General features: G+C 67.8%; 51 protein-coding genes (2 of these 51 cut by a window edge). 23 read left to right on the top strand and 28 right to left on the bottom strand.

Features of this window, described 5'->3' with window-relative positions:
- The 3 genes from MNQ95_RS06440 to MNQ95_RS06450 form a co-directional block, all read left to right on the top strand.
- Positions 1 to 194, top strand: the end of a protein-coding gene (locus tag MNQ95_RS06440; RefSeq protein ID WP_241954159.1) for a TonB-dependent receptor. It extends 2,980 nt beyond the left edge of the window; 194 of the gene's 3,174 nt are visible here — the last part of the coding sequence; its start codon lies off the left edge, out of view; it ends in the stop codon at positions 192 to 194.
- 162 nt (positions 195 to 356) lie between these two features.
- Entirely contained in the window at positions 357 to 1,421 is a 1,065-nt protein-coding gene (pelA, locus tag MNQ95_RS06445) for a pectate lyase (protein WP_241954160.1), read from the top strand.
- 54 nt (positions 1,422 to 1,475) lie between these two features.
- On the top strand, positions 1,476 to 5,291 hold the full coding sequence (locus MNQ95_RS06450) for a LamG-like jellyroll fold domain-containing protein (protein ID WP_241954161.1): 3,816 nt from the start codon (positions 1,476 to 1,478) through the stop codon (positions 5,289 to 5,291).
- 168 nt (positions 5,292 to 5,459) lie between these two features.
- On the opposite strand, the gene MNQ95_RS06455 is transcribed toward MNQ95_RS06450, so the two are convergent.
- Positions 5,460 to 5,741 carry a hypothetical protein gene (locus tag MNQ95_RS06455; RefSeq protein WP_162408169.1) on the bottom strand — a complete coding sequence of 94 codons (282 nt, stop codon included), beginning with the start codon at positions 5,739 to 5,741 and terminating at the stop codon, positions 5,460 to 5,462.
- Between the two features lie 64 nt (positions 5,742 to 5,805).
- On the bottom strand, positions 5,806 to 6,729 hold the full coding sequence (locus tag MNQ95_RS06460) for a rhamnogalacturonan acetylesterase (protein WP_241954162.1): 924 nt from the start codon (positions 6,727 to 6,729) through the stop codon (positions 5,806 to 5,808).
- 243 nt (positions 6,730 to 6,972) lie between these two features.
- Between MNQ95_RS06460 and MNQ95_RS06465 the strand changes: the two genes are divergently transcribed.
- On the top strand, positions 6,973 to 8,583 hold the full coding sequence (locus tag MNQ95_RS06465; RefSeq protein ID WP_241954163.1) for a family 43 glycosylhydrolase: 1,611 nt from the start codon (positions 6,973 to 6,975) through the stop codon (positions 8,581 to 8,583).
- 16 nt (positions 8,584 to 8,599) lie between these two features.
- Entirely contained in the window at positions 8,600 to 9,844 is a 1,245-nt protein-coding gene (locus MNQ95_RS06470; protein ID WP_241954164.1) for a sialidase family protein, read from the top strand.
- Between the two features lie 144 nt (positions 9,845 to 9,988).
- Here the strand turns inward: MNQ95_RS06470 and MNQ95_RS06475 are convergent, their stop codons facing one another.
- Positions 9,989 to 11,626 carry a carboxylesterase/lipase family protein gene (locus MNQ95_RS06475; protein WP_241954165.1) on the bottom strand — a complete coding sequence of 546 codons (1,638 nt, stop codon included), beginning with the start codon at positions 11,624 to 11,626 and terminating at the stop codon, positions 9,989 to 9,991.
- 2 nt (positions 11,627 to 11,628) lie between these two features.
- Positions 11,629 to 12,651: an alpha/beta hydrolase gene (locus MNQ95_RS06480; RefSeq protein WP_425605714.1), complete on the bottom strand. Its 1,023-nt coding sequence runs from the start codon at positions 12,649 to 12,651 to the stop codon at positions 11,629 to 11,631.
- A gap of 181 nt (positions 12,652 to 12,832) precedes the next feature.
- On the opposite strand from MNQ95_RS06480, the gene MNQ95_RS06485 reads away from it, so the two are divergent.
- The 9 genes from MNQ95_RS06485 (at position 12,833) to MNQ95_RS06525 (ending at position 22,536) form a co-directional block, all read left to right on the top strand.
- The gene (locus tag MNQ95_RS06485) at positions 12,833 to 13,645 is read left to right on the top strand and encodes a 2-keto-4-pentenoate hydratase (RefSeq protein WP_241954373.1); all 813 of its coding nucleotides are present in this window, start codon (positions 12,833 to 12,835) and stop codon (positions 13,643 to 13,645) included.
- Positions 13,642 to 14,667 (top strand): TRAP transporter substrate-binding protein, encoded by a 1,026-nt coding sequence (locus MNQ95_RS06490; RefSeq protein ID WP_425605715.1) that lies wholly within the window; start codon positions 13,642 to 13,644, stop codon positions 14,665 to 14,667. Before MNQ95_RS06485 ends, MNQ95_RS06490 begins: the two co-directional genes overlap by 4 nt.
- A gap of 9 nt (positions 14,668 to 14,676) precedes the next feature.
- Positions 14,677 to 15,222, top strand: a complete 546-nt coding sequence (locus tag MNQ95_RS06495; protein ID WP_241954166.1) for a TRAP transporter small permease — start codon at positions 14,677 to 14,679, stop codon at positions 15,220 to 15,222.
- A complete protein-coding gene (locus tag MNQ95_RS06500; protein WP_241954167.1) occupies positions 15,222 to 16,502 on the top strand; it encodes a TRAP transporter large permease in 1,281 nt (426 codons plus the stop codon). Before MNQ95_RS06495 ends, MNQ95_RS06500 begins: the two co-directional genes overlap by 1 nt.
- A gap of 88 nt (positions 16,503 to 16,590) precedes the next feature.
- Positions 16,591 to 17,649: a LacI family DNA-binding transcriptional regulator gene (locus tag MNQ95_RS06505; RefSeq protein ID WP_162408178.1), complete on the top strand. Its 1,059-nt coding sequence runs from the start codon at positions 16,591 to 16,593 to the stop codon at positions 17,647 to 17,649.
- 144 nt (positions 17,650 to 17,793) lie between these two features.
- Complete coding sequence (kduI, locus tag MNQ95_RS06510; protein WP_241954168.1) at positions 17,794 to 18,642, top strand: 5-dehydro-4-deoxy-D-glucuronate isomerase; 849 nt, start codon at positions 17,794 to 17,796, stop codon at positions 18,640 to 18,642.
- A gap of 147 nt (positions 18,643 to 18,789) precedes the next feature.
- Positions 18,790 to 19,548, top strand: coding sequence for a 2-dehydro-3-deoxy-D-gluconate 5-dehydrogenase KduD (gene kduD / locus MNQ95_RS06515; protein ID WP_241954169.1), 759 nt, complete (start codon positions 18,790 to 18,792; stop codon positions 19,546 to 19,548).
- A 149-nt stretch (positions 19,549 to 19,697) separates the two neighbouring features.
- The gene (locus MNQ95_RS06520; RefSeq protein WP_241954170.1) at positions 19,698 to 20,861 is read left to right on the top strand and encodes a GDSL-type esterase/lipase family protein; all 1,164 of its coding nucleotides are present in this window, start codon (positions 19,698 to 19,700) and stop codon (positions 20,859 to 20,861) included.
- Positions 20,862 to 21,264: 403 nt separating this feature from the next.
- Positions 21,265 to 22,536 carry a sigma-54 interaction domain-containing protein gene (locus MNQ95_RS06525; protein ID WP_241954171.1) on the top strand — a complete coding sequence of 424 codons (1,272 nt, stop codon included), beginning with the start codon at positions 21,265 to 21,267 and terminating at the stop codon, positions 22,534 to 22,536.
- 67 nt (positions 22,537 to 22,603) lie between these two features.
- Here the strand turns inward: MNQ95_RS06525 and MNQ95_RS06530 are convergent, their stop codons facing one another.
- From MNQ95_RS06530 to MNQ95_RS06560, 7 genes are all read right to left on the bottom strand, one after another.
- Complete coding sequence (locus MNQ95_RS06530) at positions 22,604 to 23,941, bottom strand: transporter (RefSeq protein WP_425605737.1); 1,338 nt, start codon at positions 23,939 to 23,941, stop codon at positions 22,604 to 22,606.
- Between the two features lie 66 nt (positions 23,942 to 24,007).
- Positions 24,008 to 24,859, bottom strand: coding sequence for a hypothetical protein (locus MNQ95_RS06535; protein ID WP_241954173.1), 852 nt, complete (start codon positions 24,857 to 24,859; stop codon positions 24,008 to 24,010).
- Between the two features lie 12 nt (positions 24,860 to 24,871).
- Complete coding sequence (locus MNQ95_RS06540) at positions 24,872 to 25,549, bottom strand: C39 family peptidase (RefSeq protein ID WP_241954375.1); 678 nt, start codon at positions 25,547 to 25,549, stop codon at positions 24,872 to 24,874.
- A gap of 197 nt (positions 25,550 to 25,746) precedes the next feature.
- Positions 25,747 to 27,351 carry an adhesin gene (locus tag MNQ95_RS06545; RefSeq protein ID WP_241954174.1) on the bottom strand — a complete coding sequence of 535 codons (1,605 nt, stop codon included), beginning with the start codon at positions 27,349 to 27,351 and terminating at the stop codon, positions 25,747 to 25,749.
- Positions 27,352 to 27,395: 44 nt separating this feature from the next.
- Positions 27,396 to 28,046 (bottom strand): hypothetical protein, encoded by a 651-nt coding sequence (locus MNQ95_RS06550; RefSeq protein ID WP_425605716.1) that lies wholly within the window; start codon positions 28,044 to 28,046, stop codon positions 27,396 to 27,398.
- Positions 28,043 to 28,549, bottom strand: a complete 507-nt coding sequence (locus MNQ95_RS06555) for a hypothetical protein (RefSeq protein WP_241954175.1) — start codon at positions 28,547 to 28,549, stop codon at positions 28,043 to 28,045. Before MNQ95_RS06555 ends, MNQ95_RS06550 begins: the two co-directional genes overlap by 4 nt.
- Positions 28,550 to 28,778: 229 nt before the next feature.
- Positions 28,779 to 29,861, bottom strand: a complete 1,083-nt coding sequence (locus MNQ95_RS06560; protein ID WP_162408186.1) for a PA0069 family radical SAM protein — start codon at positions 29,859 to 29,861, stop codon at positions 28,779 to 28,781.
- Between the two features lie 95 nt (positions 29,862 to 29,956).
- On the opposite strand from MNQ95_RS06560, the gene cls reads away from it, so the two are divergent.
- The 3 genes from cls (at position 29,957) to MNQ95_RS06575 (ending at position 32,582) form a co-directional block, all read left to right on the top strand.
- Positions 29,957 to 31,399 (top strand): cardiolipin synthase, encoded by a 1,443-nt coding sequence (gene cls / locus MNQ95_RS06565; protein ID WP_241954176.1) that lies wholly within the window; start codon positions 29,957 to 29,959, stop codon positions 31,397 to 31,399.
- 116 nt (positions 31,400 to 31,515) lie between these two features.
- Complete coding sequence (locus MNQ95_RS06570) at positions 31,516 to 31,791, top strand: hypothetical protein (RefSeq protein WP_162408188.1); 276 nt, start codon at positions 31,516 to 31,518, stop codon at positions 31,789 to 31,791.
- A complete protein-coding gene (locus tag MNQ95_RS06575) occupies positions 31,788 to 32,582 on the top strand; it encodes a pyridoxine 5'-phosphate synthase (protein WP_241954177.1) in 795 nt (264 codons plus the stop codon). The genes MNQ95_RS06570 and MNQ95_RS06575 overlap by 4 nt, the downstream gene beginning before the upstream one ends.
- 127 nt (positions 32,583 to 32,709) lie before the next feature.
- Here MNQ95_RS06575 and MNQ95_RS06580 read toward each other — a convergent pair whose 3' ends face one another.
- From MNQ95_RS06580 to dnaA, 11 genes are all read right to left on the bottom strand, one after another.
- Entirely contained in the window at positions 32,710 to 33,126 is a 417-nt protein-coding gene (locus tag MNQ95_RS06580; RefSeq protein ID WP_162408190.1) for an ExbD/TolR family protein, read from the bottom strand.
- 3 nt (positions 33,127 to 33,129) lie between these two features.
- Positions 33,130 to 33,555, bottom strand: coding sequence for an ExbD/TolR family protein (locus MNQ95_RS06585; protein ID WP_162408191.1), 426 nt, complete (start codon positions 33,553 to 33,555; stop codon positions 33,130 to 33,132).
- A 44-nt stretch (positions 33,556 to 33,599) separates the two neighbouring features.
- Positions 33,600 to 34,358 carry a TonB-system energizer ExbB gene (exbB, locus tag MNQ95_RS06590; protein ID WP_162408192.1) on the bottom strand — a complete coding sequence of 253 codons (759 nt, stop codon included), beginning with the start codon at positions 34,356 to 34,358 and terminating at the stop codon, positions 33,600 to 33,602.
- 93 nt (positions 34,359 to 34,451) lie between these two features.
- Positions 34,452 to 35,123 carry an energy transducer TonB gene (locus MNQ95_RS06595; protein WP_162408193.1) on the bottom strand — a complete coding sequence of 224 codons (672 nt, stop codon included), beginning with the start codon at positions 35,121 to 35,123 and terminating at the stop codon, positions 34,452 to 34,454.
- Between the two features lie 145 nt (positions 35,124 to 35,268).
- Positions 35,269 to 36,444: a heme biosynthesis protein HemY gene (locus tag MNQ95_RS06600; RefSeq protein ID WP_162408194.1), complete on the bottom strand. Its 1,176-nt coding sequence runs from the start codon at positions 36,442 to 36,444 to the stop codon at positions 35,269 to 35,271.
- Between the two features lie 111 nt (positions 36,445 to 36,555).
- Positions 36,556 to 37,389, bottom strand: a complete 834-nt coding sequence (locus MNQ95_RS06605) for a M48 family metallopeptidase (RefSeq protein ID WP_425605717.1) — start codon at positions 37,387 to 37,389, stop codon at positions 36,556 to 36,558.
- A 50-nt stretch (positions 37,390 to 37,439) separates the two neighbouring features.
- Complete coding sequence (locus tag MNQ95_RS06610; RefSeq protein ID WP_425605718.1) at positions 37,440 to 38,288, bottom strand: CPBP family intramembrane glutamic endopeptidase; 849 nt, start codon at positions 38,286 to 38,288, stop codon at positions 37,440 to 37,442.
- Positions 38,281 to 40,725: a DNA topoisomerase (ATP-hydrolyzing) subunit B gene (gene gyrB, locus MNQ95_RS06615; protein WP_162408196.1), complete on the bottom strand. Its 2,445-nt coding sequence runs from the start codon at positions 40,723 to 40,725 to the stop codon at positions 38,281 to 38,283. Before gyrB ends, MNQ95_RS06610 begins: the two co-directional genes overlap by 8 nt.
- A gap of 117 nt (positions 40,726 to 40,842) precedes the next feature.
- Complete coding sequence (gene recF, locus MNQ95_RS06620; protein WP_241954179.1) at positions 40,843 to 41,937, bottom strand: DNA replication/repair protein RecF; 1,095 nt, start codon at positions 41,935 to 41,937, stop codon at positions 40,843 to 40,845.
- An 82-nt stretch (positions 41,938 to 42,019) separates the two neighbouring features.
- Positions 42,020 to 43,120, bottom strand: a complete 1,101-nt coding sequence (gene dnaN, locus MNQ95_RS06625) for a DNA polymerase III subunit beta (protein ID WP_162408198.1) — start codon at positions 43,118 to 43,120, stop codon at positions 42,020 to 42,022.
- 306 nt (positions 43,121 to 43,426) lie between these two features.
- Positions 43,427 to 44,764: a chromosomal replication initiator protein DnaA gene (gene dnaA / locus MNQ95_RS06630; RefSeq protein WP_241954378.1), complete on the bottom strand. Its 1,338-nt coding sequence runs from the start codon at positions 44,762 to 44,764 to the stop codon at positions 43,427 to 43,429.
- A gap of 242 nt (positions 44,765 to 45,006) precedes the next feature.
- On the opposite strand from dnaA, the gene rpmH reads away from it, so the two are divergent.
- The 5 genes from rpmH to MNQ95_RS06655 all read left to right on the top strand — a co-directional run bounded on the left by rpmH (position 45,007) and on the right by MNQ95_RS06655 (position 49,977).
- Positions 45,007 to 45,147 carry a 50S ribosomal protein L34 gene (gene rpmH, locus MNQ95_RS06635; protein WP_024892171.1) on the top strand — a complete coding sequence of 47 codons (141 nt, stop codon included), beginning with the start codon at positions 45,007 to 45,009 and terminating at the stop codon, positions 45,145 to 45,147.
- Positions 45,148 to 45,203: 56 nt separating this feature from the next.
- Positions 45,204 to 45,644: a ribonuclease P protein component gene (gene rnpA, locus MNQ95_RS06640; RefSeq protein ID WP_162408199.1), complete on the top strand. Its 441-nt coding sequence runs from the start codon at positions 45,204 to 45,206 to the stop codon at positions 45,642 to 45,644.
- 22 nt (positions 45,645 to 45,666) lie between these two features.
- A complete protein-coding gene (gene yidC / locus MNQ95_RS06645) occupies positions 45,667 to 47,367 on the top strand; it encodes a membrane protein insertase YidC (protein ID WP_162408200.1) in 1,701 nt (566 codons plus the stop codon).
- Positions 47,368 to 47,440: 73 nt separating this feature from the next.
- On the top strand, positions 47,441 to 48,802 hold the full coding sequence (mnmE, locus tag MNQ95_RS06650; protein WP_241954180.1) for a tRNA uridine-5-carboxymethylaminomethyl(34) synthesis GTPase MnmE: 1,362 nt from the start codon (positions 47,441 to 47,443) through the stop codon (positions 48,800 to 48,802).
- A 176-nt stretch (positions 48,803 to 48,978) separates the two neighbouring features.
- Positions 48,979 to 49,977, top strand: coding sequence for an energy transducer TonB (locus MNQ95_RS06655; RefSeq protein WP_241954181.1), 999 nt, complete (start codon positions 48,979 to 48,981; stop codon positions 49,975 to 49,977).
- Positions 49,978 to 50,061: 84 nt separating this feature from the next.
- On the opposite strand, the gene MNQ95_RS06660 is transcribed toward MNQ95_RS06655, so the two are convergent.
- The 6 genes from MNQ95_RS06660 to MNQ95_RS06685 all read right to left on the bottom strand — a co-directional run bounded on the left by MNQ95_RS06660 (position 50,062) and on the right by MNQ95_RS06685 (position 55,464).
- Positions 50,062 to 51,243 (bottom strand): ABC transporter permease, encoded by a 1,182-nt coding sequence (locus MNQ95_RS06660; RefSeq protein ID WP_162408203.1) that lies wholly within the window; start codon positions 51,241 to 51,243, stop codon positions 50,062 to 50,064.
- The gene (locus MNQ95_RS06665; protein ID WP_162408204.1) at positions 51,240 to 51,986 is read right to left on the bottom strand and encodes an ABC transporter ATP-binding protein; all 747 of its coding nucleotides are present in this window, start codon (positions 51,984 to 51,986) and stop codon (positions 51,240 to 51,242) included. The genes MNQ95_RS06660 and MNQ95_RS06665 overlap by 4 nt, the downstream gene beginning before the upstream one ends.
- Positions 51,987 to 52,017: 31 nt before the next feature.
- The gene (locus MNQ95_RS06670) at positions 52,018 to 53,538 is read right to left on the bottom strand and encodes an alpha/beta hydrolase (RefSeq protein WP_425605719.1); all 1,521 of its coding nucleotides are present in this window, start codon (positions 53,536 to 53,538) and stop codon (positions 52,018 to 52,020) included.
- A gap of 71 nt (positions 53,539 to 53,609) precedes the next feature.
- On the bottom strand, positions 53,610 to 53,807 hold the full coding sequence (locus MNQ95_RS06675; RefSeq protein ID WP_162408206.1) for a helix-turn-helix transcriptional regulator: 198 nt from the start codon (positions 53,805 to 53,807) through the stop codon (positions 53,610 to 53,612).
- 9 nt (positions 53,808 to 53,816) lie between these two features.
- On the bottom strand, positions 53,817 to 54,398 hold the full coding sequence (locus MNQ95_RS06680) for a hypothetical protein (RefSeq protein ID WP_162408207.1): 582 nt from the start codon (positions 54,396 to 54,398) through the stop codon (positions 53,817 to 53,819).
- Between the two features lie 343 nt (positions 54,399 to 54,741).
- Positions 54,742 to 55,464: an FAD-binding oxidoreductase gene (locus MNQ95_RS06685; protein WP_238390229.1), complete on the bottom strand. Its 723-nt coding sequence runs from the start codon at positions 55,462 to 55,464 to the stop codon at positions 54,742 to 54,744.
- Positions 55,465 to 55,607: 143 nt separating this feature from the next.
- Between MNQ95_RS06685 and MNQ95_RS06690 the strand changes: the two genes are divergently transcribed.
- Positions 55,608 to 56,380: the 5' portion of an ABC transporter ATP-binding protein gene (locus tag MNQ95_RS06690; protein WP_162408209.1), read on the top strand. The gene runs 181 nt beyond the window's last position; 773 of the gene's 954 nt are visible here — the first part of the coding sequence; its start codon is at positions 55,608 to 55,610; its stop codon lies beyond the right edge, outside the window.

The following is a 56,380-nucleotide window of genomic DNA, read 5'->3' on the forward strand; positions in this document are numbered from 1 at the left end:
CCGGCAAGGACTCGGTGCAGAACGTCGACTTCAACATGGCCTACCGGTTCGGCGACAACCTGACCCTGACCTTCGAAGCGATCAACCTGACCGACACCGCCGATTCGCGCTACGTCGACTCGACCCTGAAGATGCCCGACCGCTACACCGTCAACGGCCGCCAGTACTTCCTCGGCGCGCGCTACAAGTTCTGACCTGATGGCCCGCTCGCGAACGGCCTCCCCCGGGCGCGAACGGGATCTCCACTCGCGTCCGCCGGCGCTCCGGCGCCGGCGGACCGCGGGTGGCCCGTGCTGGAAGATGCGCACCGGGGCCCGCCGCCACGCGGCGGTTCCCGACCCGTGGAGACCCTGCCGATGACGCCTTCGATCTACCCGCGACTGCTGCTGGTGCTGCTGGCCGCGTTGCCGGCCGCCCGCGCGAGCGCGGCGGCGCCCACGCACGCGGGCGATCCGGTCGCCGAGAACATGCTGTTGCTGCAGACGCCTTCCGGCGGCTGGTCCAAGCACTACCGCGAGAAGAAAGTCGACTACGCGCGGACCTACGACGCAGCCGAACGGGCCGCGCTGCACGCGCCAGGCCGCCACGACGATGCGACCCTGGACAACGAGGCCACGACCCGCGAGATCGCCTACCTGGTGCAGGCGCATGCGCGGACCGGAAACCCGGCCTACCTGGACGGTGCGCGCCGCGGCGTCGAGTACCTGCTGCGCGCGCAGTACGCCAACGGCGGCTGGCCGCAGTTCTACCCGGACCACTCCTCGTACCGGCACCAGATAACGCTCAACGACGATGCGATGGTCCATGCGATCGGCCTGCTGCAGGACATCGCCGATCGCCGCGGCGACATGGCGCTGCTGGCTCCCGAGTACGGCCCCCGCGCCGCTGCGGCCGTGCAGCGCGGCCTGGACAGCCTGCTCGCCCTGCAGGTGCGGATCGATGGGCAGCCGACGATCTGGGCCGCGCAGTACGACGAGACCACCCTGCAGCCGGCCAAGGCCCGCGCCTACGAGCTGCCATCGCTGGCGGTGGCCGAGTCGGTGGCGGTGGTGCGCCTGCTGATGCGCCAGCCCCGACCGGACGCACGCACCGTTGCGGCGATCGAGTCGGCCGCACGCTGGCTGGAACAACACCGCCTGCCCGACCTCGCGCTGCACCGTTTCGACGCCCCCGCCGAGGAGACCGGCAAGGACGTGCGGGTGGTCGCCGAACCGGGCGCCTCGCTGTGGGCGCGCTTCTACGACCTGGAACGGCAACAGCCGTTGTTCGTGGATCGCGACAGCCGGCCGGTGCGGTTCGCCGACCTGTCCAACGAACGCCGGACCGGCTACGGCTGGTACGGCACCTGGCCGGAGAAGCTGCTGGCACAGGAACTCCCGCGCTGGCGCAAGGTCCATGCGGCCGGCGACGCGGCGCCCTGAGGCCACCCATACTCACGCTCATGCAAGTGGAACACCGATCCGATGACTGACCCGATGCGTCCCGCCCTGCTCGCCGTCCTCGTTGCCGCCACCCTGGCTGCCGCGCCCGCCCATGCCGGCAACGACGTCGACCGCACGCCACAGCTGCTGTTCCGCGTCTCGGCCGACGAGGGCTTCGTGGCCGACCACGCTGGAGGCGAAGCGGTACCGAACTTCCAGGACCGGGTGAAGATTGTTCCGACCGGCGTGCAGGGTGGCGCGATCGAATGGGCCGACGACGGCGTACTCGCCTGGAATGCGCCGGGGAACATTTTCGCCGAGCGCGGCACGCTGTCGTTCTTCTGGCGCCCGCGCTACGCAGTGGGCGAGGCGCCGTTCGTGATCTTCCGCGTCGGCTATGCCGACCACAGCAGCTGGGACATGGCCTGGCTGCGCATCGACTGGAACGGCCACGGGTTCGATGCCTTCGTCACCGACGCCAACCTGGCGCGCACGCGGGTGTCGTTCAAGCTCGACAAGGCGCCCGGCCCGGAGGACTGGATGCACCTGGCATTCGCCTGGGACGAAACCCAGGGCGTGCGCCTGTACATCGACGGCAAGGAAGTGGCCAAGGTCGACACCACCGCCGACTACGATGCCGCGCTCGACCAGCTCGGCCTCGCCGGACGGGTGATGGCGCCGTACCAGGTGCAAAGCCGCTACAACTTCCTGCGCGGCAGCGACTTCGACGAGATCCGCGTCTACGACCGCATGCTCGACGCGCCGGCGATGGCGACGCTGGCCCGGCGCGGCGATTTGGCCCGCGCGGTAGCGGCGACATCGGTGGCGATTGGCGACACCGCGCTGCGGGCTGCCTGGCAGCACCGCCATGGCTGGGACCACGGCGCGCCGCCAGCGCTGGCGTCGGCGACGACCTCGATCCGCACGCTCGGCTTCGCCGACGTCAAGGACAAGAAGCAGTGGATGTGGAAGGGCACCGACGGGATTCCCGAGACCACCTGGCCTGGCGTGTACAACCGCTCGCGACTGGCGGGACGCGATGACTACTTCCAGCTGCCGGACTGGAACACCTACGTCGAAGGCGGCCAGGCGCTGGACCTGGCGATGCCCGACGAGCCGTTCAACCGCATCGAGATCCGCGGGGCCGCGTATGGCAAGGCCAGCCACGGCACCGATGTCGCGCACCAGGCTGCGCTGTTCGAGCGTCCGCAGGGCATCGTGCGCAGCGTCGACCAGTTCGCGCCACGCAAGGGCGGCCATGTCCGCTTCACCAACACCACGCCGGAAACCCCGATCCAGGAGATCTGGGCCTACAACGTGACCGATGCGGCCGAGCCGCAAGGCACGGTCAAGCAGACGTATCTCGTCGACAGCAAGGTGCTTCCCGACTACGGCAACGTGCAGGCCTTGCAGCAGTACATCGACGGCCGCTTCCTCCCGGGCGCACGCAGCACGGTGATGGCGCTGCCCAAGGGCGCCGGTTCGCGCAAGCGGAGTGACGGCACCCTGCCGGCTTCGCCAGAACCAATCGTGCACGTGCTCATCCCGTCCAGCGTCGGCGACGCGCCCGCCGCGCAACCGCTGATCCGCAGCTGGGCGCACAGCTGGGAAAACATGTACGACGGCCTGGATGGCGTGGCAATCGACATCCCCGCGCTGGACCTGCCGGCGACGCAGGACGGGCTCATCCCGCTCAACATCCGCATCAAGGATCCGATCTGGCCCGCGCGCGACATGATCGACGTGTCGGTGTCGGTCAAGCCGGGCCAGAAGCGCACGCTGTGGCTGGACCTGCGCGATCGCATCCTCACCGCCGACAGCCTGTGGATCAGCGTCGCTTCGGCCACGCCCGGCTTCAACGCGGCGTCACTCGATGGCGCCGAGATCCGCCTGGTGTTCAAGGACCGGGCGGAAGCGAAGAAGGAGCACGTTGCCGACCGCTTCAACCAGGTGCGCGACAACTGGGGCTTCCTGGTCGAGGAGCACACCACCTCCAAGCGCCAGCGCCTGTACGCGCGCGTCCATGCCGACCTCTCCGACCTGCTGCGCGTCGATCCTGACCACGAGCAGGGCCGCCAGTACTGGAACTACATCAGCTACAACAGCCAGGGCCGACCGGCGTTCACGCTGCCGCAGGCGCCGAAGGGCGTGCCGCAATGGGCGTTCCTGCAGACGCAGGACATGCAGTACGTGCGCCGCTTCATTGACTGGTGGATCGACAACCGCCAGGTCGAGTACGGCGATTTCGGCGGCGGCCTGTCCGACGACTCCGACCTGGTGCAGCAGTGGCCGGGCGCGGCGCTGATGGGCATCAAGCCCGACAGGCTCAATGCGTCGCTGACCGCCGTATCCGATGCGATCTACCGCAACGGCATGTTCGCCCACGGCCTGAGCACGATCGAAACCGACGAACTGCATGCCTACGAGGAAGGCATCAACGCCAACAGCGCGATGCTCTACCTCAACTGGGGCGATCCGCTGACCGTCGAGCGGCTGATGGAAACGGTCAAGGCCTACGACGAGAAGATCATCCTGCCCAATCCGCAGGGCCACCTGTTGTGGTCGAGCAACTGGTTCGGCGGCAACAAGGTCTACCGCGACCCGAACTGGCAGTGGCAGAAGCCCTATTCGTTCCCGGCGCTGCATCCGGCGTTCCTGGTCGGCGACTGGAATGCCGATCCGACCGGTCGCAAGCTGGTCACCGGCCTGGCCGACGGATACCTGGCCCACGCCTACACCGCCGAAGACGGCACCTGGGTGTTGCCGAACGAAATCAACTGGGCCACCGGCAAGACGCGCGGCGGCGAACTGATCAGGGGTTCGGGCGGTGGCGACACCATGCACCTGTTCTGGACCGCCTGGCGCTGGACCGGCGACGAGCGATATCTCAAGGCGCTCGACTACCGCGCCGGCCGCAGCGGGCCGGGCAGCCTGTCCAACCTGGGCGAGAACTACATCGGCGTGCTCGGCCGCCAGGACGATTGGGGCAAGGCACTGGTCGCCGCCGCGGACAAGGGCGATACCGGTTTCGCCAGCCTGGCCGCCTGGCAGGAAACCGGCGACAAGAAGTACCTGGAGGCGATGCACGCCGAATCGATCGAGCTCAAGGCGCTGCGCGAGTACATGGTCACCGAGGGCCACTGGTGGTCCGATCGCGTGGAATCGGCCAGCGAGCTTCTGCAGCGCGAACGCCTTGGCGGCGTGGCGCTGGAACGCAACCAGTCGTATCCGGGGCATACGGTGAGCTGGCGTTTCGCCCGCGAAGGCGGCGCCGAGCAGGTCGCGATCCTGATGCCCGACGCACGCCGCGACCGCTTCAAGGTGATCGGCTTCAACCTCGACGGCAAGGCGCATCCGGCGACGCTGACCGGCTGGAACGTCGAACCGGGAACCTGGCGCATGACGTCGGGCGTGGATCGCGATGGCGACGACCGCATCGACGGCAAGGCGTCCACGCGCGAGTTCGCGCTGGAAAAGAGCGGGTCGGTCGACGTGCTGTTGCCGCCGATGCAGACGGTGGTGATGGAGTTCGAGCTGATCGAGAAGGGCACGGCCGTGGAGACGCGTCCGGACCTGGGCATCGGCCGTGGCGATGTACGCGTGGCCGGCGATGCGGTCGAGGTGACCGTGCACAGCCTGGGCCACGTGGCGACCGGCGCAGGTTTTGCGGTGCTGGAAGACGCGCGCGGCCGCGAGCTGGCGCGCGTGGCCGTGCCGGCGCTGGCCGCGCCGACCGACCTGCTGCCCAAGACCACGACGGTGTCGCTGCCGCTTGGTGGCCGCAAGGCCGAGGGCCTGTTCGTTCGCGTGGCTCTGGAAGGCCAGGCCGAGGAAGTCACGCACTTGAACAACCGGCGCTCGGTGCACTGAGTTCGGCGTGAGCGCAGGCAAACGAAGAAGGCCGGGCTTGCCCGGCCTTTTTTTTTTGTGGGAACTACGCGCCGCGAACCCCAGGTTGATCTTGGCGACGTAGAGCCGGGCTTGACCGGCTGCTTTTGCTCGGAAACGGCGACGAAGATCAGCCGGGCAAGCCCGGTTCTACAAGGGCAGCGCCTTGGTCAAGGCGACCGTCGCCAGCGCCGCGACCAGCCACGCGGCCACGCGCTTGAGCAACGCCGTATCCAGCCCGTCGCGGGCGGCCGACTCGCGCGGCGTGTTGAAGCCCACGACCAGCGCATGCGCGGGCAGCGCGATCACCAGCAGGAAGGCGAAGATCCAGTTCAAGGTGTCATCACCCAGGCGTGGCCAGAGCAGCGGCATCACCACGCCCGCGAATACACCCGCCAGCGCGGCGGTGACGGGCGTGGGCGTGATCTTCATGCGCGGCATCCTGTCCGGTTGTTTCCGCAGTCTAACGGTCGCGCGAGGGAAGCCGGGTCGTCCTTCATGGAATCAGGTTGCGTCGCAGCGCCGGCACCTGCCGCGCGAGTTCGTCGGCGACGGTGGCGGCGAAGAAGTCCGCGCCCTCGCGACCCAGATGGGTGTAATCGAACGCGGCCTTGGGCGTACCCATCGGCTCGACCGCGGCATTGTCCTGCGCCACTGCGCGCGTCGGCGTCGGCTTCGCCACCGCATCGACCGTCATCGGGGGCGGTGCGCCGATGGTGGTGCCGGCCTGTGCGGCGGTGACCTGCGCGGGGAGCGGCCGCGCCTGGGCGAAGCGCATCGCCTGGACCGGACCCATGCCCTGCACCGCGGCGACGCTGCGCGCGTGGAGGTCCACCAGCGGCACATCGAGTTCGGCGGCGACCTTGCGCGTGGCGTCGGCCCACGGGGCGAGATCGTCGATGAGCACGCCGTCCTTGAACTGGCGCCGGGTCAGCGGGGTCAGCAGCACCGGCACGGCACCCGCAGCGCGTACTTCGCGAACGTAGCGGCGCAGGTTCTCCGGGAACTCGGTCGCCAGGTCGGTCGAACGGCCGGGCTTGCCCGGCTGGTCGTTGTGGCCGAACTGGATCAGCACATACACGCCACCGGCGTAAGCATCGCCGCGCATCTCGTGCAAGGCGATGTCCCAGGATCCTTCGGCGCGGTAGTTGTAGGTGCTGCGCCCGCCGCGGGCCAGGTTCACGCAGGCCAGGAACGAGGCCACGTGGTCGGCGCAGAACGACGGGCCCCAGCCGCCCTGCACCGCGGTGGTCGAATCGCCGACCAGGATGATCTTGCTGGCGCGGATGGGCGTGACTGGCGGCCGTTCGGCCACCGACGGATCGACCGTGGCCTGGCTGGCGGCGGCACAGCCCAACAGCAGCAGCAATACGGGCAAGCGGGAAAGGCGGCGGCGAGCGGCGGTCGAAGGGTCGGGCATGGCGTCTGGTCTGGTTTCGGAAGAGGTCCGGCGGACCGGGACCGGAGTGGACTATCGGTGTCATCCGGCCATGGCGAACCACCCGCGGACAATCCCACTTTAGCCGCGCCCGCGCCGCGCACCGTGTTGCGGCGCAGGATGCCGGTAGCGCATGGGGTCTGCTACGGTCGACTGACCATCGGTGTCATCCGCGGTTTTTCGCGACTTCGCACCGCCTCCCCCGCGCCCGCCCAAGGACCAGACATGGCCCTCCGTCCATTTCATTCCCTACTGTTCCTCACACTGCCGCTGCTCGCGACCCTCGCACTGGCGCCCATCGCCGGCGCGGTCGATGCCGCCAGCCCGTGGAAGCGTGGCATCGAGCACCAGCGCCAGGCCGACCTCGGCGACGGCACCTTCCTCAACCCGGTGTTCGCCGGCGACCGGCCCGACCCGTCGGTGCTCAAGGACAGCGACGACTATTACCTGACCTCGTCCTCGTTCGACGCTTATCCCGGCCTGCCGATCTGGCACTCACGCGACCTGGTGAACTGGCAGCCGCTCGGCCACGCGATCACGAAGAACGTCGGATCGATCTGGGCGCCGGACATCATCAGGCATGGGGACCGCTACTACATCTACTTCCCCGCCCGCACCGGCGGCACCGAGGGCGTCACCCGGAGCAACTACGTGGTCTGGGCCGACGACATCCGCGGCCCGTGGAGCGAGCCGGTCAACATCGGCCTGGGCAAGTACATCGACCCGGGCCACGCGGTCGGCGAAGACGGCAAGCGCTACCTGTTCCTGTCCGGGGGCGACTACGTGCAGCTGGCCGACGACGGCCTGAGCGTGGTCGGGGAACCGAAGCACGTGTATGACGGCTGGAAGTATCCCGAAAGCTGGGACGTGGAGGGCTACGCGCAGGAAGGCCCGAAGATCAACAAGCGCGGGGACTGGTACTACATGACCACCGCGGTCGGCGGCACCGCCGGCCCGCCGACCGGGCACATGGTGATCACCGCGCGCTCCAGGTCGATCCATGGCCCGTGGGAGAACTCGCCGCACAACCCGATCGTGCGCACCGTCGACCGCAGCGAGCCGTGGTGGTCGCGCGGACACGCCACCGTGATCGAAGGTACCGACGGCCGCTGGTGGACGATGTACCACGGCTACGAGAACGGCTACTGGACGCTGGGCCGGCAGGCGCTGCTTGAACCGATCGAGTGGACCGACGATGGCTGGTTCGTGGCCGGGGGCGGTGACCTCGGACAGCCGCTGAAGAAGCCGGGCGGGGAGTCGGTGGGCCAGCACGGCATGGCGCTGTCGGACACGTTCGACGGCAAGCGACTGGGACACCAATGGTCCTTCTTCAATCCCGCGCAGGACGAGTACCGGCGCCTGTCGTTCGGCAGCGGCACGATGAGCGTGCAGGGCAAGGGCAAGACGCCGCGCGACAGCTCGCCGCTGACCGTGATCGCCGGCGACAAGGCCTACCAGTTCGAAGTGGAGATGGAGATCGAACCGGGTGCGATCGGCGGCGCGCTGCTGTTCTACAGCGACCGCCTGTACGTGGGCGTGGGCAGCAATGGCGAGAAGTTCGTCATGCACCGCTACGGCCAGGAACGCCCGAGCAACGGACTGGCCGCGGGCAAGGGCGGCAAGCTGTGGCTGCGGGTGACCAACAACCAGCACATCGTCACCTTCCATACCAGCACCGACGGCAAGACCTGGGAGAAGTACCCGGTGCAGATGGAAGTGTCCGGCTACCACCACAACGTCGCCGGCCAGTTCCTGGCGCTGAAGCCGGCGATCTATGCCGCCGGCGAAGGCAAGGTGCACTTCCGCGACTTCAGGTATCGCGCGCTCGACTACTGAGCGCGGCCACAGCTACGTGACTCGCCTCTTGCCCGCCATCGCGTTCGCCATCGCGGCTGCGGCCGCGATGATCCCTGCCGCGCAAGCCGGGTACCCGACCTCCGTGGAGGCCGCGCCGTACTCGCTGGCACCCGGGCTGTTCGAGCCGGCTTCGCCGGACCTGGGCCTGCGCCGCGCGCCGGGCACCGAGGACATCACGGTGTTCGCGCCTGCCGCCGGGGAGGGACTGTTCAACAACGGCGCGGTGCTGGTCGGGTTCAAGGGCCGGCTGTACGCGCAGTGGCAGAACTCGGCGCGCGACGAGGATTCGCCCGACACGCGCGTGCTCGCCAGCCACAGCGACGACGGCATCCACTGGAGCGCGCCGCAGGTCCTGGTGGCGGCCGGCAGCGGCGACACGATGTATTCCAACGGTGGCTGGTGGAGCGATGGCCAGACGCTGGTTGCCTATCTCAACGTCTGGCCAACCGGCTTCCAGTCGGGCGATGGCGGCTGGACCGAGTACATGCTCAGCCGCGATGGCGCGTCCTGGTCGGCGCCACAGCGCGTGCTCGGCGCGGACGGTGCGCCGGTCGAGGGCATCATCGAACAGGATCCGCATGCCCTGGCCGGTGGCCGCGTCATCACCGCGTTCCATACCCGGCCGGGGATGATCGTCGCGCCGTTCTTCACCGACGATCCGCTCGGCATCAGCGGCTGGCAGCGCGGCGCGATGGCCAACCTGCCGCACGAGGGCCGGGTCAGCCGCGAGCTGGAACCGAGCCTGTTCCTGCGCCGTGATGACGACGGCGCGGAGTGCGCGGTGATGGTGTTCCGCGACCAGGCCAGCAGCTTCCGGCAACTGGCCAGCGAAAGCTGCGATCGCGGCGAGCACTGGACGACGCCCGCGCTGACCGCGATGCCCGACGCCCGGGCCAAGCAGAGCGCCGGCAACCTGCCCGATGGCACGGCGTTCCTGGTCAACGCGCCCAACATCGATCGCGTGCGCATCCCGCTGGCGGTGGCGCTGTCGAACGACGGCGAATGCTTCGATCGCGCCTTCCTGCTGCGCGGACGGCGCGACCTGCCCGCACTGCGCCACGAGGGTCGCTACAAGCGACCTGGATACCACTATCCCAAGAGCGTGGTCTGGAGCGGCTTCCTCTACGTGGCCTACGCCATCAACAAGGAAGACATCGCGCTCACCCGCGTACCGGTGTCGTCCTTGCAGGATGGAGCCAGGCGAGGCGCCGACTGCAGCGGCAGCATTTCAGCCCCGTAGGAGCGGGCATGACCGCGACACCGACACCGTCGGCAGAGGCGTAAGCGGCGTCGCGAGTCCCACGCCCGTGTCGCGGTCATGCCCGCTCCCACAGGAGGCAACACGCACTGCGCGCACATGCCGAACCCAGCGTCGCGCTGGCGCCTACATCGTCCCGCGCTGCACGAACGGTGCCTGCTGCCAGAACCGGCGCTCGCCACCCCGCGGGTCGTCCGCCAGCGTCGCTGGCACGTCGAACAGCAGCGTCTGCCGCCGCGCCATCGTGTACGGCTCCCAGCGCGCGAGGCCGGCGTGGTTGGGATCGCCATGCCGGGCCAACGCCAGCAGGGCATCGCTCATGCGGTCGGCCAGTGCCTGCGCATCGGCGCCGTCTCCGGTACGCGAACCCGGCTGGCGCACGTTGTCGAAAACCAGCGGGATATCGAGCGTGTGGAAGGCGCGGAACTTCCCTTCGTCCAGCGGCGAACCCCAGTCCAGCTGGTACGCCCAGGTCGGTGCGGCCCCGGCCGGCTGGCGTGCGCGCGCCTCGAGCTCTTCCACCGCGCCACGCCAGGAGCGGCCGGCGGTGGTCGCGGCGAAGAACACTTCCGACGGCGTGTACTGCGGATAGAGGCGGCGGTACTCCTCCACCACCAGGTCGCTGCGGATATCGACGAACTGCTGCCGCTCCAGCCGCGCCGGCAGCTCGTCCCAGGTCAGCGCGAAGTTCTTCGCGTCGTTGCCCAGGAAGGCGCGGGTCTCGTCGCGGGTGTTGCCGATCACCATCGGGATCGCCATCGACTGCGCCGGCGCGTCGGGCCAGAACGGATGCCGTGGTACCACTTCACCGTCCATCACCGGGCCGAAGTACAGGCGCGTGTCCTCCACGCGCGAGAAGTCGCGCACCATGGTCGCCTCCAGGAGCTGCGCCGCCGGCAGCGCGCGCAGCCGTGCGATCGCGTCGGGCGCGGCCGGATCAAGGCCCAGCGTGGCGATGAACAGCTGCGCGCGTTGGGTCGCCGCACGCGGCCCGGCCGCGGTGACCTGCTGCCCGCTCATCGTCCAGGCGCGATGGAACAGCCCGCGCGCAGCCGGCATCGCCATCAGCGTGGCGATCTTGGCGCCGCCGCCGGACTGGCCGAACACGGTGACATTGGCCGGGTCGCCACCGAAGCCGGCGATGTTGTCGCGCACCCATTGCAGCGCCAGCACCAGGTCGAGCTGGCCCGCATTACCCGACGCCCCGAGTCCGCTCCCGGCGACCTGGCCGAGGTGGAGGTAGCCGAAGGCGTTGAGGCGGTGGTTCACGGTGACCACGACCACGTCGCCGCGTTGGCACAGGCGCGTGCCGTCGTAAAGCGGATTGCTGCCCGAACCGGTGTCGTAGCCGCCGCCGTGGATGTAGAACAGCACCGGTCGCTTGCCGCCGTCGCGCAGGGCGGGCGTCCAGACGTTGAGGAACAGGCAGTCCTCGCTGCCCGGACCGTCATTGCCCCGCTGCGGTGCAGAGTCGCCGAAGGCCAGCGCCGTGGCGACGCCGTTCCATGCGTGCGGCGCGCGCGGCGCCTGGAAGCGCGTAGTCGAGGTGTCCGCGCCGTAGCGGATGCCCCTGAACACATGCAGGCCTTGCTCGCGCGCGCCGCGCACGCGTCCGGCGCGGGTGGCGGCGACGGTCGTGGCTTCGCCGGCGGCGAACGCGACCGGCGCCATGCCCGCCAGCGCGAGCCCGGCGCCTGCCACCTGCAGCAGGCGGCGACGTCGCGGGTCCAAGGGCAGGGCTTCGTCGGGGGAAAGGTCGGTCATGCTCACTCCTGGAGAGGCGCCGCCGGCAGCGGCGCGTGGGCGCGGATCCATGCGATAGCCAGCTGCGGCCAGAGCGCCAGGGTTCCACGTGCCTCGCGCACGCCGAAGCCATGCCCGCCATGTGCGTAGAGGTGGGTTTCGTGTTCGATGCCGGCACGGCGCAGGGCGGCTTCGAATAGCAGCGTGTTTTCCACCGGCACTACCGCGTCGTCCTGCGCATGCAGGAGGAAGACCGGCGGGGTCTTCGCGTCGACGCGGTGCTGCAGCGAGTAGGCGGCTACCGACCTGGCCTCGGGCGCGTCGCCCAGCAATTTCTGTCGTGAGCCGGGGTGGGCAAGCGCGCCCATGTCGATCACCGGATAGACCAGCACCGCATACGCCGGCCGCGCCTCCAGCGCATCGGCCGCGTCGACCGGCGCATGGAGGCGCTCGGCATGCCGCGTGGCCAGGCTCGCAGCCACGTGGCCGCCGGCCGAGAAGCCCATCACGCCGAGGCTGTCGGCATCGATGCCCCAATCGCCCGCATGCCGGCGGATCAGTCGCATCGCCCGCTGCGCGTCAGCCAGCGGCACGTCGCGCGCTTCGCGATGACCCTCGCCCGGCAGCCGGTAACGCAGCACGAACAGGGTCAGCCCGGCGTCTTCCGCGAAAGCCGGCACCAGGGCGCTGCCCTCCTTGTCCAGGACCACGCGCTGGTAGCCGCCACCGGGGATGACCAGCAGGGCACGTCCATCCGGGCGGGTCGGGCGGTAGACGGTGAGGGACGGCACGCTGATCGCGTCGGCATAGCGGTCGGGCAGGGCCGGGTCGGCGCTGCGTTCGACCACGCGCTGGTCCAGCGCCAGTCCCTCGGTGCCGGGCGGCGTCGAAGGCCACAGCGGCACCTCGACCGGAGCTGCCGACCAGGCCGGTGCCGCCGCCGACAGAGCCAGAAGCAGCACCACCCCGACAACCCCGGACAACGGCCTGCATACCCCGCGACGGGCAGCGGGAAGGAGCTCGAATTGGCGGTAAAGCGCGGACATGGAACCCCCGTCAGGATGTTGCATTGCAGCGTGCAGTGGCGCATTGACGCAGTGCACATTGCGGCATGACACCGGTTTACCATATACAGCTTCCACGGCCGCTGTCGATCCGCGGCGCAACACGCAAAACGCACATTTCCCGGGAGACACCTTGAGCACGCTTACAGGCCATCAGGACGATATGCCGGCTTCGCCGGAGCTGTCCGCCATCGCGGACAGTTTCGTCGCCGCCCGGCGCAAGGGCGCCTCGCTGGAGGGCTTCCCCGGCAGCATCCCGGACGACCTGGTCACCGCATATCGGGTCCAGGATCTGGCCATCGCCCAGTGGCCCGACCAGGTGGTCGGCTGGAAAGTCGGCTACATCGCCGAGGAGCGCCGCGACCTCTCCGGGGACGAGCGCCTGCTCGGTCCGGTCTTCGCCCGCCAGCTCTGGAATGCTACCGGTAGCAGTACGCCGATTCCGGTGTTCGTCGGCGGTTTCGGCGCGGTCGAGGCCGAGTACGTCCTGCGCCTGGACGCTGACGCCCCGGCCGGCAAGCTCGACTGGACCCCGGCCGAAGCCGCGGCCCTGCCGGCGACCCTGTACATCGGCGTCGAGGTGGCCAGCAGCCCGCTGGCGACGATCAACCAGCTTGGCCCGCGCGTGGTCGTATCCGATTTCGGCAACAACAACGGCCTGATCCTGGGCGCGGAAGTGCCGGACTGGACCGCGCGCGACGAGTCGTCGCTGCTGGCCGAGACCTTCATCGAGGACGCCAGCGTCGGCACCGGTGGCGCGACGCGCCTGCCGGGCGGCCTGCGCGCGGCTTTCGCCTTCGCCCTGTCGCGTTCGGCCAGGCGCGGGCGCCCGCTCAAGGCCGGCGAGTACGTCGCCACCGGCAACGCCACCGGCATCCACGACATCGCCGCCGGGCAGCGTGCCCGCGTCGTGTTCCAGGGGCATGGCACGCTCGACTGCCACGCCGTGCCCGCCAGCGAGGAGAACCCCGCATGACCACCGGCCTGACCCGGCGCCGCCTGCTGCTGGGCGGCGCCAGCGCCGCCTGTGCGCTGCCGCTGGCCATGGGCAACCGTGCCTTCGCCAGCTCGGACAAGATCGACGGCGCCGGCCACCGCGTCCTGACCGCCAGCGACGTGCATGTCACCGACTACCCGACGGTGGAAGCCGTTCGCTGGATCGGGCAGACGCTCGAGCGCGAGACCGGCGGCCGGCTGAAGATCCGCCTCTACCACTCCGGCCAGCTCGGCCGCGAGGCCGAGGCGATCGACATGGCCCGCTACGGCGTCATCGACATCACCCGCGTGTTCTCCGGCGCGCTGAACAACGCGTTCCCGCTGACCCAGGCGCTGTGCCTGCCGTACGTGTTCGACTCGATCGACCACATGCGCCGGGTGATCGACGGCGACGTCGGCGACGAGGTGCTGCGCAGCTTCGAGACCCGCGACCTGGTCGGCCTGGCGATCTACGACTCCGGCGCGCGCTGCTTCTACAACACCAAGCACCCGATCGTGGAGCCCAAAGACCTGCACGGCATGAAGATGCGCGTGGCGGCCTCGGACATCTTCATCAAGCTGGTCCGCCTGCTCGGCGCCAATCCGACGCCGATGTCGCTGGGCGAGACGTTCTCGGCGATGGAGACGCACATGATCGACGGCGCCGAGAACAACATGCGCAGCTTCCACTCCAGCCGCCACTTCGAGGCGGCCCGGTACTGGTCGGAGACGCGCCACTCCTACGCCCCCGACGTGCTGATCATGTCGCGCGAGAGCTTCCTCTCGCTGACCCCGTCCGACCGCGAGCTGCTGGTGCGCGTGGCGCGCGATTCGGTGCCGGTGATGCGCGCCAAGTGGGACGAATCCGAAGGCGTGGCCCGCAAGGCCGTGCTCGAGTACGGGATCAAGACCAACGACGTCGACCTGCCGGCATTCCACAAGGCGGCCCAGCCGCTGCTGGACGAATACCACCAGAAGCCCGACATCGAAGCCCTCTACCGTCGCATCCGCGACCTCGCCTGAACCGGACCCATGACCGAGACCGCAAACAACGTCCCGGCCAGCGCCGCACAACGCGTGCTGGACCGCATCGCAGGCGCCGTCATCGCCGTAGCCGCCATCGCCCTGCTCGGGCTGGTGGTGGTGCAGGCCTGGCAGGTGTTCACCCGCTACGTGCTCAACGACTCACCCAGCTGGACCGAGCCGGTCACGCTGCTGCTGCTGGCCACCGCGATGAGCCTGGGCGCTGCCGCCGGCGTGCACACGCGTCGCCACTTCGGGTTCTTCCTGCTGCACGACCATGTCCGGCCGGCGATCCGCCGCGCCATCGACGTGGTGGTCGCGCTCATTGTTGCCTGCATCGGCGTGGTGATCGCGTACTGGGCTGCGATCCTGCTGCTTGACGGGATCGACATCCGCATCGCGGGCGCCAGCCTGCCGCAGAGCATCAACTACCTGCCCCTGTCGGTGGGTGGCGTACTGATGTCGCTGTTCGCGATCAACCAGCTGGTGCTCTCGCTTGCGCCACACCCGGCCGTCGCGACATCGCAGCCGGCACCGCAGGACGGAGACCTCTGATGGCCATCGCGTTGTTGTTCCTCGTATTTGCAATCCTGCTGGTCATCGGCGTGCCGGTCGCATTCGCCCTGGCGGCCGCTTCGCTGGCCGCGTTGCTCTACCTTGACCTGCCGTCGGTAGTGATGGTCCAGCAGATTTCCGCCGGCACCGGCTCTGCGTCGCTGATCGCGATTCCGCTTTTCATCTTCGCCGGCGAGATCATGATGCGCGGCGGCATCTCCGAGCGCCTGATCTCTCTGGCCTCTTCGCTGGTCGGGCGCATGCGTGGCGGCCTGGGTCAGGTCTCGATCCTGTCGTCGCTGTTCTTCGGCGGCGTGTCCGGCTCGGCGATCGCCGACGTCTCGGCGGTCGGCGGCACGATGATCCCGCAGATGGTCAAGCGCGGCTACGACCGCGACTTCGCCGTCAACGTGAGCATCACCGCCGCGCTGGTCGCCCTGCTCGTGCCGCCGTCGCACAACCTGATCCTGTTCTCCGCCGCGGCCGGCGGTGGATTGTCGATCGCTCGCCTGTTCGCCGCCGGAATCATGCCCGCGCTGCTGATGACCGCCGCCCTGATGCTCACCGGATACGTGGTCGCCCGCCACCGCGGCTACGGCACCGAGCCGTTCCCGGGCTGGCGCGCGGTGCTGGTGCGGCTGGTTTCGGCGCTGCCGGGCCTGGGCCTGGTCGCGCTGATCTTCGTCGGCATCCGCGCCGGCATCTTCACCGCGGTGGAATCGGCGGCCATCGCCGTGGTCTACGCGTTGCTGGTCACCGTGGTCCTGTACCGCCAGCTGCGCCTGCGCGAGTTCCGGGAAACGGTGGTGCATGCCGCGCGCAGCACCGGCGTGATCCTGTTCGTGATCGCAACCGCGGCGGTGTTCGGCTGGCTGCTCGCCTACCTGCAGGTCCCGGCGGCGGCGGTCGAGTTCCTGCAGTCGTTTGCGCACGACAAGTTCATGGTCCTGCTGATGATCATCATCATGCTTCTGCTGCTGGGCACCTTCATGGACTTGGCGCCGATGATCCTGATCTGCACGCCGATCTTCCTGCCGGTAGCCAAGGCCTACGGCATCGACCCGATCCACTTCGGCCTGGTGCTGGTGCTGACCGGCGGCATCGGCCTGGTGACCCCGCCAGTGGGCTCGGTGCTGTTCATCGGCACGGCCATCGGCAAGATCACCATCGCCCAGAGCATGCGCACCATCTGGCCCTTCTGGCTGGCCGGCCTGTGCGTGCTGCTGGTCGTGGCCTTCTTCCCCCAGGTTTCGCTCTGGCTGCCGGACCTGCTGGCCTGAGCCCGGCCCGCGTCCGCCACTGCGGCGGACGCAGCCGCCAGGTCCCGGCTCCGGCTAGAATCGACCGATCCTTCCGCTGAACGCCCCCATGCCCGCGCGCGCTCCCTCCGCCACACCTGCCTCTGGCCGGCTGCCCTCCGGCAAGACCGCCACCATCAACGACATCGCCCGGCTGGCAGGCGTCTCGAAGAAGACCGTCTCGCGGATCATCAACCACTCGCCGCTGGTCCGTAAGGACACCCGGGAGAAGGTCGAGTCGCTGATGCGCGAGGTCGGCTACGTGCCCGATCCGCTGGCGCGCGGCCTGGCTTTCCGCCGTTCGTTCCTGATCGGCATGGTCTACGACAACCCCACCGCCCAGTACATCGTCGACATGCAGTACGGCGCGCTGGACGCGCTGCGCGAGTCGGGCTTCGAACTGGTCGTGCATCCCTGCGACACGCGCAGCCCCGGTTACATCGATGGCGTGCGCCGCTTCGTCCAGCAGCAGAAGCTGCATGGCGTGATGCTGATCCCGCGCGCATCCGAAGACCAGAACCTGGCCGACATGCTGGCGGAGATGAGCTGCCGCTATACGCGCATCGTCCCGGTCGGCTTCGAGGATACCGACGGCCGCATGATCGTCACCCACGACCGCGACGGCGCGGCCGAGGCAGCCGACTACCTGCTGACCCTGGGCCACCGCGACATCGCCCTGATTACCGGTCCGCTGGCCTACCGTTCGGCGATCGAGCGCACGGCGGGGTTCGTGGATACCCTGGCCAAGCGCGGCATCGAGGTGCCGAAGTCGCGGATCATCGAAGCCAGCTACACCTTCGAATCCGGCGTGGCCGCGGCCGAGAAGCTGCTGGCCGGGAAAGACCGGCCGACCGCGATCTTCTGCGGCAACGACGAAATGGCGGCCGGCGTCTACAAGGTCGCCATGCGTGCCGGGATCAACATCCCGCGCGACCTGTCGGTAATCGGCTACGACGACAGCCCGCTGGCGGCCCGCCTGTGGCCGTCGTTGACCTCGGTGCGACGCCAGACCCGCGACACCGGCCGGATCGCCGCGACCATGCTGATCCGCACCGACAACGCGCCGTTGCCGGTGGCCAGCGTGCGCCCGCACCTCATCGTCCGCGACTCCTGCCAGCCTCCCGCCTGACCCCTGCCGCCCGTGCGCAGCAGCGCCGGGCGGATTTGCCGCACCGCGGAATGACACCGGTTACCGTCCTTGGCTAGAATGGCACCCCAATGCACAAACCACGCCCCGCCAACGCGGGGTGCGCACCACCCGAGGAGCCCCACGATGTACCAGAAGACCTATTACGCGACCCATCCCGGCGTCATGCAGGGCGCAAGCAACGACGAACTGCGCGACCTGTATCAGATCGGCGACCTGTTCGCCGCCGACGAAGTGCGGCTGAACTACACGCACTACGAGCGCTTCGTGATCGGTGGCGCCGCCCCGGTGGGCAAGTCGGTGTCGCTGCCCAAGCAGACCGAGCCGGCCTCGGCCGCGGGCAAGCCCTTCCTGGAACGCCGCGAGCTGGGCGTGATCAACGTCGGCAACGGCGCCGGCACGGTCACCGTGGACGGCACCGCCTATACGCTCGGTCCGAAGGACGGCCTGTACGTGGCGATGGGCAGCGAGGACGTGAGCTTCGCCTCGGCCGATGCCGCCAATCCGGCCAAGTTCTACCTGACCTCGACCCCGGCGCACGCGCGCTTCGAGACCAAGCAGCTGTCGATCAAGGACGCGGTGGCGCTGGAGCGCGGCGCGCTGGAGACCAGCAACGAACGCACCATCTACCAGTTCATCGTGCCGGCCACCTGCCAGTCCTCGCAGCTGCTGCTGGGCCTGACCGTGCTCAAGCCGGGCAGCGTGTGGAACACCATGCCCCCGCACCTGCACGATCGCCGCAGCGAGGTCTATTTCTACTTCGACCTCGGCGCCAACGACCGCGTCTACCACTTCATGGGCCAGCCGGACCAGCAGCGCCACATCGTCATGCAGAACGACGAGGCGGTGGTCTCGCCGCCGTGGTCGATCCACATGGGTTCGGGCACCAGCAACTACGCCTTCATCTGGGCGATGGGTGGCGAGAACCTGGACTACACCGACATGAACGTGCTGGACATCTGCCAGCTGAAGTGAGGCGGCGCGCCGCCGGCACCGGCGGAGACGCTGCACGTAGAGCGGGGCGTGCCCCGCTTGCTCCACCACAACGCGCCGGGTGATCGAGAGCCCGGCTTCCCAGAATGTGTCCAGCGGGGCGAGCCCCGCTCTACGAAGGAACCGCTCATGGCAAGCAATCCGTTCAGCCTGGAAGGCAAGGTCGCGCTGGTCACCGGCGCCAATACCGGCCTGGGCCAGGGCATCGCGCTGGCACTGGCCGCCGCCGGCGCCGACATCGCCGCCGCCGGCATCGTCCCGGCCGAAGAAACCGGCGAGAAGGTCAAGGCGCTGGGCCGCCGCTTCCTCAACGTCGATGCCAACCTGATCAGCATCGAACCGGTCGAGCGCATCGTCGCCGAGACCGTCGCCGGCCTCGGTGGCCTGGACATCCTGGTCAACAACGCCGGCCTGATCCGTCGCGCCGACGCGGTCGATTTCAGCGAGAAGGACTGGGACGACGTCATGAACGTCAACATCAAGTCCGCGTTCTTCATGTCGCAGGCCGCCGGCAGGCACTTCATCGCCCAGGGCCACGGCAAGATCATCAATATCGCTTCGATGCTCTCGTTCCAGGGCGGAATCCGCGTGCCGTCGTATACCGCCTCCAAGAGCGGCATCGCCGGCATCACCCGCCTGCTGGCCAACGAGTGGGCCGCCAAGGGCATCAACGTCAACGCGATCGCGCCGGGCTACATGGCCACCGACAACACCGCCCAGCTGCGCGCCGACGAAGACCGCAACAAGGCGATCCTGGACCGGATCCCGGCCTCGCGCTGGGGCGAACCGGCCGACCTGGGCGGTACCGCCGTATTCCTGTCGAGCACCGCGTCGGACTACGTCAACGGCGCCGTGATCCCGGTCGACGGCGGCTGGCTGGCGCGCTGAACCCCGCGTCGGGATGCGCTTCGGCCGCGGATGCGCGTCCGTCGTGCCGCCGGATGCACTCTCTCCGCATCCGCGGCCGGAGCCAGTACCGATACCCGCCCCGCCCGGCCTGGCCGTCCGCGGGGCGTTCTTTTTTGCGAGCGACCACCATGTCCTTTCGCCTGACGTCGATCATCCTGCTCTTCATCGGCCTTGCCGGGCTGGCCGGTCTCGCCGACGCCGCCGGTTCACAAGCGGAAAAGCGCCGCGTGTTCATCGCCGGGGATTCGACGGCCGCCGAGTACCCCCCCGAGCGCTCGCCGCGCAACGGTTGGGGCCAGCAGCTGCAAAGTTTCCTCGACCCGGCCCGTTTCGAAGTCCGCAACCATGCGGTAGGCGGGCGCAGCTCGCGCAGTTTCATCGACGAGGGCCGACTGGAGCCGATCGCGCGCGACCTGCGCAAGGGCGACGTCCTGCTGGTGCAGTTCGGCCACAACGACGCCAAGTACGAGGATCCGCGTCGTTACAGCGATCCTGCATCGACCTATCCGCAGTGGCTGATGCGCTACGTGGCCCTGGCCCGCGAGCGTGGCGCCACGCCGATCCTCGTCACCCCCGTTTCGCGCCGCGTGTGGGATTACGGTTCGCTGCTCGATACCCATGCGCGCTATACGCAGGCCGTGCGCGACCTGGCGGCGCGCGAACAGGTCGCGCTGGTCGACCTCAATGCCAGCAGCACCGACTGGCTGCGCGCGCTGGGCGATGAAGCGTCGAAGGCCTATTTCGAACACATGCCCGAACGCGGCGTGCGCGACGACACCCACTTCAGCGTTGCCGGCGCGACGATGGTCGCCTGCCTGGTGGTGCGTGACTGGAAGGCGCTCGATCCCGCCCTGGCCGCGCACGTGGTGCGCGACACCGACTGCGGTGCGCCGGCCAGCGCACGCCAGGACCAGGCCGCGCAGAAGCATCCTTCCTCGGTGGTCCACGAGCGCGATTTCGCCCGCAAGCAGCCCGGTCCGCACGGTGGCCCCGGGACGACCACCGCCTATCCGCTGTTCGCCGATGCGGCGGACCTGCCTTTCATCATGCGCAAGCGGGTACTGCACAAGGGCGCGGGTATCGGCCTGCACCAGCACCACAAGGACGAGATCTACTACGTGCTCGGCGGCCGCGGACGCTATGTGCTGGACGGCATGGTCCACGACGTGGTCGCCGGCGACGCAATGCTGACCCGCTCCGGCAGTACCCACGCGATCCAGCAGGTTGGCGAGGAAGATCTGGTCCTGTTGCTCGCTTATCCGATGGCTCCACCCAAGGCTTCACAACCCTGAGCCCTTAAGCTTCCTGAAGGCGCGGCCGGCATTCTTGTCCTGTCCTCCCGACTGCCGGCGTTCTCCCCCATACGGCCACCAACAATCCATGAGCGGCCGCTGCAAGATCCGGGGGAACACCATGTCAGCTAGATACTGCCCGCCCTGTCCGATGCCCGATATCGATCGGTGCCCCCGCTACGCGGTGGCAGGCAGGCCACGCCGGGAATGACCGGCGCGCGGCACATGACCGGGCACTCCGGTCATCCTTCATTTTTCCATTAGCCCTCTGTCACGGAACGATGGCAGGCTGCGCTGACGGTCGTCCACGAGGACGAGCGTCGTGAAATCGCGCAGTCCGGGCGTCACAAGGAGCAAGGAGCAAGGAACGATGGCGGCAGTTCCCGAAATCCGACCCCGCTGCATGATCTGGCTGGGTCATCCTTCATCCCAGGAGCGCGACGTCCTGGCCGCGGCCGGCTGGGATCTTCGCGTGATCGACGATCCGCACGGCGCACGCATCGGTCTGCGCGGTAGCGATCGTGTCGCCGCATTGCTCGATCTGCGCCACGCCGATGCGGCATGGGCAGAGGCGATGCGGGCGCTGCTCGCCCCCCATTCGGACCTGCCGCTGGTCACCCTCGGGCACGAGGAACTCCAGGCCGGCTCGCTGCTGCAACTTTCGGAGCCCCTGGACCTGGTCCAGATCCAGAAGCTCGCTCAGATCGTCGACGGGGAGCGACCGCTCTGTGGCAGCAAGGGCACCGACTGCCTGGTCGGCAGCAGCACCGCGATGCTGGCGGTGCATGCCAGCCTGCAGAAGTTCGCCCCCGTGGACCTGTCGGTGCTGGTCACCGGTGAAACCGGCACCGGCAAGGAGCTTGCGGCACGCGCGCTGCACGAGATGTCGGCGCGGCGTGGGCGGTCATTCATCGCGATCAACTGCGGGGCCTTGCCGGCCAACCTGGTGCAGTCGGAACTGTTCGGCCATGAGAAAGGCTCGTTCACCGGTGCGGCCTCACGCCGGATCGGCCTGTTCGAAGCGGCCGATGGAGGCACGATCTTCCTCGACGAGATCGGCGACCTGCCGCTGGATGCGCAGACCAACCTGCTGCGCGTGCTGCAGGAGGGCACGCTGGAGCGGGTTGGCAGCCATCACTCGATCCGGATCGACGTACGCGTCGTGGCCGCGACCCACATCGACCTCGAGGATGCGGTAGCCCATGGCCGTTTCCGCCAGGACCTGTTCTACCGGCTCGATGTCCTGCGCCTGCACATGCCGCCCCTGCGTGAGCGCGGCAACGACGTGGAGCTGCTCGCCAAGCACTTCCTCGCCGAATTCCGCGAACAGCACCGGGTACGCGCCCGCGGGTTCGATGCTTCGGCAAGGCGCCAGCTGCACAGCCATCGCTGGCCGGGCAACGTGCGCGAGCTGCTCAACCGGGTCCGGCGCGCGGCCGTTGTTTCGGAGAACGAACTGCTGGATGCCTCCGCGCTCCAGCTCCAGGACGCGACCTCCGCCGGCGACGGGCTCGACGAGGTCCGCGTGCATGCCGAACGCGAAGCGATCCTGACCACCTTGCGCGACTCCGGCTTCAACATCAGCGAATGCGCGCGCCGGTTGCGGGTATCCCGCGTCACCGTCTATCGGCTGTGCAAGAAGCACCAGCTCGAACTCGAGGCGCTGCGTACCTAGTCTTTTCACCTGATAGCCGTGCGCCAGGACCGCGCGCTTCCTGCCCGTCGCGGTAGGGCCAGGCCGATTACAGCGAGTACGGCACCCTGAAGCCCAGCGTGAAGTCCGGTGCATCCGGTGTCAGGCCGATGCCGAGCAGGCCCACCACCGTCGCGTTTTCGCTCAGCGCATAGGTGACGCCGAGGTTGAACAGCGCCGAGTTGGCGTCGCTTCCGATCACCTTGGTCCAGGGCATGCCGTCGTAGCGCGTCTTGGCGCGCGCGCTCATCCGGTTACTCAGCGACATGCTGAAGCTGGTGCTTTCGTTGAAGGCGAATGCCACGCCCGCACCGAAGTAGAACGAGTCGCCCAGCTTCACGTCGCCTGGATTGATCGTGTCCGGATTGTTGTCGATATCGTCGAAACTGGACTCGAACGAATACGTGTAACCGATATTCCCGTAGAGGATCGCCGGGTCGCTGGTCTTGACCACCGACACGCCGATGCTGGTCTGCCAGGCGCCGCTGCCGGTCGGTTGCTCGTCAGGCACGGCGAAGCGGATGAAATCGTCGTCGTCGCGCTCGAGTACGGTCCACGGAATGCCATACGGCTCACGGCCGGTCGGCGCGGTGATGCCGAAGTTGAGCACCGTCTCCGGACGCCCCGGCTTCTCGGGGATCATCAGGTAGTTGGTGCTGAAGGTCACGTCGCCCAGCCCGCTACCCGTGGTTTCTTCCTGCGCGATCGCACCGGCCGCGCCACCGGCGCCTCCCTTCTGGTAGACCGTCTTGCGCGCCAGGTAGGGCACGTCGAGGTTCAGGGTCAGTCGCGGGGTGACGCCCCAGCGCGTGGCGAAGTTGTAGTTCAGCGTGTCGGATTCGACATTCTCGATGGCGATGTTGCCGAGGAAGATGGCGTCCAGCGCCAGGAACCCGTTGAGCGTGAGCTGCTTGCGGTCGTAGCGGTTGTAGCTGAGGCCGTTCTCGATCACCAGCCGCTGGTCGAACAGGGTCCGGGTCGCCTGCTTCACGTCGGCCACGCTGCGCGGGATGTCCTTGCGCGCTTCTTCGGCTTCGGCAGCGGTGCTGGCATAGCCGGCCTGCGAGGGCGCGGGGGGCTGGGCTGAAGTGGTGGACGCCGGCGCGGCCGTTGGAGCGGAGGAAACGGGTGCCGCAGCGGTCGACGCTGCGGCAGCAGCGGCCGCGGCGCCCTGGGCTGGCACCTTGCCAGTCAGTCGGGCCTGCAGCGCCTGTACCTGCATGTCGAGTTCGCGGAGGCGCCTTACCTCCTGGGCATAGCTGGCCTTGAGCTCGGCCAACTGCTCGGTGAGTTCGCGCAGGTCGGCTTCATCAGCAGGCCGGGCAGCTTCCTGCGCTGCCGCAGCCGGAACGAACGCGGTTGCCGCAAAGGCCGAAGCCACGGCCAGGCGCAACGCAGTGACGGGTACCGCTGGAGTCTTCCTGATCACGTATCTCTCCTTGTCCACCGGCGGTCAGTAGCCAACTGCGATACCACGGCTCAGCGAGATCGCCTGGGCGACGTTCTGGCCAAGCACCGTGCGTCCCTGCGAGGTGTTGCGGACGATGTCCAGTTCCATCCAGTTGCTGGCCTGCTGTCCGTCGGCTGCCAGCTGGATCGTCTGGCCCATGCCACTGCGGCTGATCCACTGCTCGACCGCGCCCTGACCATCGATCTGCAGGAGCACGCGAGCAGCGTTGTCTTCCAGCTGGGCGACGGCACTCATGCCGGCAACCGAAGCCGTGGCGATCGTCGACGCCGAGGCGGCGGGGTCGACGGCCATTGGCGGGGCAATGGCCGCGACGGCAGCCACGCCCTCCGTCGAGGACGCTGGCGCCGGACTCTCCGCCGGCTGGTCGCGCACGGTGATCTTGGCGACATTGTGGGCGACGTTCGCATCGCCCGCGACCTGCACGCTCTGCGCTACGCCCGTCACGTTCGCCAGACCTGCGTTGTCTATCTCCCGCTGGCCGCCGGGCACCGGCGGCGGGGCGTCGACGGCGGTGATGCTCACGTGCGGCTGGAACGTCACCTGCGGCTTGTCCGGCTTGCTGACATCCATCGACACTTTCATGCTGCTGGTCAACTGCTGGCCTGCCTGGTTCTGCCAGGTCGAGACCATCGTTACGCCGAACCAGGCGACGGTAGTGCTGCTGACCGTATAGCGGCCGCGCATGTCGCCCATTTCCTCGTCGGACAGTTCGGTCAGTCCACTTGCCGAAGGCGAAACCGCGCCAGGGCCCTCCTGCTGCTGCGCCAGCGCGGGCAATGCAGCCGGCGCGGTCACCAGTCCTATGGCGATGCAGAGCGAGCGTTTTCCGTTCATGGTGAGGTCCTCTCAGAACAGGTCGGCGTGGGTGAATCCGAAGTCGAGCAGTTCGGCGTCGGTGATCGGTCCCTGCCGCGCATAGAGCGCCCGTGCACTTGGCTTGGTGCTGGGCTGCAACAAAACCGTGTTTCGATCGAAGTCGCTGCCGATAACGACGAACACCGCCCGGGACGGCCAGGCATCGAGGAATTCCGGCAGGGGGAGCACGCGGTTCCCCAGGATGGGATCGGCGACTTCGACCATGTCGCCGTTCACCTGCTTGAGCACGACGAAATGGCGGAAGCCATTGACGTCCATGAGCACCAGGCTGGGCACGCGCAACGAGCGCAGGCGCGCTTCGTCGACGCGGTAGCCGCGGCCGCGCAGGCCGAGCGACTCCACGTAGCGCTTGATGTCCAGCAGCGAGAAGCCGCGCTCCTTGACCACTTCCGCGTCGGAGAGCGACAGCATGCCCTCGATCACCGTGGTCTCGTCGGCGTCAAGGTGATAGGCGTACTTCAGGATCGTCGCCAGCGAAGCGGCACCGCAGCTGTAATCGGTCTGCTGCCGCACCAGGTTACTGAAGCGCGCCTCGCGCATGCTCACCACCGGTGCGCGATACAACGCCCCGTTGGGCAGTACGCCGGTGAACGCCACGTCCGCGGCGCGCACCTGTCCAGCCGGCACTGCGCACAACAGCACCAGCATCAGGCTGATCGGTAACAGTCGCGACATGGCGATGGGTTCCTTGGATCCCGGGGTTGGGAATGCTTGCGCCTTGGCGAAGTGGAAGCCCCGTCCCGCGGGGGAGGCGGGACGGGGCGTTCCGTGATTTCCCGGTCACGGCGGATGACCGGGAGTCACTCTTTCATCCCTTGCGGGATGCGCTGACCAGGATCAGCAGATCACTCGCCACCGCCGCCGCCGCCCGTCGGGGCGGTGGAGGGCTGGGCGACGGCCATCGACAGGCTGTTGGCCTGCTGGTTGCCGGTACCGGCCGACACGTTCACGCCGATGTTGCCGCTGGCACGGGCAAACGCGTCACCGGACAGCGAAGCGGTGTTGGTCGCATCGGTGGTGATCACGTTGCGCGCGATCTGCAGCGTGCCGCTCAGGCTGGCCCACAAGTCGGCATAGCCCAGCTCGACGAAGCCCAGGTCGCCTTCTTCGGTGCCCTCGTAACTGCCTTCTTCCGAGGTATCGAACGCGAAGCCACCTACACCCTGGCGATCCGGGTTGGCAACGGCGCCCTGTGCAGCAGCGTCGAAGTCGATGTGGCCCGTCTGATTTCCGCCGCTATGGGTGGCACCGGTCCAGGTATCGGCATAGAGGTTGCTCTGCTGGTACGCATCGCCTTCACTGGAGGTGTCGCCAGAAGCCGTGCCTTCGTAGCCACCGAGGCCCACGGCGACAGTGCCACCGCTGACCCGACCGGACAGCGACATCCGCACGGTGTCGTACTGGACGTCACGCTTCGGCGCGTTGGTCACGAAGTTGCCGGACGACGACTGGTTGGAGCTCACCGCTGCCGAGGCGTACTTGGAAGTAGCGACCGATGCGGCCAGCGAGTTCTTCTGCTGGTTGTTGTTGCCCGAAGTGACGTTGACGCCGATGTTGCCGGTGGCATCCGCGAACGCAGCGTCGCCTACGCCAGCCGTGTTGGTCTGGCCGAGGTTGCCGGTCGCATTGCCGGTGCCGGTCTGCTGCACGAGCACCTTCGAGTCGGCCAAGCCGAACGCGAAGCTGGCATCGGCCGCGGACAGGGCGGCAGCGTTGTCCTGCTGGTTGTTGTCGCCGGCGGCGACGTTGAACTGCAGGTTGCCTTCGGCGGCCGTTGCAGTGTTGTCCGCAATCGACGCATCGTTGGTCAGCGTGTCGTTCAGGCCAAGGTTGCCGCTGTTGCTCTGACGGTTGTCGATCACCGCGATCGCCGCCGAGTCGATTTCCAGGTCGCCCGACACGGTCGGGTTGCCGGTGAAGTCGATGTCGGAGGTCAGCGACAGGTCGGATTCGAGTTCGGCCGAAACGCCGTGCTCGTCAACAGCCTTGTCGATGGTGATGTCGTGGTCGACATTGACGTCTTCGTCATGGGTGATGTCGGTGTCGACGACGTTGCGCTGGTAGTCAACGCCCCAGTCCAGGTCCACGTTCTTGTTGATCGTGGTGTTCTTCTCGAAGTTGTCGCTGTACGAGGTGTCGATCGAGTGTGTCGCGGTCGTCTCGCGGTCGAACGAATCGCTGTACGACAGGTCGACGGTCTTGCTGACGTCGGAGGTGTAGGTCTTGCTGACGTCGGAGCTGTACGACTTGTCGACATCCGAGGTGTACGACTTGTCGACCGTCGAGGTATACGACTTGGTCTTGCTGAGGTTGGTATCGATGTCGGTATCGATGGTGGTGTTGGTCGTCCAGTTGTTGACGATGTTGTTGTCAACGGTCGTTTCGGCATTGGCGGCGGTCGCGGCAGCGATCGCAACGGCAAGCACGGTCCACTTCACAGTCCTTTTCATGGTGTCCTCTCTCTCTCTTGCTCTTGGTTGGTTGGATTACCGCCTCACGGGCCCGGGGGGAGCGACAACGTCAGCACGTTGCCGGTCGCGTTGGCCGAGCCCGCGATCTGATTGAGCTGGAAAACACCTTCGAACCCACGCAGCGCGGTGGCTTCCACTGCCACCTTGCGACTGGCGGTCCTCCCCGCCGGGTTGAAGGCGATTTGCCGCTCCGCCGACGCAGCAACGCCACTGGACAGCGCGCTGTCCGGCGTTTCGCGTATGCCCTGTTGCGCCAGTACCAGCGCCACCGCGTTCTGTTCCGCGTTGCCGCTGCCACTGGCCTGATTGATCGATGCGATTCCGCTGGCGCCCGCGAGCGCCGAACCGCCGATGGTCGCGCTCGCCGCCAGCGGCGTGTCGTAGACGTCCTGGCTGCGCTTCTGGCTGGCACTCAGCTGCACACTCGCCGCGTCACCGATGGCCAGCGCGTGCAGGTTCGCTTGCTGGTTCAGGTCGCCAGCCGCCATGTTCACGGCCATGACTCCGCTGGCGCCGGCCAGCACCCGGTCTTCGATCCGGGTCTGGGCCAGGTAGCCAAGCATGTCCGTGTAATCGTCGGCCCGCGCCTGGCCCGCCAGCAAAGCAACGACGCAGGCGAGGATCCCGCACGAGGGCGAGGCACTGCGCGCAAGACGCACGGCCCTGGTGGTCACGGGCCGGTACCCGGGTTGCCCTGGCTGCCACCCATCGGCAACTGGGAAAGCGCCCCGGTGATGGTCGGCGCAATGCCCCGGGTCGCGCCCGTGACCGCGCCCGTGGCGCCGCCCACGCTGCGACCGAAGCTGCTGCCGGAGAACACACTGCTTTCGCCGGTCAGCCGGCCCATCGAACCCTGCAGCGCGCGGTCGGTCATCTGCGCCGGCATGGTGGCGCCACCACCACGGGCATCCACCTGCCCGCTCGACATGGTTGCGAAATCCTCGTCCGTCATCTCGCCAGTGCCGAGGCTCTGGTGGATTTCCCGGGTCGGGGTGGGGTCGACGATCAGGGCGATCCCGGGGGGAGCCTGGCGATACGCGGGTCGTGCGCTGACGTCGCGCAGCAGTACGATCTCCCCGCGATCAGCATGGACACCGGTATGCGCATCGGCCGCCACTGCAGCCACCGGTGCGAACAGCACGACCAGGACGGACAGAGTGGCGAGATGTCGTGGCATGTGGGGATCCCCGCGTGTAGGCGGAATCAGAAACGCACGCCCTATGCCAAGTTATTTTTCATAAAAATATCAATCGCTTGCGTGATTTCATGTGCAAGCATCACCGCGCCGCTGTTACACGGCTGTAGCACCCTTCCGCCGCGCCCCGACCGCTGGAGCATGCAGCAGCGGCGTTTCCGAGGGTGTTTCATCGCTGAAACAGCATCGTGGCGGGTGTACATCCGCGCCCTCAGAACAACTCGCCCTGGGGTGACGACCGGCGTGGCGCGAGGAAGCGGCTGCAGTCCAGGACTTCGGGCCGCCCGGGGTCATAGCCATTCCGGCGCAGGGCCAGGGCGAAACGCTGCGCCAGCAGGTCCGCGTATTCACCGCGGCCGCGCATGCGGGTTCCGAAGTTGGATTCATAGTCGCGACCACCCCGCATCTGGCGCAGGGCCGCCATCACCCGGTCGGCACGGTCTGGCACATGTGCCTGCAGCCAGTCGCGGAACAGGGGCGCCACCTCATGGGGCAGTCGCAGCAGTACATAGCCGGCGCTGTCGGCACCGGCTTCGCGCGCGGCGGCCAGGACAGCTTCCATCTCATGGTCATTCACCCAGGGGATCGCTGGTGCGAACAGCACGCCCACCGGAATCCCGCACTCATGCAAACGCTGCATCGCCCGCAGCCGCGCGTGCGGCGCGGCGGCGCGTGGTTCCAGCCGCGCACTCAGGTGCGGGTCGAGGGTTGTAACGGAAAAGTGCACCCGCACCAGGTTCATTTCGGCCAGAGGTTGCAGCAGGTCCAGGTCACGCTCGACCAGCGCGTTCTTCGTGATCAGGCTGAACGGGTGGCGGCATTCGAGCATCACCTCGATCAGCCGTCGTGTGATTTGCAGGCGTCGTTCGGCCGGCTGGTAGGCATCGGTATTGATTCCGAGCGCGATCGGGCTGGGCCGGTAGCCGGGCCGGGCGAACTCGCGGCGGAGCAGCTCCGCTGCATTGGTCTTGGCGAAAATTTTCGTTTCGAAGTCCAGGCCAGGCGAGAGGTTGAGGTACGCATGGGAAGGCCGGGCGAAACAGTAGCTGCATCCGTGCTCGCATCCCCGATAGGGATTGACCGATTGCGAGAAGCCCACGTCCGGGGAATCGTTCCGGCTGATGATGCTGCGCGCGGTTTCCTCGAAGACCTCGGTTCGTGGTCGCAGCGGATCGGGCCCGGACTCGGGCTCGTCCGGTGCGGTCCAGCCGTCGTCCACCCGCTCGCTGACCGAGCGTTCAAAGCGGCCTGGCAGGTGCAGCCGCGATCCGCGGCCCTTGATGGTGTCAGCCATCATTCGAGCCTACGCCAGTCATGTCTCAGCGGTAGCGATTGCAGCGCCTGGTCGACTGCGCGCGCCTGTCCGCGTCGCTCGCCTAGAATCAGCCCATGACACTTCCGCACGCTGCCTGGACCTGGCTCATCGAATTACCGCGACTGGGCCTGTACCTGGTGCTGGCCTGGCTGCTCTACATGGTGGGATTGAGTGTCTGGATCGTGCTGCAGAAGCGCGAACCGGTCGCCACGCTGAGCTGGGTGATGTCACTGGCGCTGCTGCCGTACATCGGCTTCCTGATCTACTTCCTGCTGGGGCCGCAGAAGATCACGCGCCAGCGCCTGCGGCGCGGGCGCTCGCGCTCGGGGCTGGATCAGTTCGCCGGGACGCCTACGGGCGATGATCCATGCCTGGAGCTGGCGCGACTGGGGCAAGCCACGACCGGACTACCGCCCTCATCGGCGATCACTGCCGACTGGCTGGTCGACGGTCATGCGACTTACGAGGCGCTGCTGCAGGCGATCGCCGCGGCCAGGCACCACGTGCACCTGGAGTACTACATCTGGAACCCCGACCGCACCGGCCTGCGCCTGCGCGACGCCCTGGTAGCGCGCGCCCGGGCAGGCGTGAGCGTGCGCCTGTTGCTCGATGCCGTCGGCTCGGGGCGGATGCGCCGGCGCCATCTGCAGCCGCTGCTCGACGCCGGCGCCGAGGTCGGCTGGTTCCATCCGACCCGGTTCCGTCCGTTCACCCGGCCATGGGTCAACCTGCGCAGCCATCGCAAGATCGTCGTGGTCGATGGTCGACTGGGCTTCATCGGCGGAATCAATGTCACCGACGAGGAGGACGAGGCGCTGTCTCCTGCGGCCTACCGTGACCTGCACCTGCGGGTGGAAGGCGCGGTGGTGCGCAGCCTGCAACTGGTGTTCGTCGAGGACTGGGTCTACGCGGCCGGTTGCGAGGCGCGCGCCTTCGGCGCCGCCGAGTACTGGCCCGAGCAGGCCGCTGGACCGGTCGGGGCACAGGTGCTCGTTTCCGGACCCGATTCGTCGTGGGAGGCCATCCACCGGCTGCACGTCGCCGCGATCCACGAGGCACGGCAACGGGTGTGGCTGGTCACGCCGTACTTCGTCCCGGGCGAGGCAGCGCGCATGGCGCTGACGTCGGCGGCGCTGGCCGGCCTGGATACGCGCCTGCTGGTACCTCGTCGAAGCGATTCGCGGCTGGTCACCCTGGCGGCGCGCTCGTACTTCGACGAGCTGCTCAAGGCCGGTGTGCAGGTCTACGAGTACGGCCCGCGGATGCTGCATACCAAGGCGCTGCTCACCGACGAGGACCTGTGCATCGTCGGTAGCGCGAACTTCGACCATCGCAGCTTTCGCCTGAATTTCGAGGTCTCGATGCTGTTGCGCGATCGCGACGGTTGCGGGGAGTTGTCCCGGTTGATCGAGAGCGAGTTCGGCCAGGCCCAGCGGGTAAGGCTGGATCGCCCCATGGGCCTGTGGCGGCACCGGCTGCCGGAAGCATTCGCCCGGCTGCTCTCGCCGCTGCTGTAGCGGCGACGGGCGGAGGGCGACGGCGGACACGCGGTGGCCGCGGCACCCGTCCAGACGGCATCATGGCGGCGGCTGGTGGCATTCCGTCGCGGGCCAGCACTTTCGGGAGAGGTGCGATGCATTGGCTCTATCTGCTGCTGGCTTTCGGCGCCCTGCTGCTGGCGATCACCACCGTGCACGACTGGTTGCTGGGGCTGTTCCTGCTGGCGGCCGTCGGCCTGTTCGTGGCCTGGATACGGGGCTGGTACCTGGACCGGCTTGGAGGGCGGCAACAGGACGAAATGGCGATGATCGATCCGGTCGAGCTGCGCCGCCTGCGCGAGCTGGCCGAGGCGCGCAAGCGCGAGGCCGCCAGCCCGCAGCCGCAGGACCCGGCACCCCCCGCGGCATGAGCGAGGCCTCCATGGGCACCAGGTTCCCGGGCACACGGCTCAGCGTCAACGTCAACAAGGTCGCCGTGCTGCGCAACTCGCGCGGTGGCCATGAACCGGACGTACTGGCTGCCGCGCGCGCCTGCCTGGATGCGGGCGCGCACGGCATCACCGTGCACCCGCGACCGGATCGCCGGCACATCGTGGCCGAAGACCTCGCGCCACTGGCGTTGCTGACCGCGCAGTTCGGCGTGGAGCTCAACATCGAAGGCAATCCGTTCGCGCCACCGCGGCCCGGTTATCCAGGCCTGCTTGCCCTCTGCGAGCAGACCCGGCCGGCACAAGTGACCCTGGTGCCCGATGGGGACGGCCAGCTCACCTCGGACCATGGTTTCAGCTTCGAAGGGAACGACGCGCGACTGGCCGAGCAGATCCATGCCTTCGCTGCACTCGGCTGCCGGGTCAGCCTGTTCGTCGATGCCGGCGTCGCCGGACTGGAACGGGCCGCCGCGCTGGGCGCGCATCGCATCGAGCTCTATACCGGGCCTTATGCGGAGGCGTTCGCGCAGGGCAATCCTGTGGGGGCGCTGCGTCTATGCGCCGAGACTGCCCGTCGCGCCCAAGCGCTGGGGCTCGGCGTAAATGCAGGGCACGACCTCTCGCAGGCCAATCTCGCCACGTTCCTGGCCGAAGTACCGGACGTGCTGGAGGTGTCGATCGGTCACGCGCTGGTCGGCGAGGCTCTGTACCAGGGGCTGGGCGCCACGGTGGACGCCTATCTGGCCATTCTCGGAAGCCAGTCCCACGCCTGAGCACGATGCCGGGGGCTGGCATACCGGCACACAGGACACACAAACGAAAACGCCGCCTCGTGGGCGGCGTTTTCGATGGCTGCGTCTGCCTGACCGCCGCTGCAGGAGGCGGGGGCGGACGTCGCCGTTACTGCTGCTGCACGAAGTTGATCTTCATCATCTGCGCGTTCTTGGCCGCTGCCAGGACCTTAGCCATGGTCTCGTACTCCGAGTCCGAGCTGGCATCGATGCGCAGCTCCGGCTGGTTGGTCGGATCACGCTGCACTTCGGTTTCCATCATCTGCTGGAGCGTGGCCACCGCGACGGGGCCGTTGTTCCAGAAGACCTGGTTGGTCGAATCGATGCGCAGGTCGATCGGCGGCGGCGGCTCGCGAAGCTGCGGCGGCGGGTTGATCACCCGTTGCGGCAGGGCCACGTCGATCGGATACGTCATGATCGGCGCGGTCACGATGAAGATGATCAGCAACACCAGCATCACGTCCACCAGGGGCGTGACGTTGATGTCGGCCATCGGGCCCTTGCCGGAACCGGAACTGAAAGCCATGGCTTACTGACCCTTTACTTTGGTTGCGACGAAGCCGATGTCGAGCATGCCCTGCGACTGCGCGATCTTGGTGATGTCGTTGATCGTGCGCATCTTGGTGGTCTTGTCGCCACGCAGGTTCAGCGGAGGCTGAGGGGTCTGCTGGGCGACGCTCGACAACCGCGACTCGAGCACTTCGCGGGTGATCGCTTCATCGTTCCAGAACAGCGAACCGTCTTCCTTGACCGACACCGTGATCGGCATGACGCGCTTTTCGGCGTCATCCGGCTTCTGGGCCAGGTTCGCTTCTGGAAGTTCGATCTTCACCTTATGCGACATCAGCGGCGCGGTGATGATGAAGATGATGAGCAGCACCAACATCACGTCCACGAGGGGCGTGACGTTGATGTCGGCCATGGGGCCGCCGCTGCTGTCGGAACTGAAGGCCATGCGGGCTCTCCGTAACTTGCCTGTATCGTTCTTCGGGAAACCGCTTAGCGCACGCGCGAGCCGGTGGCGAAGAAGTCGTGCAGATCGTGGGCGAACGAATCGAACTTGGCGATCGTGGCGCTGTTGATCTTGCTGAAGAAGTTGTAGGCGAACACCGCCGGGATGGCGACGAACAGACCGATGGCGGTCATGATCAGCGCTTCACCCACCGGGCCGGCGACGGCGTCGATCGAGGCCGAGCCGGTCGCACCGATCTTGATCAGCGCGCCGTAGATGCCCCACACGGTGCCCAGCAGGCCCACGAACGGCGCGGTCGCGCCGACGGTTGCGAGCAGGATCATGCCCGACTGCAGCCTGGAGCTTTCGCGGGTCACGGCCTGACGCAGGGCGCGATCGACGAACTCCGAACGGGTCAGCGACTCGCCCAGGCCGGCACCGGCACCTTCGGCACGCTGGTGGTGGGCGGCAGCCTGCGCGGCATCCAGCGCGATCTTGGAGAACGGCTCGCTACGCGGCTGCTCTTCCATCACGCGGATGGCTTCCTGGGCATTCGGAGCATCCCAGAACGCATTGACGACGCGGTCGGCATACGACTTCAGGCGGGTGTTCTTGATGGCGTTGAAGATCGTCCAGTACCACGACGCAGCCGACATCAGGACCAGGGTGATCAGCACGATCCAGGAGACGGCGAACTCGCCCGGATTGGCGACCATCTCGGACAGAAGGTGGTCGAAGCCCATCTGCGTGAGGGCGGTGGCGCTGTTGCCCCCGGCGGCGGCGGCGATGAAGAGTTCCTGCAGCATGACGCTTACCTTTGGTTTGATTGGGGATAGAGAAGAGAGCGGAAACGCTAGGCCCGGTTTTCATCACGGGAACCCCGTGACGGGGTGCGGACGTCAACCCAGAGTGAAGTTCACCGGGACCCGAACGCGACCGGCCGCTTTCTGGCCGCCAACGTTAGCGGGATTGAAACGCCACTTGCGTGCAGCTTCCATCGCAGCGCGATCGAGGTCGCGGTTACGGCTGGATTTTTCGACCGACACGTTGGTCACGTTGCCGTTCGCGTCCACGTCGATGACCAGAATCACCTCACCCTCGATGCCCGAGCGTGCGGCAGCCGGTGGATAGCGCGGCGGATTCATGTTCTTGGACGAGATGTCGACGCTGGCGCTGATGTCGGCGACCGGGGCCGGCGGCGACGGCGGCGACGGCTCCTGGTAGACGTCGGTCGGACGCGGCTCGGCCACGTCGATCGGCGGAGCCTCCGGCGGCGGCGGCACCGGCGAGGGCTTCGGCGGCGACAGCTCCTTGATCGGCGGCGGCGGCTTGTCCTGCGGCGGCGGCGGCGGCGGCGGCGGTGGTGGCGGTGGCGGTGCGTCGACCAGGGTCACCAGGATGTTGCGCTCCTTCTCCATCTCCGCCTTCGGCGCGACGGCGGGAATCAGCAACAGCATGAGCGCGGCCAGATGCAGCGCGATGACGAACGCAATGCCGATGATGCGCGGCCAGCTGAGCCCGCTGTCCTCGGTTTCTTCGTAATTCCTGTGTACAACCAGTTGTTCAGCCATGCGCCTAGTAACTCAGGTGTGGGGCCGGGCCGCGGGTGGAAGATATCCACCAGGACCCAGGTTCTCGCGGGTGACACCGCATGAACCGCCAAGCATATACCAATCCCGCGCCCCTGTGCCTAGGGCGCGGCGCTTTTCCGAAATGTTACTTCAAGTTGATGATTTGCTTGGCCTTAGCCTGGTTTTTCACGCCCTTGGACAGGGCCTGCTGTGCGGCCTGCTTGGCTTCGGCGAGGCGCCCCTCTTCCTGCGAAAGCACGATCGCCAGGTTGAGGTAGGTTTCCCCGTCCTTGGACAGCGGCGCGGCCTTCTTCCAGCTGTCGATCGCCTGCGGGATCTGGTCGCTGTAGTAGTAGGACTGGGCCAGGGCCAGGTAGGTCTGGTGGTCGGGCTTGAGCGCACCCTTCTGCAGGCCTTCGTTGATCACGGAGATCACGTCCTTCTCGTGGCCATCCATGTTCGCGTAGGTCACATAGAGCTGGCGGTATTCGCGCTCGTCGGTCAGCTGGCCGGAGGCGCGCAGCTTCTCGAGCACGGCGGCCGCCTTGTCCATCTGGTCGGCCTGGGCGTACACCGATGCCAGGTTCATCTGCGCCTTCTTGTCGGTCGCATTCTTCGCGGCCAACTTCTCGGCCAGCGTGACCGCCTCACCCGTCAGGTTGGCTTCGGCATAGGACGCCATCAGCAGCTGCACCCAGCTGTCCTTCGGCTCAGGGGTGGATTCGACCGCCTGCTTCAACGGCGCGATCGCTTCCTGGTAGCGCTCGGTCTGGTACAGCGCCTGGCCCTTGAGCACCAGGTCATCGGGCTTGGTCGACTTGGTTTCGGCCAGGTACTTGTCCAGCGTGGCCAGCCCGGGCTGGTATTCATCGTCGGCCAGCTGCAACTGGGCGAGCATCAGCATCGACTGGTAATGGCCGTTGTTGTCCAGGCCATCGAACTGCAGCACCTGCTGCAGGTAGGCCTTCGCGGCCGCAAGGTCATCGAGGTTGTACGCGGCCTGCGCGGCCAGCTGCGCGGACACGGCCTTGTCGTAGTTGTTCGCGCCTTCCTGGACCAGGAGCTCGTCGGCCAGTACGCGGGTCTGGGCGAAGTCTTCCTTGTTGTAAACGTCGATCAGCTTCTGCAGCTTCTTGCCGGCCTTGCTGGAGGGCTTGGTCGAGGGCTCCTGGCGCGTGGCGTTCGGGTACAGGACTTCGGCCTTGTCGGCCTTCTTCGAACGCGCGGAGGTCGGCGCCGCGGACACATCGGCTACCACCATGCCACCGAGCGCGGCGGCGATGAGGATCGACAGGACGGCTTGCTTGCTGCGGAACTTCATTGGATCACCTCGTACGGGCCACCGCCGGCAGGCGGAGCGGGAACCGGGTCGGCAACGCTACCAGAACCGGGTTTTTTTCGGAATGCCACAAAACGTGCATTGCGCATGCAGTCAGGGACCGCACCGGGGCGTATGGCCAGCCTGTCGCGCCGCCAGATAAACCGGCTGCAACGATGGGGCCCTCGCTTCCAGGGAACGGATCCTGTTCTGCGGATCGGGATGGGTCGAAAGCCATTCGGGCGAGCGGCCGGCAGAAGCGGCGATCATGTTTTCCCAGAGATCGGCGGCCTGCGCAGGATCGAATCCCGCCTGGGCCATCAAACGCTGTCCGATCTCGTCCGCTTCGCCCTCCTGGGTCCGGGAGAACGGAAGCAGCACCCCCACCTGTGCGGCCATGCCGCCACCCTGGGTGACCAGGTCCGAACCGGTCTGGCCGTAACGGGTTCCGGCGAGCGCGCCGAGCACCGCCAGTCCCGTCGACGTCGCGCTTTGCCGGGAAACACGCTCGTTGGTGTGACGGGCGTAGACATGGCCGATCTCGTGGCCGATCACTGCAGCCAGCTGGTCCTGGTTCTTGGCCACCTTGAACATGCCGGTGTTGACTCCGACCTTGCCACCGGGCAAGGCGAAGGCGTTCGGGGAATCGTCGACGAACACCGCAGTTTCCCACGGCAGGCCGCGCCACTCAGGCGGCAACTGCTGGACGAGGGCGTTGACCACGCACTGCACGTACGCGTTCTGCTGGCCCCCGGTCTGGGTCTTCTGCTTGGACTTCATCTCGTTGAACGCCTGCGCGCCCATCTGGTTGAGCTCGCCGTCCGAGTACGCCATGTACTGCGTGCGCCCGGTGGGCGACGTCGTGGTTGCGCAGGCCGCCAATGCGGCCGCCATCGCAAATACCAGCCCTGTCCGCTTCCAGCCCATAAACCGTTCCGCCCTGTTCATCTGTTGGCAGTGTCCTCGCTGCGGTCTTAACTTTTCGTCAAGCGCGGGGCTCATGCCAAGCCGTGGACGATCAGGGCCAAGCCATTGTTCAGGGCGTGGGCCAGGATGGGTGCCCACAAAGTGCCGGTGCGCCAGTACAGCCAGGCGAACGCCGCGCCCATGCCCCCATACACCAGCCACAGCTGCAGCACCGCCAGCGGCGGATTGGCACTCAGGCCCGGGACTTCATGCACCAGGGCGAAGGCCAGGCTGGCCAGGAGCATGCCCAGCCACGGTCGTCCTGCGGCCAGGAAGCGTCCGAACAGCACGCGCCGGAAGAGCAGCTCCTCGTATGCCGGCGCCAGCACCACCGCGAATACGACCAGGACAAACGGCCAGTGCCTGGCGGCTTCCTCGACCAGCGCCATATTGGTGGGCACCGGCTCGCTGCCGGCCAGCTGCATGAGGTAGCCGAGCAGCGTGCTGCCGGCAAACACGGCAACACCTACCAGTACCGTCCAACTCCAGGTCGACCGGCGCCGCAGCGCGGCCATGGATTGCCGCCGCTCGACCGCCGTAGCCCGGCGGCGCACCAGGTACAGCACCAGTGCCGCCGCCGACATGCCCACCGCGGCCATCAGGATCTGCGCCAGCGCACCCGGTTCCCCGATCGCGCCGGCGATCGCCGCGGCCTCGGGGGCCTGGCCGCCGTTCTCCTGCACCACGACGACGACCCGCCACACGCCCCATGCGATGCCACTGGCCAGGCTCGCGACGAGCAGGACGATGATCGCGATGGCGATATCGAGCAGGAAAGCGCGCACCAGCGGACCGGTGCGCGATGCCAGCGGCGGAAACCCAGCCGCTGCGATGTCCGACGATGAAACGGCGGCGGGCGGGCCGCCCGCCGGATCAGACATCCAGGTTGGCGACCTTCAACGCGTTGTTCTCGATGAACTCGCGACGCGGCTCGACCACGTCGCCCATCAAGGTGCTGAAGATCTGGTCGGCCGCCACCGCATCCTCGATGCGCACGCGCAGCAGGCGGCGGGTATCCGGATTGACCGTGGTGTCCCACAGCTGCTCGGGATTCATCTCGCCCAGGCCCTTGAAGCGCTGGATCTGACGGCCCTTCTTCGCCTCATCCAGCAGCCAGGCCTGGGCCTGCGCGAAGCTGGTCACCGGCTGCGACTTGCCGCCACGCATGACCTGGGCGCCATCGCGGATCAGGCCATGCAGCGCGGCAGCGGCGTCGCGCAACGGGCGCAGCTCGCCGCTTTCGAAGATCGACAACGGCAACACCTGCTGCACTTCCTCGCCCATGTGCCGGCGGGTGACTTCCAGCGCGGCCGGGCGCGATTCGCTCGCCGCGAGCATCTTCAGCACGAAACGCGGGCTGCCCAGCTTGCCGCGGTTGAGGCGCGCTTCGAGCGCTTCGAGCTCGTGCCGCTCGTCGGTGTTGCGGGCCAGGTGTTCGGCGTCAAGCGGAGTGAAATCGATCAGCGCCTCGAGCACCCGCGGATCGAAGCGGTGGCTGTTGCGTGCGATCGCCTCGCGTGCGCCGGCGTACACCAGCAGCAGCTTCTCCAGGCCTTCGCCGCTGACCGGCGGCTCGCCATCGGCCGGCACCAGCGCGGCGTTGTCCACCGCGCTGCTGGCCAGGTAGGAATCCAGCGCCGGGTCGTCCTTGAGGTAGAGCTCGGTCTTGCCCTGCTTGATCTTGTACAGCGGCGGCAGGCCGATGTAGACATGGCCCCGCTCGAGCAGTTCCGGCATCTGCCGGTAGAAGAACGTCAGCAGCAGCGTGCGGATGTGGGAGCCGTCCACGTCCGCGTCGGTCATGATGATGATGCGGTGGTAGCGCAGCTTGTCCGGGTTGTACTCGTCCCTGCCGATGCCGGTACCCAGCGCGGTGATCAGGGTGCCGACCTGGTCGGACGCGAGCATGCGATCGAATCGCGCGCGTTCCACGTTGAGGATCTTGCCGCGCAGGGGAAGCACCGCCTGGTTCTTGCGGTTCCGGCCCTGCTTGGCCGAACCGCCCGCCGAGTCGCCCTCGACGATGAACAGTTCGCTCAGCGCCGGATCCTTCTCCTGGCAGTCCGCCAGCTTGCCCGGCAGGCCGGCGATATCGAGCGCGCCCTTGCGCCGGGTCAGCTCGCGCGCCTTGCGCGCGGCCTCGCGGGCCCGGGCGGCGTCCACCACCTTGGCGGCGATGGCACGGGCCTCGTTCGGGTTTTCCTGAAGGAACTCCTCCAAACGTGCACCGAACGCGCCCTCAACAGCAGGCTTCACCTCCGAACTGACCAGCTTCTCCTTGGTCTGGCTGGAGAAGCTTGGATCGGGCACCTTCACCGAGAGGACCGCGATCATGCCTTCGCGCATGTCATCGCCGGAGAGATTGATCTTGGCCTGCTTGGCGATCCCGTTCTGCTCGATGTAATTGCTGAGCGTGCGGGTCAGCGCGGCGCGGAAACCGGCCAGATGGGTGCCGCCGTCCTTCTGCGGGATGTTGTTGGTGAAGCAGAACATCGTTTCCTGGTAGGCGTCGGTCCATTGCAGGGCGACGTCGACGACGATTCCGTTGTGCTCGCCCGTCACCGAGATCACGTTCGGGTGCAGCGGGGTCTTCAGCTGGGCCAGGTGCTCGACGAAGCTGCGGATGCCGCCTTCGTACTCGAATACGTCCTGGCGGCCTTCGCCGCGCTCGTCGATCAGGGTGATCCGGACGCCCGAGTTGAGGAACGACAGCTCGCGCAGGCGGCGGGCCAGGATGTCGTAGTGGAACTCGGTGTCGGTGAAGATTGCCGCTGCCGGCTTGAAGCGCAGCATGGTGCCGCGCTTCTCGGAGGGTTCCAGCTGCTTGAGCGCGTAAAGCGGCTCACCCAGCGCGTATTCCTGCTGCCAGTGGTGTCCGTCGCGCCAGATGTCGAGCCAAAGATGCTCGGACAGCGCGTTGACCACGGAGACGCCCACGCCGTGCAGGCCGCCGGAAACCTTGTAGCTGTTGTCGTCGAACTTGCCGCCGGCGTGCAGCACGGTAAGGATCACCTCGGCCGCCGAAACACCCTCTTCCTTGTGCGTGTCGACCGGGATACCGCGACCATTGTCGGAGACGGCAACCGAACCGTCCTCGAGGATCCGCACGAAGATGTCATTGGCATGGCCGGCGAGGGCTTCGTCGACCGAGTTGTCGACGACCTCGAACACCATGTGGTGCAAGCCGGTACCGTCGTGCACGTCGCCGATGTACATGCCCGGGCGCTTGCGGACCGCTTCCAGGCCACGCAGGACGGTGATCTTGCTCGAGTCGTAGGAATCGTTGCCGGGGGTGGAACTCGGGGTCTGCTCGCTCATGCCTTCGCCACGTCGGGGCCGGGCCGCAGCCATTTCAGCTGCGGACACCTTAGCTATAGGGTTGACGCCCGATTATACCCCAGCAAGAGACCGGGCCCCGACCCCTCACTTTCGGGATCAGCCTGTGATTCGACCCTGTTCCACGTGGAACACCCGAGCCTCGACGCGGTCACTACCGAGGACGCTCGGCAGCTCGGTCGCGCTCACGAACAGTTGCAGGCCCGCTTGATCCTGCAGAAACCGAAACACCCGCTGCTGGTGCTCCCTGTCCAGTTCGGAGGGGAGATCATCCAGGGCGATGACCGGCCAGTGCCCCCGGCGCTCACGGTAGTCGCTGGCCTGGGCCAGTAGCGCTGCCAATGCCGCCAGTTTGGTCTGGCCGCGCGACAACGCTTCCCTGCCGGGCAAGCTGGCGAAGCGCAGGCTCCAGTCGGCGCGGTGGGGCCCCACGCCGGTATAGCCGGCCAAGCGGTCCCGCTCACGCCCCAACAGCAGCGCATCCGGCAGCGACAGTTCCTGTCGCCGCCAGCCGGGCTGGAAATCCAGGCCAGCCAGAGGCAATCCCGGGGTGAGGGAGGCACCTACCTCCATTACCCGCGGCGCGAGCTCGGCGAGGTAGCGTTCCCTGTAGGTCGTCAGCGCCTCTCCGGCCTCCCCCAGCTCATGGTCCCAGGCATCCAGCTGGCTCGACGCACCATGGGCCTTGAGGAGCGCGTTGCGCTGCTTCAGGGCGCGCGCATAGCGACGCCAGAGCGGCAGGAAGTCCTGTTCCACGTGGAACAGGCCCCAATCCATGAACCGTCGCCGGTTCTCCGCTCCTCCGGCAATCAGCGCATGACTGCCGGGCTCGAAAGTCACCACCGCCAGCGCTGCGCACAACTGGCCCAGGTGGCCAACTTCCCGACCGTCCAACCGGCCCGACCAGTCCTGGCCGCCGTGGCGAAGGCCTGCTCGCCGCAACACCGTGCCAGCGCCAACAGCCCCCTCTTCCCACTCGACGAATACTTCCAGAGCGGCCGCGTGCTCCCGGATCAGGCCATCACGTACCCGACCCCGGAAACTGCGGCCGTAGGCCATGAGGTGCAGCGCTTCAAGCACGCTGGTCTTGCCAGCGCCATTGGCGCCAGTCAGCAGGTTCAACCCGGCCGAGGGCAGCAGCTCGGCTTCGTCGAAACGCCGCACGTCCCGCAATGTCAGCCGTGTTACCCGCACGGATGGGCCCCCAAAGCACAACACCCGGCCGAAGCCGGGCGTTGCGAAGGTTCCACGTGGAACACCGGGGTCGCCGTTTGCGTCACAGCCGCAGCGGCATGACCACGTGACGGCACTTGGCGCTGCTGGCTTCACGAACCAGTGCCGACGAGTTGGCGTCCCGCAACGCGATCACGACATGTTCGTCGCGCAGGGCACCCAGCGCGTCGAGCAGGTAGTTGACGTTGAACCCGATCGCCAGGTTGTCGACCTTGGTGTCAGCCTCGATCTCTTCCTGCGCCTCTTCCTGCTCGGGATTATGGGCGCTGATCTTCAGCTGGCCGGGGGAGATCTCCACCCGCACGCCACGGTACTTCTCGTTCGAGAGGATCGCGGCGCGTTGCAGGGCCGCACGCAGGACCTCGCGATCCACCTTGGCCTCCTTCTCCGCACCGATCGGGATCACCGCTTCGTAGTCGGGGAAACGGCCATCGATCAGCTTGGAGGTGAACGTCACATCGTCGCGCTTGACCCGGACGTGGCTACGCCCCAGCTCCAGCTCCAAGGCCCGGTCGACGCCCTCGAGCAGGCGTTGCAGTTCGGTCACGCCCTTGCGCGGCACGATGATCTGGCGCTTGGTGGCTACCGTCTGCTCAAGCGGTGCTTCGCACAACGCCAGGCGATGGCCGTCGGTAGCCACGCAACGCAGGGTCTGGTCGCGCAGGTCGAACAGCAGGCCGTTGAGGTAATAGCGGACATCCTGCTGGGCCATGGCGAACGCCGTGCGCTCGATCAGTTCCTTGAGGCCCGCTTCGGGAACACTGATCCGCTCGGTGGCTTCGACTTCGTCCACCGAGGGGAAATCGTTGGCGGGCAGGGTCGCCAGGGTGAACCGGCTGCGTCCGGCCTGGACGCTGACCTTGTCACCGTTCTGGCTGACCGTTACCCGGCTGCCGTCGGGCAAGGCGCGCACGATCTCGAACAGTTTCCGTGCGGGGATGGTGGTTTCACCGTCCTGCGCGTCCTCGACTGCTGCGCGGGCGACCATCTCCACTTCCAGGTCGGTACCGGTCAGCGAGAGCTGTCCGTTCTGGACCTGCACCAGGAAGTTGGCCAGAACCGGCAGGGTTTGGCGCCGTTCGACAACGTTGACGACCTGGGCCAAGGGCTTGAGAAAGGCCTCTCGTTGCAGAGTGAAACGCATGGGAGTCCGTGCCTCTACGCTTTAAAGGAATGTGGAATAAATCTAAATGTGGTGGTGCTGGAGTAGCCCTAAATCTGTGGAAAACTACTTTAAACTATTGAATTATATCTAATTTCTGTTAGCGCAAAGCCTGCGTAAAAGACCTAGCCGGGGATCAGGACAAGCTGTGGATGGATTTGACCCCTCGGATCTGTCCCCGGCTTATCCCCAGATCATCCCCGGGTTCTACCCAGAGAATTTACCGCACCTGCCCGGTCGACCGCTGCGTTCGTTGATCGCGCCGCCCCCGGGGTCCGACGAGCGGACCTACTCGCTCAGCTTGCGGATCAACTTGTCCCAGTCCTCGCGCAGCTTGCCGTCGGTTTCCATCAGGTTGCGGATCTGGCGGCACGCATGCAGCACGGTGGTGTGGTCGCGGCCGGCGAAGGCGTCGCCGATCTCCGGAAGGCTGTGCTCGGTCAGTTCCTTGGTCAGGGCCATGGCCATCTGTCGCGGTCGCGCGAGCGAGCGGGTACGACGCTTGGACAGCAGGTCTTTCATCTGCAATCCGTAATAGTCGGCGACGGTCTTCTGGATGTTGGGAATGCCGATCGCCTGCTGCTGGGCGCGCAGCAGGTCGCGCAGCGTCTCCTGGGCGAACTCCACGCTGATCGTGCGTCCCGTGAAGTTGGCGCGCGCGGCCAGGGTGTTGAGCGCACCCTCCAGGTCGCGCACGTTGCTGCGCATTTTCTTGGCCAGCAGGAACGCCACCTCGTCCGGGATCTGCGCGCCGCGCTCGTTCGCTTTGGCCAGCACGATCGCCGCACGGGTCTCGAAATCCGGCGGGTCGATCGCCACCGACAGGCCCCAGGCCAGGCGCGACTTCAGTCGCGGCTCCAGCCCGTCCACTTCGCGCGGATAGCGGTCGCAGGTCATGATGATCTGCTGGCGGCTGTCGAACAGCGAATTGAAGGTGTGGAAGAACTCTTCCTGCGTGCGGTCCTTGCCGGCGAAGAACTGGATGTCGTCGATCAGCAGCGCGTCGATCTGCTGGAACTGGCGCTTGAACTGGTCGGCGGTCTTTTCCTGCAGGGCGCGGAAGAACGCGCTGTAGAACTGCTCCGAGCGCAGGTACAGCACGCGCGCACCGGGATTGGCCGCGCGCATGGCGTTGCCGGCGGCGAACATCAGGTGGGTCTTGCCCAGCCCGGTGCCCCCGTACAGCAGCAGCGGGTTGTGCGCGCGGTCGCCCGGACGCTGCGCGGCCTGCCACGCGGCGGCGCGGCCCAACTGGTTGCTGCGTCCCTCGACGAAGTTCTCGAAGGTGTAATGCGAATCGAGGTTGCCGTTGAACGGCTCGGACGAGGTGGCCGGGCGGTGGCCCAGCCCCGGCAGCGCGGCCGCCGCCGAAGGGCGGGCCGGTTCGGCCGCACGCGGACGCGAGCCGATCTCCAGCGCCACGTTGAGGCCGGCGAAATGCTGGGCCAGTTCGCGGATCCGCGGCAGGTACCGGTCGCGGACCTGTTCGATGATGAAGGCGTTGGGCGCGTAGAGCACGACGCCGTCGACGCGCTCCTCGGCCTGCAGGGGTTTGAGCCAGGTATGGACGTCCTCGGCCGGCAGTTCGGCTTCGAGGCGTTCCAGACAACGGGGCCAGGCATCCATCAGAAAGGCAAAGCTCATGGGGCGATCGCCGCGTCGGGTGAGCGACGCCGGACGACCGCGGGGGTCGGAAATCGGACTGGGCAGCCTACCATCGGGGCTGTGCTTTCCCAAGACTTATTCACAGGGCATCCACAGACATCACGGCCGGTTGCCGGGCCGGGCGGACATGGCGGCTTGACCCGGACTCGGCCTGCCCCGTAGAATTTCCGGTTCTTTCGAACTGAACACAGCCGAGTGCCGCCATGGCTACCAAGCGCACCTACCAGCCCAGCAACCTCAAGCGCAAGCGCGATCACGGGTTTCGTGCCCGCATGAAGACCGCCGACGGCCGCAAGATCCTGGCGCGTCGCCGCGCCAAGGGCCGCAAGCGCCTGAGCGCCTGATTGCGATCCGGCCCCTGCCAGGCGCAGGAACCGGCCGCCGCGATCCGCAACATCCGATGACTTCCGACCCGCGCGCGCGATTCCCTCGCAGCGCGCGGGTTCGTTTGCGCGCCGAATATACCGTCGTGTTCGAGCAAGGTCGCCGTATCGGAGACCCGCTGCTTGGCCTGCACTGGGTTCCGGGTTCGCAGCCGCCGCGCCTGGGCCTGGCGGTATCGCGCAAGGTCGATCCGCATGCGGTCGGCCGCAACCGGATCAAGCGCGTGCTGCGCGACGCCACCCGCCGCGTGCGCGCCCAACTGGCCGGCGGCGATTACGTGGTGGTCGCGCGCCCCGCCGCGGGCCGCGCCGCGAACGCGCAACTCCTGGACGCCTACCTGAAGCTGCTGCGCCGCGCCGGCGCATTGCCCGCTCCGGTCGCCGGCGGCACAATGCCGGCGGCCACACCGTCCGATCCGACCCATCCCCCTATTCCCACTTCCACGCCGGACTCCTGACCCGGCCGAGCCTGCCTGCCCGATGAACCAGACCCGTGTATTCCTGATCCTTGCCTGGCTGATGGTGGCGATGCTGCTGTGGATGGAATGGGGCAAGGAAAAGGCCGCTCCGCCGGCCACCGCCGTTCCGGTCGCGGCCCTCACGGCCGACGGGGCCGCTTCCGTGCCCGCGGCCGTCCCGGCTCCGCAGGCCGGTGGCGCGGCAGTGCCCACCGCCACCGCGTCGCAGCCTGCCGCCCCCGTGTCGACCGCCGTGGGCGGCGGTGACCGCGTCAATGTGCGCAGCGATGTGCTCGACCTGGTCCTCGACGGCGGCAGCGTGCTGCAGGCCGACCTGCCCAAGTTCCCGCAGGCCCGCCAGTCCGGCAGCGCGCCTGTTCGCCTGTTCGACACCGATCCGGCGCATTTCTATGCAGCGCAGGCCGGCTGGGTCAGCGCCACCGGCGCCGCGCCGAGCCACCAGTCCGGCTTCGTGCCGGAAGGGCCGCAGCGTGATTTCGTCCTGGCCGATGGCCAGAACCAGGTGGTGGTGCCTTTCGTCTGGCACGGCCCGGACGGGGTCAGCATCCGTCGCAGCTACACGCTCACCCGCGGCTCCTATGCGGTCGAGGTGCGCGACGAGGTCATCAACCAGGGCACCACGCCCTGGCAGGGCCAGGTCTACCGCCAGCTGATCCGCAAGCCGCCGACGATCAAGCGCGGCTACACCCAGCCGGAATCCTTCAGCTTCACCGGCGCGGCCTGGTACGACGGCGACTACCAGCGCCGCAAGTTCGACGAGGATTTCCTCGAGGACGGCCGTGTCAACGCACAGGCGGCCCGTGGCTGGATCGCGATGCTGCAGCACCACTTCTTCAGCGCATGGATTCCCGAGGGCCAGCAGCCGTCGACCATCTCGCTGGACGCGCCCCCGAGCGGCGCGCTGGTCCGAGAGCTGGGCGAAGCGGTGCAGGTCGCACCCGGAGCGACCGCCACCACCCAGGCGCGCCTGTATGTCGGCCCGAAGCTGGTGTCGGAGATCCGCGCCCAGCAGGTCCCGGGCCTGGAGCGCGCGGTCGATTACAGCCAGTTCTCGATCCTGGCGTTGCTGGGGGAAGGCCTGTTCTGGGTGCTGAGCCACCTGTACGGCCTGTTCGGCAACTGGGGCTGGGCGATCATCGGCCTGGTGGTGCTGGTCAAGGCCGTGCTCTATCCGCTGTCGGCGGCGCAGTACAAGAGCTTCGCGAAGATGCGCAAGTTCCAGCCGCGCATCCAGCAGCTGAAGGAGCGTTACGGCGACGACAAGCAGAAGTTCCAGACCGCGATGATGGAGCTGTACAAGAAGGAAAAGATCAACCCGATGGGCGGCTGCCTGCCGATCCTGGTGCAGATGCCGGTGTTCCTGGCGCTGTACTGGGTGCTGGTGGAGTCGGTGGAGTTGCGCCACGCGCCGTGGATCCTCTGGATCCAGGACCTGACCGCGCGCGATCCGTACTTCATCCTGCCGGTCATCAACGTCGCGGTGATGTGGTTCACGCAGAAGCTGCAACCGGCGCCGGGCATGGATCCGATGCAGCAGAAGATGATGCAGTTCATGCCGGTCGCGTTCGGCGTGATGATGGCCTTCTTCCCGGCCGGCCTGGTCCTGTACTGGGTCACCAACGGTTCGCTGGGCCTGCTGCAGCAGTGGTGGATGATGAAGCGCCACGGCGAGCCGGCAACGAAGGCCACGCCGGCCAAGTGATCCGGCCGGCCCCAGCCGCACCAGCAAAAACCCGCCCGACCGGCGGGTTTTTGCTGTGCCAGACTCTGCGGCGATGAACACCCGCCCGCCCGCCGGCAACGACACCATCGCCGCGATCGCCACCGCGCCAGGGGCCGGTGGCGTCGGCATCGTGCGCCTCTCCGGGCCGCGTGCATTGGCCATCGCCGAGGCGATCGCCGCGCGCGGCCTGCTGCCGCGTCGCGCCGCGCGAGCCGTCTTTTCCGACGCCGATGGCCAGCCCATCGATGACGGCATCGCCCTGGCCTTCCCGGGTCCGCACAGCTTCACCGGCGAGGACGTGGCCGAACTGCAGGCGCACGGCAGCCCCGTGCTGCTGCGCCGGCTGGTCGAGCGCTGCTGCGAACTGGGCGCGCGCCCGGCACGGCCGGGCGAGTTCAGCGAACGCGCCTTCCTCAACGGCAAGGTCGACCTGGTCCAGGCCGAGGCCATCGCCGACCTGATCGCCGCGGCCGACCTGCGCGCGGCGCGCGCGGCGCGCAGGTCGCTGGAAGGCGTGTTTTCGCAAAGGATCGATGCGATCGCCGCGACCCTGCTGCGGTTGCGGGTCCACGTGGAAGCGGCGATCGATTTCGTCGACGAGCCGATCGAGACGCTCGGCATCGTGCAGGTGCGCGGTGACCTGGGCCGGCTGTGCGACGAGTTGCGACGTTTGATCGTCGAAGCCGAGCGCGGGCGCCGCCTGCGCGACGGCCTGCACGCGGTGCTGCTGGGGCCGCCCAATGCCGGCAAGAGCTCGCTGCTCAATGCACTGGCCGGCGATGCGCGCGCCATCGTGGCAGACATCGCCGGTACCACCCGCGACGTGTTGCGCGAGACCGTCCGCATCGACGGGCTGGAGCTGGAGCTTTCGGACACTGCCGGCCTGCGCGACGGCGGCGATGCGATCGAACGCGAAGGCATGCGCCGCGCGCATGCCGAGTTGCAGCGCGCCGACGTCGCCCTGCTGGTCCTGGACGCGACCGATCCGGACACAGGGCGGCCCGCGCTGGAAGAAGCCTCTGCCGGCGTGCCGGCGCGGCTGTGGATCCTGAACAAGGCCGACCTGCTCGATTCCCGGCACGCGACCGTGCCGCCCGGTGCCGATGAGGTGCACGTCTCGGCGCTGACCGGCGCGGGGCTGGATCACCTGCACGCCGCCCTGCGGCGGCTGGCTGCCGGTGGCGCGCCGGATGCCGCGGAAGGCGAATTCAGCGCACGCGGGCGACAGGTCGAGGGCCTGCGCGAGACCCTCGGCCACGCTCTTGCCGCGGCCGCCGAGCTGTCGGCCGAGCGGATGGAACTGGCGGCCGAGGAACTGCGCCTGGCCCACCAGGCCCTGGGCCTGATCACCGGGCAGACCAGCGCCGACGAGCTGCTGGGCCATATCTTCTCGAGCTTCTGCATCGGCAAATAGACTCGGGCGGCATGACCGGCATCACGTTTTCACCCGGATCCGGTGCGTGGCCGCGCTGCCCCGGACCCGGCGCGGCTTGTGGCCGGGCCCCTCGCGGTTGACAATCCCGGGCGGATTGCGCGATCTAGGGGACGCGATCCGGCTGTACCACATGCTTTTCCACGGGGGAGTACCGAATGCTGTCCATGACGATTTCGCCGAAATCGCGGCTGTGCGCGTGCCTGATGCTGGCTGCCGTCCTCGGCGCCTGCTCCAAGCAGGAAGAAGCCGCGCCGGCCGCGACCACGCCGGCCGCGGCCAACCAGCCCGCCGCGACTCCGGCGGCCACCCCGCCCGCCCCTGCGGTCGCCGCGACCGTGCAGGCGATGGGCGCCGACCAGCTGCGTGATGCCGCCAGCCAGGCGCTGCGCGAGAACCGGATGTACGCACCGGCGGGCGACAACGCCATGGAGTACTACCTGGCCTTGCGCGACAAGCTGCCCGATGACGCGGCCGTTTCCAGCGCGCTGACCGACCTGATGCCGTACACGCTCATCGCCGCCGAACAGGCCGTGGCGCGCGAACAGTTCGAAGAAGCCCAGCGTCTCGTCGCCCTGATCGAGAAGGCCGACAAGACCGCGCCGGCGCTGCCGCGCATCCGCCAGAGCATCACCACCTCGCAGCAGGCCGTGGCCCAGCGCAGCGAGGCCGAGGCCAACCGCGCCAAGGCCGACGCCGAGGCCCGCGTGCAGGCCCAGGCGCAGCAGCAGGTCCAGCAGCAGGCCGCCGAAGCCGACGCCGCCCGTCGCCTGGCCGAACAGCAGGAAGCCGCCCGCCAGGCGGCCGCGCGCGAAGCCGAACAGCAGCGCGAAGCCGCGGCCCGACAGGCCGCCGCGCAGCAGCAGGCCGCTCCGGCGGCGCAGGCCGCCGCACCGGCGCAGCGCAGCCTGCGTCCGATCAGCATGCCGTCGCCGCGCTACCCGCCCGACGCGCTGCGCGCCGGGACCTCGGGCGAGGTGCTGGTCGAGTTCACGGTCGGCACCGACGGTGCGGTCACCGATGCCCGCGTGCTGCGTGCCAATCCGGCGCGCACCTTCGATCGCGAAGCGCTCAACGCGGTCCGTCGCTGGCGCTTCGAGCCGGTCGACGCGCCGGTGACCACGCGTCGCACGGTGGCGTTCAACCCCGGCGGTTGATCGCGTCCTTCATGACAGGAAAAAGGCCCGGCAATGCCGGGCCTTTTTTATTGCTTCCATCCGCGACCTGGGGTCGCGGATGACTCAGGTCGAGATCGCCAGCTTCTCCTGCCGGTAACGCATCACCGACGCCAGCCACAGCAGCAAGGCCAGGCCCAGGCTGCAACCCAGGTAGACCGCCCATACCTGCGCGGAGATCGGCTCGGCGCGGATCACCTTCAGCAGCAGCTGGTTCTGCGCCAGGAACGGCACCGCGAACTGCCACAGCTGGGTCTTCACGGGATTCACCATCAGCATCATGGTCGGGATCATCGGCAGCAGCATCAGCCAGGTCATGTGGCTCTGCGCTTCCTTCAGGCTCTTGGCCGCGGCGGCCAGGAAGGTGAGCAGCGAGGTGCCGATCAGCAGCATCGGCAGCAGCACGAACAGCATCCTGGCGATCGACAGCATCGACATGTCCAGCGAGCGGGCCATGCCGGTGGCGAACTGCGCGCTGAGCTTGATCGCCAGCAGCGAAAGCAGCAACGACACCACGCCCAGCAGGCAGGCGGCGATGATCTTGCCGGAGACGATTGCGCCGCGTGCGGCGGGCGTGGCCAGCAGCGGTTCCAGGGTCTGCCGCTCGCGCTCGCCGGCGGTGGCGTCCAGCACCAGCGCCGCACCTCCGAGGAACGCGGTGATGATCAGGAAGTACGGCAGCATCACCGACAGCATCAGGCCGCGCTTGGCCTCCGGCGTGGACACGTCCAGCGTGCCGGTGTTGACCGGCTGCGCCACCGACGGATCCATACCGCGAGCCAGCAGGCGCAAAGCACCGACCTGGCCGCTGTAGGCCGCCAGCGCCCCGCGCAGGCGCTGCCCGGGAATGCCCGAGTCACGCTGCGTGCTGTCCAGCATCACCTCCACCAGCGCCGGTCGGCCGGCACGCCAGTCCTCGGCGAAACTTTCGGAGATGCGCAGGCCCACGTCCTGGCGCTGATCGCGCAGCGCCGCTTCCAGGTCCGAAGGCGCTTCGACCGCCTTGATCCCCTGGCTGGCGAGGAATGCGACCAGGTTCGGCGCGCGCTCCATGCCGATGACCGGGATCTCCAGGACCTTGTCGATCTGGGTCTTTGCCCGCTTCTCGGCGAGCGTGCCCATGCCCAGGATCAGCGCAGGGAACAGCAGCGGTCCCAGCAGCAGGGTCAGGGCGAGGGTGCGCCGGTCGCGGCCGATGTCGCGCAGCTCCTTCAGCATCACGATCCACATCGTCGACAGCGTACTCATGCGTGCAGGCCCTCCTCCGAGCCGATCACCTTGACGAAGGCGTCTTCCAGGTTGCTTTCGCCGGTCTGCTCGCGCAGCTGGTCGGCGGTGCCTTCAGCCACGACCTGGCCCTTGGCGACGATGACGATGCGATCGCAGAGCGCGGCCACCTCCTGCATGATGTGGCTGGAGAAGATCACGCAGCGTCCCTCGTTGCGCAGGCCGCGCAGGAAGTCACGCATCGCCCGGGTGGTCATCACGTCCAGGCCGTTGGTGGGTTCGTCGAGGATCACGTTGCGCGGGTCGTGGACCAGCGCGCGCGCGATCGCGGTCTTGGTGCGCTGGCCCTGCGAAAAGCCTTCGGTCTGGCGATCGAGGATTTCGCCCATGTCCAGCGCCGACGACAGCGTGGCGATGCGCTCGGCCACGCGCGCAGCGGGAATGCCGTGCAGCCGCCCGAAGTAGGCGATGTTCTCGCGCGCGGTCAGGCGCTTGTACACGCCGCGTGCGTCGGGCAGCACGCCCAGCGCGCGGCGCACCGCGACCGGGTCCACGGCCGGGTCCACGCCATCCACCTCGATCCGGCCCTGGTCGGGCCTCATCAACGTGTAGAGCATGCGCAGGGTGGTGGTCTTGCCGGCGCCGTTGGGGCCGAGCAGTCCGGTGATCTGGCCGTCGTGGGCCTCGAAGCTCACGCCGGATACCGCGTTCACCGTACCGGTCTTGGTCTTGAAGCTCTTGTGCAGGTCGTGGGCGCGGATCATGGCGCGGCTCCCGCTGGAATGTGTCGGCGCATCAGGGTTCCCATCCGTTGAAACTGGTGAAAGGCGGCACGTAGGTCATCGAGTCCAGGCAGCTGGCATCCAGCGCCTTGGCATCGGTGGATTCGAGGAACTGGCCCAGCAGCCTGGGCATGCACCCCAGGCCCAAGGTGCCGTGGGCCTGCCCGCGCAGAACCAGGTGGCGGCCATTGGGCAGGGTCTGCAGTACGCGCTCGGCATAGTGCGGCGGCGTCACCGGATCGAACTCGCCCGACAGCAGCAGCACGGGCACGTCCGACGCCAGTGGCGCGGTGAAACCTTCCGGGCGGCTGCCGTGCGGCCACGCGGGGCACGCCGCGAAGAACATGCGCGCCACGTCCGAACCGAGCAGCGTGCCTTCCGCGCCGCCTTCCTGGTAACGGTCGGCGTCCTCTGCGCAGATCACCGACCACTGCATGCCGCGCGCCATCGAGCCGCCCATGTTGCGACCCATCAGGTCGTGCAGCGACATCAGCGGCGCATAGCGGCCCTGGCTGGCTTCGTCCAGCACCAGCGGCAGCAGCGATGCGGTCTGCGGCATGTACGAGAACATGAAGGCCAGGCCGGTGACCGTGTCGGCACTGACCGTGCCGGTGCGGCTCTCGCCCGTGGCCGGGTCGCGGTACTCGACCTGGGCCGGGGCTTCGCGCAGGCGCGACACCAGCGTGTCGAGCTGGCTGCGCGCATCCTGCGGGAAGCGCTTGGCGCACGCGGGCAATTCCCGGCACTGCGCCGACTGCAGCTTCAGCGCGTCCTCGAAGGTATGCGCGAACTCGCCGCCGACCACCAGGTCGTTCGGCGCGACGCCATCGATGACAAGACTGCGCACGTGCTGCGGATACCGGGCGGCGTACTGCTGCGCCACGCGCGTGCCATAGGAGCCGCCGACGAGGTTGATCTTCTGCGCGCCGATCGCCTCTCGAACCGCGTCCAGGTCGGCGATGGCATCGGTCGTGGTGTAGAAGCGCGGGTCTGCACGGTCGGCCGCCTGTTCGGCGCAGCGTCGCGCGAAGTCGGCGATCGCCGCGGCATCGGGCGTGGCGGTGACCTGCGGCTCGTCGTCCTCGCCTTCGGGCGTGCACGAAAGCAGGTTGGAGCCGCCGGTGCCGCGCTGGTCCACCAGCACGATGTGGCGCTGCTTGCGCACGTCCTTGAAGGCCGGGTCCAGTTGCGGCCACACCTGCACCGCCGACTGGCCCGGGCCGCCGGCGAGGAAGAACACCGGGTCTTCGCTGGCCGAACCTTCCTCGGTCGCCGGCAACCAGGCCAGGTTGAGCCGGATCCGCCGGCCGTCGGGCGCGGCGCGGTTCTCCGGGACTTCGAATGTTGCGCACTGCGCCTGCACGTTGCCGGCGGAGATGCCACTGGCCAGGGTGCAGGGTTCGAAGGCGATGGCGCCGTAGTGGCGCGTGGAGGAAGCCGCACGCTCGGGCGTCTGCGCGGAATCGCAGCCGGCGAGCAGCGTGGCCGAGACGGCCATTGCGGCAAGGGTGGAAATACGGGTCGTGCGGGACATCATCGAAACGGCCCCTCGTGGTTGCGTGGAAAGGTGGAAACGGAATGCGCGGCTCGCGGGAGGAGATCGGCTCATGGTTCCTCCGGCAGGAACACGTCCTCGATCTGCAAGCCGAACAGCCGCGCGATCTTGAACGCCAATGGCAGGCTCGGGTCGTACTTGCCGGTCTCCAGCGCGTTGATGGTCTGTCGCGATACTTCCAGCCGCTCGGCCAGTTCGCCTTGCGACCAGGCCTTGGCCTCGCGCAGTTCGCGCAGGTGGTTCTTCATCGGCGCGAGCTACCGGTAGCGCCGCGAGACCACGGCCTTGGCCAGGCCGTAGGTGAGGCAGACCAGCGGGAACAGCCAGATCAGCGCGGCCGCGGCCGGGACGTCGATGACCTTCGCCGTCTGCAGGAAACCGCCTGCCAAGTAGAGCAGCGAGACGAACCCGGTGGCGATGCATACGGCCTCCAGCTCGATGCGCTGCTGCATCTCGTCCGAATCACGGATGAAGCGGACGATGGCGCGCAGGGCCAAGGCGATCGGCGGCACCGGCAACAGAGCGACCAGGGCGCGCAACGCGGGCGCTTCGATGTGCCGCAGCAGCCAGACCGAGGCGAACAGGATCAGCACGTAGGCGCCCATCGCCAGCATCAGTTCACGCGTGTAGCGCCGGCGCAGGCCAGGTGACGCGGAATCGCAACTGTCCGGCAGCTGCCAGCGCATCAGCGAACTAAAGGCGAGGACCAGGGCCAGCACGAACAGGGCGGAGCCGAGCCAGCCGGGGATTAGGCCGGGGAGCGCCCGCGGCAGGATCGCGGCGGCCAGGCCGGACAGCACGGCAAGCGCGAGCAGGAGCCAGGAGGCCGATCGCTTCATGGCGCCGCTCCCCGGGGGCAACGACCCGTACTCGCGATGGCAGTGCCCGCCAGGGCCAGACCCACGCCCAGGAAGCCGGACGGGTCGTCGCCCAGCAGGGCCATGACCAGGAAGGCCACGCCGCAGGTCAGGAGGCCGGCGCTTATGCCGCCCCGATTCGACGTTGGAGTCATTGCGAGCACCATGTAAAGGAAGCTTGACAGACGATAGGACGCATCCCGGCGGGCTGTCAAGCGACCTTTACAGCATCCCCGGGCCCAGGCCAGCCGGCACGGCCGCCCGATGGAGCGGTGCAATGGCTTCGGGCGTCGGGTTGGGCCGGCGAGGCTGCGTGGCGCCGCGGCTACTTGTTGCTGACGTACTTCTCGCGGCGGATCTGCGGAATCGGCAGTCCGTAGCCCTTCAGCGCGTCGAAACTGGCGTCGACCATGTCCGGGTTGCCGCACAGGTAGGCGATGTCGGTGGCCGGGTCCGGGGCGAATCCGGCCAGCTGCTGCTGTACGTAGCCGTGGCGCACGTCGGCATGCGCGTGTGGCGAACCGGGTTCGGGCATCTCCCGCGACAGGCAGGGCACGTAGCGGAAGCGCGGGTGCGCCTCGGCGAAGGCGCGGAAGTCCTCGGCATACAGCAGCTCGCCCGGGGTGCGCGCGCCGGACAGCACGACCACCTCGATGTCGCGTTCGGCCATCAGCTGGGCCAGCACCGGCAGCATCGAGCGGTAGGGGGTCACCCCGGTACCGGTGCCGATCAGCAGGTAGCGCCGGTTGTGGTCGCCGGGCATCAGGCAGAAGCGGCCATAGGGTCCGCTGGCACTGATCCGGTCGCCGACCGCCAGCCCTTCGAACAGCGCGGTGGCGGCGCCGCCGGCCACGTGGCTGACCGCGATTTCCACCGCCTCGCCCGGACCCAGCGCGTGGTCGTGGATGGTGGCCAGCGAATAGCTGCGCCGCGCGGGCGTGCCGTCGGCATAGTCGAAGTGGATCTGGATGAACTGGCCGGGGATGAAATCCAGCGGCTGGCCATCGTCGCGGGCCAGCACGTAGTGGCCGATGGTGGGCGCCAGCATGCGGCGGTCGACGAGGCGGAGCGGGAAGTGGACGGGCACGATGGTTTGTTTTCGCAACAGTCTGTAGCCGGGTCCGGACCCGGCGGCGACCTATAATAGCCGTTGCCCACGAGCAGGCGCCGGCACCCGGCGCGAAGGCCTCCATGATTTCCCACGGCGATGCCGCTGCGCCCGCGTTGCGCGTGCGCGACCTGCGCAAGACCTATGAAAACGGCGTCGAAGCGCTCAAGGGCGTTTCGCTGGACGTCGCGCCGGGCGACTTCTTCGCCCTGCTCGGCCCCAATGGCGCCGGCAAGTCGACCCTGATCGGCATCACCAGTTCGCTGGTCAACCTCACGGCGGGCTCGGTGGAAGTGTTCGGCATCGACCTGGTCGCCCGCCGCAGCGATGCGATGCGGCAGATCGGCCTGGTCCCGCAGGAGATCAACTTCAACCTGTTCGAGCAGCCGTTCGACATCCTGGTCAACTACGCCGGCTTCTACGGGATCCCGCGTGAGGAGGCCGAGGCGATGGCTGAGGTCGAACTGCGCCGCGCCCACCTGTGGGAAAAGGCGCGGGTGATGAGCCGCACCCTGTCGGGCGGCATGAAGCGGCGGCTGATGATCGCCCGGGCGATGATGACCCGGCCGCGGCTGCTGATCCTGGACGAACCGACCGCTGGCGTGGACATCGAGATCCGCCGCGACATGTGGCGGGTGCTGCGCGAGATCAACGCCGCCGGCACCACCATCATCCTGACCACGCATTACCTGGAAGAAGCCGAGAGCCTGTGCCGGCACCTGGCGATCATCGATCGCGGCACGATCGTCGAATCCGGACCGATGCGCGCACTGCTGGCCAAGCTGGACGTGGAAGGTTTCCTGTTCGACATCGACGGCGCCTTGCCCGCCCAGTTGCCGGTGATCGAGGGCACCAC

The sequence above is a fragment of the Pseudoxanthomonas daejeonensis genome (genome assembly GCF_022637495.1).
Classification (GTDB): domain Bacteria; phylum Pseudomonadota; class Gammaproteobacteria; order Xanthomonadales; family Xanthomonadaceae; genus Pseudoxanthomonas; species Pseudoxanthomonas daejeonensis.

Bases quoted from the DNA above. Each gene is read 5' to 3' on its own strand.
- MNQ95_RS06595 (WP_162408193.1), bottom strand. From the start codon at position 35,123: ATGGCTGAACAACTGGTTGTACACAGGAATTACGAAGAAACCGAGGAC.
- MNQ95_RS06600 (WP_162408194.1), bottom strand. From the start codon at position 36,444: ATGAAGTTCCGCAGCAAGCAAGCCGTCCTGTCGATCCTCATCGCCGCC.
- MNQ95_RS06560 (WP_162408186.1), bottom strand. From the start codon at position 29,861: ATGGCTGACACCATCAAGGGCCGCGGATCGCGGCTGCACCTGCCAGGC.
- MNQ95_RS06490 (WP_425605715.1), top strand. From the start codon at position 13,642: ATGACCACCGGCCTGACCCGGCGCCGCCTGCTGCTGGGCGGCGCCAGC.
- exbB (WP_162408192.1), bottom strand. From the start codon at position 34,358: ATGCTGCAGGAACTCTTCATCGCCGCCGCCGCCGGGGGCAACAGCGCC.
- MNQ95_RS06655 (WP_241954181.1), top strand. From the start codon at position 48,979: ATGCTGTCCATGACGATTTCGCCGAAATCGCGGCTGTGCGCGTGCCTG.
- MNQ95_RS06485 (WP_241954373.1), top strand. From the start codon at position 12,833: ATGCCGGCTTCGCCGGAGCTGTCCGCCATCGCGGACAGTTTCGTCGCC.
- rnpA (WP_162408199.1), top strand. From the start codon at position 45,204: ATGACTTCCGACCCGCGCGCGCGATTCCCTCGCAGCGCGCGGGTTCGT.
- kduD (WP_241954169.1), top strand. From the start codon at position 18,790: ATGGCAAGCAATCCGTTCAGCCTGGAAGGCAAGGTCGCGCTGGTCACC.
- MNQ95_RS06680 (WP_162408207.1), bottom strand. From the start codon at position 54,398: ATGAAGCGATCGGCCTCCTGGCTCCTGCTCGCGCTTGCCGTGCTGTCC.
- MNQ95_RS06525 (WP_241954171.1), top strand. From the start codon at position 21,265: ATGATCTGGCTGGGTCATCCTTCATCCCAGGAGCGCGACGTCCTGGCC.
- MNQ95_RS06675 (WP_162408206.1), bottom strand. From the start codon at position 53,807: ATGAAGAACCACCTGCGCGAACTGCGCGAGGCCAAGGCCTGGTCGCAA.
- MNQ95_RS06610 (WP_425605718.1), bottom strand. From the start codon at position 38,288: ATGTCTGATCCGGCGGGCGGCCCGCCCGCCGCCGTTTCATCGTCGGAC.
- MNQ95_RS06670 (WP_425605719.1), bottom strand. From the start codon at position 53,538: ATGTCCCGCACGACCCGTATTTCCACCCTTGCCGCAATGGCCGTCTCG.
- yidC (WP_162408200.1), top strand. From the start codon at position 45,667: ATGAACCAGACCCGTGTATTCCTGATCCTTGCCTGGCTGATGGTGGCG.
- MNQ95_RS06520 (WP_241954170.1), top strand. From the start codon at position 19,698: ATGTCCTTTCGCCTGACGTCGATCATCCTGCTCTTCATCGGCCTTGCC.
- MNQ95_RS06570 (WP_162408188.1), top strand. From the start codon at position 31,516: ATGCATTGGCTCTATCTGCTGCTGGCTTTCGGCGCCCTGCTGCTGGCG.
- MNQ95_RS06495 (WP_241954166.1), top strand. From the start codon at position 14,677: ATGACCGAGACCGCAAACAACGTCCCGGCCAGCGCCGCACAACGCGTG.
- MNQ95_RS06685 (WP_238390229.1), bottom strand. From the start codon at position 55,464: ATGCTGGCGCCCACCATCGGCCACTACGTGCTGGCCCGCGACGATGGC.
- MNQ95_RS06475 (WP_241954165.1), bottom strand. From the start codon at position 11,626: ATGACCGACCTTTCCCCCGACGAAGCCCTGCCCTTGGACCCGCGACGT.
- MNQ95_RS06585 (WP_162408191.1), bottom strand. From the start codon at position 33,555: ATGGCCTTCAGTTCCGACAGCAGCGGCGGCCCCATGGCCGACATCAAC.
- MNQ95_RS06455 (WP_162408169.1), bottom strand. From the start codon at position 5,741: ATGAAGATCACGCCCACGCCCGTCACCGCCGCGCTGGCGGGTGTATTC.
- MNQ95_RS06605 (WP_425605717.1), bottom strand. From the start codon at position 37,389: ATGAACAGGGCGGAACGGTTTATGGGCTGGAAGCGGACAGGGCTGGTA.
- MNQ95_RS06580 (WP_162408190.1), bottom strand. From the start codon at position 33,126: ATGGCTTTCAGTTCCGGTTCCGGCAAGGGCCCGATGGCCGACATCAAC.
- MNQ95_RS06450 (WP_241954161.1), top strand. From the start codon at position 1,476: ATGCGTCCCGCCCTGCTCGCCGTCCTCGTTGCCGCCACCCTGGCTGCC.
- dnaA (WP_241954378.1), bottom strand. From the start codon at position 44,764: ATGGATGCCTGGCCCCGTTGTCTGGAACGCCTCGAAGCCGAACTGCCG.
- dnaN (WP_162408198.1), bottom strand. From the start codon at position 43,120: ATGCGTTTCACTCTGCAACGAGAGGCCTTTCTCAAGCCCTTGGCCCAG.
- pelA (WP_241954160.1), top strand. From the start codon at position 357: ATGACGCCTTCGATCTACCCGCGACTGCTGCTGGTGCTGCTGGCCGCG.
- MNQ95_RS06555 (WP_241954175.1), bottom strand. From the start codon at position 28,549: ATGCCACGACATCTCGCCACTCTGTCCGTCCTGGTCGTGCTGTTCGCA.
- mnmE (WP_241954180.1), top strand. From the start codon at position 47,441: ATGAACACCCGCCCGCCCGCCGGCAACGACACCATCGCCGCGATCGCC.
- rpmH (WP_024892171.1), top strand. From the start codon at position 45,007: ATGGCTACCAAGCGCACCTACCAGCCCAGCAACCTCAAGCGCAAGCGC.
- MNQ95_RS06540 (WP_241954375.1), bottom strand. From the start codon at position 25,549: ATGCTGGTGCTGTTGTGCGCAGTGCCGGCTGGACAGGTGCGCGCCGCG.
- MNQ95_RS06480 (WP_425605714.1), bottom strand. From the start codon at position 12,651: ATGTCCGCGCTTTACCGCCAATTCGAGCTCCTTCCCGCTGCCCGTCGC.
- MNQ95_RS06460 (WP_241954162.1), bottom strand. From the start codon at position 6,729: ATGCCCGACCCTTCGACCGCCGCTCGCCGCCGCCTTTCCCGCTTGCCC.
- MNQ95_RS06535 (WP_241954173.1), bottom strand. From the start codon at position 24,859: ATGAACGGAAAACGCTCGCTCTGCATCGCCATAGGACTGGTGACCGCG.
- MNQ95_RS06665 (WP_162408204.1), bottom strand. From the start codon at position 51,986: ATGATCCGCGCCCACGACCTGCACAAGAGCTTCAAGACCAAGACCGGT.
- MNQ95_RS06500 (WP_241954167.1), top strand. From the start codon at position 15,222: ATGGCCATCGCGTTGTTGTTCCTCGTATTTGCAATCCTGCTGGTCATC.
- MNQ95_RS06575 (WP_241954177.1), top strand. From the start codon at position 31,788: ATGAGCGAGGCCTCCATGGGCACCAGGTTCCCGGGCACACGGCTCAGC.
- kduI (WP_241954168.1), top strand. From the start codon at position 17,794: ATGTACCAGAAGACCTATTACGCGACCCATCCCGGCGTCATGCAGGGC.
- MNQ95_RS06545 (WP_241954174.1), bottom strand. From the start codon at position 27,351: ATGAAAAGGACTGTGAAGTGGACCGTGCTTGCCGTTGCGATCGCTGCC.
- gyrB (WP_162408196.1), bottom strand. From the start codon at position 40,725: ATGAGCGAGCAGACCCCGAGTTCCACCCCCGGCAACGATTCCTACGAC.
- MNQ95_RS06660 (WP_162408203.1), bottom strand. From the start codon at position 51,243: ATGAGTACGCTGTCGACGATGTGGATCGTGATGCTGAAGGAGCTGCGC.
- MNQ95_RS06505 (WP_162408178.1), top strand. From the start codon at position 16,591: ATGCCCGCGCGCGCTCCCTCCGCCACACCTGCCTCTGGCCGGCTGCCC.
- cls (WP_241954176.1), top strand. From the start codon at position 29,957: ATGACACTTCCGCACGCTGCCTGGACCTGGCTCATCGAATTACCGCGA.
- MNQ95_RS06465 (WP_241954163.1), top strand. From the start codon at position 6,973: ATGGCCCTCCGTCCATTTCATTCCCTACTGTTCCTCACACTGCCGCTG.